Annotated in this window: 43 protein-coding genes and 1 other RNA gene (1 of these 44 only partly in view); 31 read left to right on the forward strand and 13 right to left on the reverse strand. The window is 64.2% G+C overall.

Annotated elements, in window-relative coordinates; translation table 11 throughout:
- From MC381_RS17375 to MC381_RS17385, 3 genes are all read right to left on the reverse strand, one after another.
- Positions 1-13, reverse strand: the 5' end (the start) of a protein-coding gene (locus MC381_RS17375; RefSeq protein WP_251979024.1) for a phage holin family protein. The gene continues 368 nt to the left of window position 1, outside the view; only the first 13 of its 381 coding nucleotides appear in the window; it begins with the start codon at positions 11-13; its stop codon lies beyond the left edge, outside the window.
- Positions 13-354 (reverse strand): ElaB/YgaM/YqjD family protein, encoded by a 342-nt coding sequence (locus tag MC381_RS17380; protein ID WP_251979025.1) that lies wholly within the window; start codon positions 352-354, stop codon positions 13-15. Before MC381_RS17380 ends, MC381_RS17375 begins: the two co-directional genes overlap by 1 nt.
- 77 nt (positions 355-431) lie before the next feature.
- Positions 432-1,367 (reverse strand): phospholipase A, encoded by a 936-nt coding sequence (locus MC381_RS17385; RefSeq protein WP_251979026.1) that lies wholly within the window; start codon positions 1,365-1,367, stop codon positions 432-434.
- Positions 1,368-1,705: 338 nt separating this feature from the next.
- Here MC381_RS17385 and mscK point away from each other — a divergent pair, with 338 nt between their 5' ends.
- On the forward strand, positions 1,706-5,089 hold the full coding sequence (gene mscK, locus MC381_RS17390; protein ID WP_335342016.1) for a mechanosensitive channel MscK: 3,384 nt from the start codon (positions 1,706-1,708) through the stop codon (positions 5,087-5,089).
- Positions 5,090-5,164: 75 nt separating this feature from the next.
- Here mscK and MC381_RS17395 read toward each other — a convergent pair whose 3' ends face one another.
- Genes MC381_RS17395 through MC381_RS17410 form a run of 4 tightly spaced genes read right to left on the reverse strand, consistent with a single transcriptional unit; the run spans position 5,165 to position 9,133 of the window.
- The gene (locus tag MC381_RS17395; RefSeq protein WP_251979028.1) at positions 5,165-5,914 is read right to left on the reverse strand and encodes a TlyA family RNA methyltransferase; all 750 of its coding nucleotides are present in this window, start codon (positions 5,912-5,914) and stop codon (positions 5,165-5,167) included.
- Positions 5,911-7,074: an ABC transporter substrate-binding protein gene (locus MC381_RS17400; protein WP_251979029.1), complete on the reverse strand. Its 1,164-nt coding sequence runs from the start codon at positions 7,072-7,074 to the stop codon at positions 5,911-5,913. The genes MC381_RS17395 and MC381_RS17400 overlap by 4 nt, the downstream gene beginning before the upstream one ends.
- Positions 7,071-8,465, reverse strand: a complete 1,395-nt coding sequence (locus MC381_RS17405; protein WP_251979030.1) for a sensor histidine kinase — start codon at positions 8,463-8,465, stop codon at positions 7,071-7,073. The genes MC381_RS17400 and MC381_RS17405 overlap by 4 nt, the downstream gene beginning before the upstream one ends.
- Positions 8,462-9,133 carry a response regulator gene (locus MC381_RS17410; protein WP_251979031.1) on the reverse strand — a complete coding sequence of 224 codons (672 nt, stop codon included), beginning with the start codon at positions 9,131-9,133 and terminating at the stop codon, positions 8,462-8,464. The genes MC381_RS17405 and MC381_RS17410 overlap by 4 nt, the downstream gene beginning before the upstream one ends.
- A 314-nt stretch (positions 9,134-9,447) precedes the next feature.
- Between MC381_RS17410 and MC381_RS17415 the strand changes: the two genes are divergently transcribed.
- The 10 genes from MC381_RS17415 (at position 9,448) to MC381_RS17460 (ending at position 18,079) form a co-directional block, all read left to right on the forward strand.
- Positions 9,448-10,434 (forward strand): Bug family tripartite tricarboxylate transporter substrate binding protein, encoded by a 987-nt coding sequence (locus tag MC381_RS17415; protein WP_251979032.1) that lies wholly within the window; start codon positions 9,448-9,450, stop codon positions 10,432-10,434.
- Positions 10,431-10,877 (forward strand): tripartite tricarboxylate transporter TctB family protein, encoded by a 447-nt coding sequence (locus tag MC381_RS17420; protein ID WP_251979033.1) that lies wholly within the window; start codon positions 10,431-10,433, stop codon positions 10,875-10,877. The genes MC381_RS17415 and MC381_RS17420 overlap by 4 nt, the downstream gene beginning before the upstream one ends.
- The gene (locus MC381_RS17425) at positions 10,877-12,394 is read left to right on the forward strand and encodes a tripartite tricarboxylate transporter permease (protein WP_251979034.1); all 1,518 of its coding nucleotides are present in this window, start codon (positions 10,877-10,879) and stop codon (positions 12,392-12,394) included. The genes MC381_RS17420 and MC381_RS17425 overlap by 1 nt, the downstream gene beginning before the upstream one ends.
- A gap of 237 nt (positions 12,395-12,631) precedes the next feature.
- Positions 12,632-12,728: signal recognition particle sRNA small type (gene ffs / locus MC381_RS17430), an RNA gene on the forward strand.
- Between the two features lie 190 nt (positions 12,729-12,918).
- Positions 12,919-15,024, forward strand: coding sequence for a DNA polymerase III subunit gamma/tau (dnaX, locus tag MC381_RS17435; RefSeq protein WP_251979035.1), 2,106 nt, complete (start codon positions 12,919-12,921; stop codon positions 15,022-15,024).
- Between the two features lie 100 nt (positions 15,025-15,124).
- On the forward strand, positions 15,125-15,451 hold the full coding sequence (locus tag MC381_RS17440; protein ID WP_251979036.1) for a YbaB/EbfC family nucleoid-associated protein: 327 nt from the start codon (positions 15,125-15,127) through the stop codon (positions 15,449-15,451).
- Positions 15,451-16,056 carry a recombination mediator RecR gene (gene recR, locus MC381_RS17445; protein WP_251979037.1) on the forward strand — a complete coding sequence of 202 codons (606 nt, stop codon included), beginning with the start codon at positions 15,451-15,453 and terminating at the stop codon, positions 16,054-16,056. The genes MC381_RS17440 and recR overlap by 1 nt, the downstream gene beginning before the upstream one ends.
- An 82-nt stretch (positions 16,057-16,138) precedes the next feature.
- Positions 16,139-17,263, forward strand: a complete 1,125-nt coding sequence (gene rnd, locus MC381_RS17450) for a ribonuclease D (protein WP_251979038.1) — start codon at positions 16,139-16,141, stop codon at positions 17,261-17,263.
- Positions 17,260-17,553: a YcgL domain-containing protein gene (locus MC381_RS17455; RefSeq protein ID WP_251979039.1), complete on the forward strand. Its 294-nt coding sequence runs from the start codon at positions 17,260-17,262 to the stop codon at positions 17,551-17,553. The genes rnd and MC381_RS17455 overlap by 4 nt, the downstream gene beginning before the upstream one ends.
- A 70-nt stretch (positions 17,554-17,623) precedes the next feature.
- Entirely contained in the window at positions 17,624-18,079 is a 456-nt protein-coding gene (locus MC381_RS17460) for a YcgN family cysteine cluster protein (RefSeq protein WP_251979040.1), read from the forward strand.
- A gap of 75 nt (positions 18,080-18,154) precedes the next feature.
- Here MC381_RS17460 and MC381_RS17465 read toward each other — a convergent pair whose 3' ends face one another.
- Positions 18,155-20,242 (reverse strand): S9 family peptidase, encoded by a 2,088-nt coding sequence (locus MC381_RS17465; protein ID WP_251979041.1) that lies wholly within the window; start codon positions 20,240-20,242, stop codon positions 18,155-18,157.
- Between the two features lie 112 nt (positions 20,243-20,354).
- On the opposite strand from MC381_RS17465, the gene MC381_RS17470 reads away from it, so the two are divergent.
- From MC381_RS17470 to MC381_RS17535, 14 genes are all read left to right on the forward strand, one after another.
- A complete protein-coding gene (locus MC381_RS17470; protein ID WP_251979042.1) occupies positions 20,355-20,795 on the forward strand; it encodes a hypothetical protein in 441 nt (146 codons plus the stop codon).
- Between the two features lie 107 nt (positions 20,796-20,902).
- Positions 20,903-22,699 carry a vWA domain-containing protein gene (locus MC381_RS17475; RefSeq protein WP_251979043.1) on the forward strand — a complete coding sequence of 599 codons (1,797 nt, stop codon included), beginning with the start codon at positions 20,903-20,905 and terminating at the stop codon, positions 22,697-22,699.
- A gap of 251 nt (positions 22,700-22,950) precedes the next feature.
- Complete coding sequence (locus MC381_RS17480; protein ID WP_251979044.1) at positions 22,951-24,651, forward strand: AMP-binding protein; 1,701 nt, start codon at positions 22,951-22,953, stop codon at positions 24,649-24,651.
- An 82-nt stretch (positions 24,652-24,733) separates the two neighbouring features.
- Entirely contained in the window at positions 24,734-28,837 is a 4,104-nt protein-coding gene (hrpA, locus tag MC381_RS17485) for an ATP-dependent RNA helicase HrpA (RefSeq protein ID WP_251979045.1), read from the forward strand.
- A gap of 87 nt (positions 28,838-28,924) precedes the next feature.
- Positions 28,925-30,055: a beta-ketoacyl-ACP synthase III gene (locus MC381_RS17490; protein ID WP_251979046.1), complete on the forward strand. Its 1,131-nt coding sequence runs from the start codon at positions 28,925-28,927 to the stop codon at positions 30,053-30,055.
- Positions 30,055-30,801 (forward strand): MlaA family lipoprotein, encoded by a 747-nt coding sequence (locus tag MC381_RS17495; RefSeq protein WP_251979047.1) that lies wholly within the window; start codon positions 30,055-30,057, stop codon positions 30,799-30,801. Before MC381_RS17490 ends, MC381_RS17495 begins: the two co-directional genes overlap by 1 nt.
- Positions 30,802-30,805: 4 nt before the next feature.
- Positions 30,806-31,957, forward strand: coding sequence for a PP2C family protein-serine/threonine phosphatase (locus tag MC381_RS17500; protein WP_251979048.1), 1,152 nt, complete (start codon positions 30,806-30,808; stop codon positions 31,955-31,957).
- On the forward strand, positions 31,950-32,456 hold the full coding sequence (locus MC381_RS17505; protein ID WP_251979049.1) for an STAS domain-containing protein: 507 nt from the start codon (positions 31,950-31,952) through the stop codon (positions 32,454-32,456). Before MC381_RS17500 ends, MC381_RS17505 begins: the two co-directional genes overlap by 8 nt.
- 247 nt (positions 32,457-32,703) lie before the next feature.
- The gene (locus MC381_RS17510) at positions 32,704-33,909 is read left to right on the forward strand and encodes a Bcr/CflA family multidrug efflux MFS transporter (RefSeq protein ID WP_251979050.1); all 1,206 of its coding nucleotides are present in this window, start codon (positions 32,704-32,706) and stop codon (positions 33,907-33,909) included.
- A gap of 341 nt (positions 33,910-34,250) precedes the next feature.
- Positions 34,251-35,297: a phosphate ABC transporter substrate-binding protein PstS gene (gene pstS, locus MC381_RS17515; protein ID WP_251979051.1), complete on the forward strand. Its 1,047-nt coding sequence runs from the start codon at positions 34,251-34,253 to the stop codon at positions 35,295-35,297.
- 108 nt (positions 35,298-35,405) lie between these two features.
- Positions 35,406-36,347: a phosphate ABC transporter permease subunit PstC gene (gene pstC / locus MC381_RS17520; protein ID WP_251979052.1), complete on the forward strand. Its 942-nt coding sequence runs from the start codon at positions 35,406-35,408 to the stop codon at positions 36,345-36,347.
- A 16-nt stretch (positions 36,348-36,363) separates the two neighbouring features.
- Positions 36,364-37,215 (forward strand): phosphate ABC transporter permease PstA, encoded by an 852-nt coding sequence (pstA, locus tag MC381_RS17525; protein WP_251979053.1) that lies wholly within the window; start codon positions 36,364-36,366, stop codon positions 37,213-37,215.
- A 20-nt stretch (positions 37,216-37,235) separates the two neighbouring features.
- The gene (gene pstB, locus MC381_RS17530; RefSeq protein WP_251979054.1) at positions 37,236-38,060 is read left to right on the forward strand and encodes a phosphate ABC transporter ATP-binding protein PstB; all 825 of its coding nucleotides are present in this window, start codon (positions 37,236-37,238) and stop codon (positions 38,058-38,060) included.
- A 179-nt stretch (positions 38,061-38,239) separates the two neighbouring features.
- Positions 38,240-39,409: an AI-2E family transporter gene (locus MC381_RS17535; protein ID WP_251979055.1), complete on the forward strand. Its 1,170-nt coding sequence runs from the start codon at positions 38,240-38,242 to the stop codon at positions 39,407-39,409.
- A gap of 31 nt (positions 39,410-39,440) precedes the next feature.
- On the opposite strand, the gene trxA is transcribed toward MC381_RS17535, so the two are convergent.
- The gene (gene trxA / locus MC381_RS17540) at positions 39,441-39,764 is read right to left on the reverse strand and encodes a thioredoxin (RefSeq protein ID WP_251979056.1); all 324 of its coding nucleotides are present in this window, start codon (positions 39,762-39,764) and stop codon (positions 39,441-39,443) included.
- Positions 39,765-40,009: 245 nt separating this feature from the next.
- On the opposite strand from trxA, the gene cysB reads away from it, so the two are divergent.
- Complete coding sequence (cysB, locus tag MC381_RS17545) at positions 40,010-40,978, forward strand: HTH-type transcriptional regulator CysB (protein WP_251979057.1); 969 nt, start codon at positions 40,010-40,012, stop codon at positions 40,976-40,978.
- Positions 40,979-41,180: 202 nt separating this feature from the next.
- On the opposite strand, the gene MC381_RS17550 is transcribed toward cysB, so the two are convergent.
- The 4 genes from MC381_RS17550 to pabB all read right to left on the reverse strand — a co-directional run bounded on the left by MC381_RS17550 (position 41,181) and on the right by pabB (position 45,327).
- Complete coding sequence (locus MC381_RS17550) at positions 41,181-41,801, reverse strand: phosphoadenosine phosphosulfate reductase domain-containing protein (RefSeq protein WP_251979058.1); 621 nt, start codon at positions 41,799-41,801, stop codon at positions 41,181-41,183.
- A gap of 165 nt (positions 41,802-41,966) precedes the next feature.
- Positions 41,967-42,752, reverse strand: coding sequence for an ABC transporter ATP-binding protein (locus MC381_RS17555; RefSeq protein ID WP_251979059.1), 786 nt, complete (start codon positions 42,750-42,752; stop codon positions 41,967-41,969).
- On the reverse strand, positions 42,749-43,828 hold the full coding sequence (locus tag MC381_RS17560; RefSeq protein ID WP_251979060.1) for a FecCD family ABC transporter permease: 1,080 nt from the start codon (positions 43,826-43,828) through the stop codon (positions 42,749-42,751). Before MC381_RS17560 ends, MC381_RS17555 begins: the two co-directional genes overlap by 4 nt.
- Positions 43,829-43,881: 53 nt before the next feature.
- Positions 43,882-45,327 (reverse strand): aminodeoxychorismate synthase component I, encoded by a 1,446-nt coding sequence (gene pabB, locus MC381_RS17565; RefSeq protein ID WP_251979061.1) that lies wholly within the window; start codon positions 45,325-45,327, stop codon positions 43,882-43,884.
- Positions 45,328-45,415: 88 nt separating this feature from the next.
- Here pabB and MC381_RS17570 point away from each other — a divergent pair, with 88 nt between their 5' ends.
- From MC381_RS17570 to prpD, 5 genes are all read left to right on the forward strand, one after another.
- On the forward strand, positions 45,416-46,282 hold the full coding sequence (locus MC381_RS17570; protein WP_251979062.1) for an alpha/beta fold hydrolase: 867 nt from the start codon (positions 45,416-45,418) through the stop codon (positions 46,280-46,282).
- 136 nt (positions 46,283-46,418) lie between these two features.
- Entirely contained in the window at positions 46,419-47,165 is a 747-nt protein-coding gene (locus MC381_RS17575) for a GntR family transcriptional regulator (RefSeq protein ID WP_251979063.1), read from the forward strand.
- A complete protein-coding gene (gene prpB, locus MC381_RS17580) occupies positions 47,162-48,046 on the forward strand; it encodes a methylisocitrate lyase (protein WP_251979064.1) in 885 nt (294 codons plus the stop codon). Before MC381_RS17575 ends, prpB begins: the two co-directional genes overlap by 4 nt.
- 16 nt (positions 48,047-48,062) lie before the next feature.
- The gene (gene prpC, locus MC381_RS17585) at positions 48,063-49,184 is read left to right on the forward strand and encodes a bifunctional 2-methylcitrate synthase/citrate synthase (protein WP_251979073.1); all 1,122 of its coding nucleotides are present in this window, start codon (positions 48,063-48,065) and stop codon (positions 49,182-49,184) included.
- A 78-nt stretch (positions 49,185-49,262) separates the two neighbouring features.
- Complete coding sequence (prpD, locus tag MC381_RS17590) at positions 49,263-50,747, forward strand: 2-methylcitrate dehydratase (RefSeq protein ID WP_251979065.1); 1,485 nt, start codon at positions 49,263-49,265, stop codon at positions 50,745-50,747.
- Positions 50,748-51,088: the final 341 nt, after the last annotated feature.

Below are 51,088 nucleotides of genomic sequence, written 5' to 3' on the forward strand. Positions count from 1 at the left end.
CCGGACCCGCCATCAACGACGCCCCAGCAGGAGCCCGAGAACGACGCCGGCCGCGGCACCGATGCCGATGCTGGTCCACGGGTTCTCGTGCACGTAGCGATCGGTGGCATCCGCCTGTTCCCGGGCGCTGGCGTAGAGCTTTTCGCCACGCGCTTCGAGGCGTGCCCGCGTCTCGTGCAGTCGCTGTTGCGCCCGCTCACGCAGTTCGGCGACATTGCCGCGAGAGTCTTCCGCGGTGGCGTGAATCAGCTCTTCCACGGTGTGGGAGAGATTGCGCAGGTCTTCCTTCAGCTGATCGGTCGAGGCTTCACGCTCGCGATCGCTACCGTTGTCACCGATGGGTTGCATGGTCATGGTCGTCTTCCTCTGACAGTCGAATGGCGTTGAACAGCATAGACAGGCTCTCTGTCCGCATCAACGCACCGAATGCCCTAGCGGGTTCCCGGGATGCCCGCCAGGAAGGTGTTGAGGCTGAAGCCGAGACCGAAACGCTCGATATCGTTGTCGTAGTCGATCAGGCTCTCGCCGTAGCCCTTGTAGTACTGCACGTAGCCGCGCACCTTGCCAAACAGGGGGAAAGAGTAGTCGAGCTGGCCACCGTAGTGAGCCTTGCCCGGGTTGCCGCGCATCGTCAGCGAAAGCTCCTGATCGCCAATGGCGCGCACAACGGTAATATCGCCGTAGCCGATATAGTTCTCCAGGTCCGGATTGTCGTCGTTGTCGTCGTTCTCCGGGACACGCCAGTGAGGCGCGACGCTGAAAGCCCAGTCGCCGCGCTGGAAGATCGATTCGGCGTAGAAGCGGTTCCAGCTGCGCGACAGCGGATCGGATCGGCCGTTGGATTGGTGCGCGAAGCCGACCCGGTTGATGGTGTTGGTCCAGCCCCAGAGCGTCCAGCTGTTGTCGAAGCTGATGAAACCCTCGGGTTCGTAGTTGGTCTCGCGGAAAGGGGAAGACGCGTCGGAGTTGTAGGCCTGCCACCAACTCCGCTGGGTATACGCGAAGTAGAGATCACCGTTGCGCCCTAACATGTCGTCCAGCAGCTTGATCTTGAAGCTGAGCTGAAACTTGATTTCGGTGTGGTCGATGTCGCCCTCGTCCGTGATCTCGCGGAAGTCCGCTTCGTCCGGATTCGTGTTGTAGGTCCAGGGCATGATGTAGTTGCGGCGATAGGCCGTGATCGCCAGCGGATTCTCCGCGCTCTCGTCTTCCAGGTCCCGACGCACCTCCGCCTGCTGCGTGGCCTGCTGGACGGGGTCGGTGGTCTGTTCGTCCGCGGAAGCGGCGGGTTGGGCGAGTGCGGCGGCGCTCGATGACATGCCGGCCAGCAGAAGGCACAGGGGGCGCAGGGAGCGAGTGTGCGTCATAAGACTTTCCTGTCGAGAGCGTCCAGTGTTGTGGGGCTGTAGCTGAGTAGTGACGTTTTCTAGCATGTTGCGAGACTAATTAACATTAGTGCTCGCCGGCTTGTCGCTCGGAATCCGTGTCGGCTGCCTGTAAACTCGGCGCGTCGGCATGCCGCGTCCCCGTGTCGGTGCACGCGGAAGGGAAGCGACAAGGAGTGTATATGCGGGGTTCTGGTACCAGGGGCGTTCGCCGCCGGTCTCGAGGTCAACACGTCGGCGAGCTGTCATGCGGCGCTCATTCAATCTGCTGTCGTCCAACCCGGCTCGAAAGACTGCAGCGTATCACGATCCATGCGCTCATATTGTGCACATTCCTCGTGAGTGGGCTTGTCTTCGCACAGTCGGAGGACGAGCTGCCGACGCGAGCGACTTTGCAGACCGAACAGGCCCAACTTGAGCAGGTCGAGTCACCTGATGAACAGCAGCAACAGGCGCTGGAGGATCTCCGGGCCGCGCAGGAAACGCGTGATACGCTGGACGACACGCGCGAGGAGCTGCAGGCGCTAGAGCAGCATGCCGAGGCGGCGCCTCAGCGCATTCGGGAGCTCGAGCGACAGCTGGCCGCGCTGGCCGATCAATCGCCGTCGCCGGACGGGGCCCTCGACGACCTGTCCGCGGAGGAGCTGGGTGAACGTACCTCCGATTCGCTCGACAGGCTCGAGTCCCTGCAGAACCAGTTGGCCAGCGTCAATGCGCGCCTGATCAGTGCCGAAACCCTGCCCGAGCGAGCGCGTGCCGCGATCGCCGATGCCATGGCGCGTGCCGAGGAGGCGCGCGCGCATCTCCGGCCCGCCGGAGAAAGCGATCTCCAAAGCTTCGATCCGGCGCATGCACGTCATCGTCTGGCGTTGGCGCTGGCCGAGCTCCAGGTCGACTATCACCGCCGCGAACTGGCCACCAATACCCAGCTGCGCGAGCTGGACGTGCATCGGCGCGACCTGCTGGAGCGTCAGGTCGAGCTGGAGGAGGCTCGGCTGGACGCGCTGCAGGCGGCGCTGGACCGCCAGCGCCGTGTCGAGTCCGAGCAGGCGGTCGCCAGCATCAGCGAAGAGGATGGGCGGGCGATCGCCGAGCATCCGGTGCTGCGCGATATTCAGCAGACGAACCGAACGTATAGTGATCGGCTGCTCGGCGTGACGGATCGCACCAACGAACTGATTCGCCGAGCGATCGACGTGCGCTCGCAATTGGATCGCGTGCGTCAGGTCAAGCGCACCCTCAACGAACAGATCGAAGCCGTGCGCGGCAGCCCGCTGCTGTCACGCATTCTCAACGAGCAGCGCCGTGCGCTGCCGGCGCTCGATACGCTCGACGGCCTGCAGGAAGAGATCGCCGAAACCCGGCTGAGCCAGTTCGACCTGGTCGAGCAGCGCGATGCCTTGCGCCATCCCCGGGCGCTGGCACGCGATAGCCTGGCGGATACCGATATCGAGATAACGCCGTCGTTGACTCAGGCGCTGGTCCGGCTGTTCGAGTCTCGCAGCGAAATTCTCGAACAGCTGGATCGGGAGTACGGCAACCTGCTGACGGTAGCGATCGACCTGCAGCTCAATCAGGAGCAGCTGGCGAGAATTACCACGGGCCTACGCGGCAGCATCGAGGAGCAGCTGTTCTGGGTCGCCAGCGCCCGTCCGCTGACGCTGAGCTGGTGGCGCGATTCGCCGGGCAATCTGGCGCGGCAGGTGAGCAGTGGCGAATGGCAGGGCGCCATGATGAGTCTGTGGCAGGTGCCGGATCTGCGTGCACTGGCGGTGCTGCCGTTGTTGGTGCTTGCCGTCGCGCTGCTGGCGCTGCGCCGACGTATCAAGCAGCGTCTGCTCAACCTGCACGAGCAGATCGGCCGGCTGAAGCGGGACACGCAGATGCATACCCCGCGAGCCATTCTTTTCAATCTGCTGCTGGCCGCCCACGGTCCGCTGTTGCTGGCGGCGCTTGGTGGTCTGCTGCGCCTTGGCGGCGATGATTTCGCCGAGCGACTGGGTGGCGCGGTGCTGCAGTTGGCGATGGCCTGGGGCATTCTGGGGTGGGCGCGGCGGCTGCTCGTCTCCGATGGTGTCGCGACGCGCCACTTTCATTGGTCGACCGGTTATGTCGTACGTCTGCGTCGGCTGATCTTCTGGCTTGGGGTGTCGCTGATCCCCGTCATTCTGATCAGCGGTATCTCGCCGGGCAGCCAGGCCGAACTCTCCAGTCGACCGTTGTCGCTTTTGCTGCTGCTGGCAGGACTGCTGGCGATGAGCGCCATTCTGGTGCGCCTGATTCTTGCCCACGTTCCCTATTTCGGACTCAAGCTGTTCCGGTTGCTGCTGGGGCTCGCCCTGGCGATGGTGCCGCTGGTTCTCGCCGGGCTGATCGCATTGGGCTATGAGTATGCGTCGCTGCGTCTTATCGGGCGCTTCATCAATTCGCTCTACCTCTTCGGACTGTGGATTCTGGTCGAGGCAACGGTCGTGCGCGGGCTGGCCGTGGCCCAGCGGCGGTTGGCCTATCGCCGTGCCGTGGCTCGCCGGCGGGCGCAGATTCAGGAAGGCGCGGAGGGTGGCCTCGAGGTCGTCGAGGAGCCGCCGCTCGATATGGAACAGGTCAACCAGCAGTCGCTACGCCTCTCCAAGCTGATTCTGTTCATCGGCTTTACCTTCGCCTTCTATCTGATCTGGTCGGATCTGCTGGAGGTGTTCTCCTACCTCGATCACGTTCAGGTCTGGGAGATCCAGCACGGGCAGGGTGAAGCGATGACGCTCGATCCGATCACCATCGCCGATGTGGTCATCGCGCTGATCACGGTGGCCCTGACGATGATGCTGGCGCGCAACCTGCCGGGGTTGCTCGAGGTGATGGTGCTGTCGCGGCTCAGCCTCAAGCAGGGCAGTGCCTATGCCATCTCGTCACTGCTCTCCTATACCATCGTCGGCACCGGGGTCGTGGTCTCGCTGGGCACGCTCGGCGTGTCGTGGGATAAGCTGCAATGGCTGGTCGCCGCGTTGGGTGTGGGGCTCGGTTTTGGTCTGCAGGAGATCTTCGCCAACTTCATTTCGGGGTTGATCATTCTGTTCGAGCGGCCGATGCGCATCGGCGACACCATTACCCTGGGGCAGCTCCACGGTTCGGTCAGTCGTATCCGAATTCGCGCCACGACGGTGACCGACTTCGATCGCAAGGAGATCATCATCCCCAACAAGACCTTCGTCACTGATCAGCTCATCAACTGGTCGCTGTCGGACAATATCACGCGCGTAGTGCTGACCTACGGTGTGGCACACGGCTCGGATCTGGATACGGTTCACCGTCTGCTGCGTCAGGCCGCCGACGAGAACCGGCGCGTACTCAAGGACCCCGAGCCGCAGGTCTTCTGTCTGAGCTACGGGCCGACCGCGTTCAACTTCGAGTTGCGCATCTTCGTCAACGATCTGCTGGATCGCCTCTACGCCAGCGACGAGATCAATCGGCGGCTGGATCAGCTGTTCAAGGCGCATGATATTCGCGTCGCCTTCGACCAGATGGATGTCTGGCTGCACAACGCCAGCGGCCAGTCGGCGCGAGTGCAGAGCGAGAGCGGTGACGGCGAGACGTTAGGCGTCGGCTCGCGCCAGGCACGCAGTGGTGACGACGACCATCTCGATGATGGCGACGTGGGCGGGGCCGGTGGCGAAGGGCCGGGTGAGGGCGGCGACGGCGGTCGCTGACCGCCACCCGTTGCGCCCCTGGCTCTGGCGCGGCGGTTCGATGGTGTGTTGACGAGGCGAGCGCGAGGCGACGTGTCAGCGGCGTTCCGCGTGAAGGAGAAATTCGCGGTTGCCGTCACCGCCCTGGATCGGGCTCTCCTGCCAGTGGTGGACCGTGAGGCCCAGGGCTTCGCAGGCGGTTCGCAACGTCGCCGCCACGCCATCGTAGAGCGCGGCATCGCGGACGATGCCGCGATCGTCGACCTTGCCCGGCCCGACTTCGAACTGCGGCTTGACCAGCGAATAGAGTCGTCCACCCGGGCGCAGTAGCGTGGCGATTTCCGGCAAGATCAGCGTCTGCGAAATGAACGAGACGTCCATGATGACGGCATCGATACCATTCGGTGCCAGTGATGCCAACCGCTCGTGTGGCAAGTGACGCGCATTGACCCCTTCCAGACAGATGACTCGTGCGTCCTCACGCAGCGTGGCGTCCAGTTGGGCGTGCCCCACCTCGATACCGATCACCTGGCTGGCGCCGAAACGCAGGGCGCAGTCCGTGAACCCTCCGGTGGATTGCCCGATATCGAGGATGCACTGCTCGTCGAGTCGTTGGGCGAGCGTGTCCAGCAGCGCTTCCAGCTTGAGACCGGCGCGCGAGACGTAGCGCTCTTCGGGGGCCTCGGCAATGCGCAAGGGGGTGCTCTCGGGCAGTTTTTCGCCGGGACGGGTGGCGAGGCGCCAGTCGCGACCATCGTGCAGGGTGACGAAGCCCTGGCGAATCAGGCGCTGGGCACGTGTTCGCGAGCGGACATGGGCGGTGACCAGTTGATCGAGCCGTTTCATGGCGCCGCAGTCTCCTCGGAGTTGTCGAGTGGGAAGGGTTCCGCCGCCGGGGTGACCGGGGGCGCCGCGTCGCCGGCGAAGGCCTGACGCCACTGCTGGAGCAAGGTACGGCGCTTGAGCCGATCCAGCGTTGCCAGCAGGCCGGGGCCGATCTCGACCGGGCGGATGGCATCACCCAGTCGTTCGCGCAGCGCGGCGGCGGTGCCGGTCCCCTCGATTGCCGGATGCACGGCGCCGAGCGGGGTTGCCGTGGCCAATAGCCGCTGCGCCGGCTCGCTCAGCAGATAGTCGAGAAAGCGTCTGGCGGCCGCGGGATGCGGTGCGTCTCGCATCACCATCGCCAGCCGTTGCAGGACCAGGGCGTAGTCCCGTGGCACGACCATGACGAGTTCGGGATGCTCGGCGACATAGGCCTGGGCGTAGGAGCCGATGAGGTTGTAGCCGATCCAGTAGCGGCCGTCACTCAGTCCTTCGAGCATCGCGGAGGTGGTGGTTTCCAGCTTGCTGCGGCTGTTGCCCAGCGCTTCGACCAGCTCCCAGTAGCGGGCCGAGATGCCGGCGTCCTCGATCGCGTAGGTGTAGCCGGCGCCGCTGCGACGCGGGTCATAGGTGGTGATACGTCCGCGCAGCGCCTGCGGATACCGGCTAAGCAGCTCGAGCAGGTCCGCATGACTCTCCGGCGGTCTCATGTGGGTGGCCAGATCACGACGGTAGACCATCACGACAGGCTCGAAGGTGATGCCGAAGAGCTCCTGGCGCCAGCGTGCCCAGCGCGGCCACGCGGCAGCAACAGGGCTATCGACCGGCGCGGAGAGGCCGGCGTTGGCGAGCTGATACTGCCACGGCATGGCTGGGGACATGATCACGTCGGCGCGCGGGGCCGCCCGCTCGTCGAGCACGCGTTCGTGCAGTGCCATGGTGTCCAGATTGTGGTACTCGATCGTCAGATCCGGTGCCTGGCGGTGAAACGCTTCCAGCAGGGGCCGCATCTGCGGCGCATCGAGCACGCCGTAGATCACCAGTGGCTGAGGCGAGCCGCCTTCGGCGGCGAAATCCAGGCGGTCGGCTTGCGCGGCGAGCGGCCACAGACAGGCGATCAGGCATGCCAGCCAGACCACGCGTCGCACTGGCCTTGACGGTCGCGAGGCGGTCGATTTCACGTGGCGTCCGGAAAGGTGAGCACGATACATAGGCCGGGTCGCTGTGTCGGTGAAGGGAACGCGTCCTGCAGGGTCAGGCGGATATCGTGGGCGCGCGCGATGCTATCGACGATGGCCAGCCCGAGGCCGGTCCCGGCGCCGGTCTCCTGCCCACGATGGAACGGTCGCAGCATCAGCAGGCGGTGGGATTCGGGGATGCCGGGGCCGTCGTCCTCGACCATCAAGCGCGTGGGCGCCTCGGCGACGCGCACCGTGACCTGCCCGGCGCCATACAGGGAGGCATTCTCGATCAGGTTGTTGAGCGCTTCCTCGAGCTGCCAGTCGGTCGCTGAGACGATGACCGGATGCTCGACGACCTCGGCCCCCAGGTCGACGCCGCGACGATGATAACGAGTATAGGCCTGGCGTACGCAGCGCTGGGCCAGGTCGACCAGATCCACGGGCTGGCGTGCTGGCGTGGCTTCCGGATTGTTAAGGCGAGTCAGCGAGAGCAATTGACCGGCGAGACGGGCGGTCTGGGTCGCGGTGTCATGCATGGTGACGAGTGCGCCGCGCCAGATCTCGGGGTCGCTCTGACGCAGGGCGAGCTCGGCCCGCGCCGACAGTCCGGCCAGCGGGGTTCGCAGCTGGTGCGAGGCATCGCCGATGAAACGCTCCTGGTTGGCGCGCACGCGGCGCATGCGTGCCAGCAGTTCGTTGAGTGCCTGACGCAGTTCCGCTAGCTCCAGCGGCAACGAGAGTTCCAGCGGCGCCAGGGTGCGCGGGTTGCGTTGTCGAATGGCGCGGCGCAGGCGCGTCAGCGGCTCCAGCGCGAAGCGCGCCGACAGCAGCACCACGCTGACGGCCAAGCCGGCGATCAGCAGGATGTTGGCGAGGCTGTCCACGAACAGCTGGTTGGCGAGTGCGGTGCGCCCTTCACGCGTCTGCGCGACCCGGACCTCGAAACGATCGCTGCGGTCCCAGCCCTCGAGTCGTGAGCGCAGGATGCCCAGACGCAGTGCCATGCCCTGCGAGCCGACATCGCCGTAGCGCATGCGTTTGTCATCTTCGGACGGTAGCTCGGGCAGCAAACGGTTGCCGGTCACGTAGTGGCCTTCGGCGTCGTAGAGCGCATAGAAGACGCGCTCCTGGGCATCCGTCGCGAGCATCTCCAGTGCCGAGGCGGGCAGGTCCATCCATAGCCGGCTCTGTTGCCAGCGCACCTGCTCGGCGATCGACAGCGAGGCGGCATCGAGCAGGCGGTCGAAAGCGCGATCGGCGGCTTCGCGCGAGGCGATCCAGGCTTGCACCAGCATGATCGCGACCAGCACGGCGAGCGGGCAGAGCAGCCAGACCATCAGCCGTCGATAGAGGCTGAGATGCGCAAGTTGCCAGGGTGGCACTCGGCTCACGCCGACTCCAGTAGATAGCCGATGCCGCGCACCGTCCGCAGGCGGACGTCCGAGTCGGCGAGGCGGCGTCGCAGGCGGTGGACATAGACTTCGATCGCATTGTCGCCAACGCTCTCGCCAGCGAAGGCCTCATCCAGCAGACGGGCCTTGTCGACCGGCTCCCCGGCGTAGCGGATGAGACAGGCGAGCAGGCGGTGTTCGCGCGGCGGGAGTGACAGCGAGACCTCGTCGAGCGTGAAGAGTTGACGCTGGCGATCCAGGCGCAGTGAACCGAGCGTCAACGGATCGTCCTGGCTGCTTTGGCGTCGGCGCAGCAAGGCACGGACCCGCGCTTCGAGTTCGTCGAGCGCGAAGGGCTTGGCGAGATAGTCGTCGGCGCCGAGATCGAGCCCCTTGACCCGATCCTCGATCGCGGCGCGTGCCGTCAGGATCAGCACCGGCGTGACGTGGTCATGGGCGCGCAGGGTGGCGAGAACGTCGAGTCCGCTGCGGGTCGGCAGGTTGAGATCGAGCAGAATCAGATCGTAGCCGTGCTCGCGGGACAGGCGGGTCTCGGCCGCACCGCCGTCGCCGATGCAGTCGACCTGTTGATGATCGATCGACAACGTTTCGGTAAGCGTGCTGGCCAGCAGGGGATCGTCCTCCACCAGCAGTAGCTTGGGGGGCATGATGTGACTCCAGTAGGCGGTCGGCGTAAACGAGAGGGCAAGCCGCGCGCCGTGTCATTCCGTCCGGCGATGCCCGTCGTCGGTAGGCGGGCAAGCGCCTCGTGAGGCGCGATTGTAAACGAAACGAACGCCACTCGCGGCAGCCAATCGCATTCCCGGCGTCGCCGATTGAACTTTAGTCGGCTTTTGCACGCGCGCCGTTGACCGCCGCACAGCCTCACCCTAATTTCCGCACGTGGGAACAAAGTTCTGCCTTACGAAACTGTAAGGTTGGCGTCAGCTCAAGAAAAACTCCGCCTTCGAGGAGAACAGCCATGTTGGTAACCAAGACAATCAAATGGGTCGCCGCAGCGGCCCTGGTCGCGACCGCCGGCAGTGCGATGGCCTTCGAGCCAGCGGGCAAGGTCGAGTGCATCGCGCCTTCCGATCCGGGCGGCGGCTGGGATTTCACCTGCCGTAGCGTGGGCAACGTGCTGGAGTCGCTGGATCTGGTGCCGGCCAGTGTGCAGACCATCAACATGGCGGGTGCCGGCGGTGGCGTGGCCTTTGCGCACACGGTGAGCAAGCGCAGCGGTGACGACCAAGTGCTGGTGGCGGCATCGACGGCGACCACGACTCGTCTGGCCCAGAACCAGTTTCCTGGCATGGATGCGGATATGGTCAACTGGATCGGCGCCGTTGGGGCCGACTACGGCGTGATCGCTGTGTCAGCGGACTCCGAGTATCAAAATCTCAACGACCTGATGGCTGCCATGCAGGAAGATCCGCGCTCGGTGAAGTTTGCCGGGGGGAGCGCCAATGGCGGTTGGGATCATCTCAAGGTCTTGATCGCGGCGAAGGCTGCCGGTGTCGAGAACCTGCCGCGCATCCCGTATCTCTCCTACAACAACGGTGGCGAGGCGATGACGCAGGTGATCGGCGGCCATGTCGATGCGTTTACCGGCGACATCTCCGAGACTCAGGGCTTTCTCGAATCCGGTGACCTGCGCATTCTGGCGGTGCTCTCCGACGAGCGTCTGCCGGGCGAGTTCGCCGACATCCCGACGGCGAAAGAGCAAGGGATCGATGCGGTCGGCCCCAACTGGCGCGGCTTCTACATGCCCGCTGATATCGACGACGACGCCAAGCAGTACTGGGTCGATGCGGTCGATGAACTCTATGCCAGTGACGAATGGAAGGAGGTCATGCGCAGCAACGGCCTGATGCCGTTCCATCCGGAGGCCGGCGAGTTCGACAGTTTTGTCCAGCAGCAGATTGAGGACATTCACGCACTGTCCCAGGAAATCGGGTTGATTCAATGAGCAAGTTCAATGACCGCATCTTCGGACTGGTCATGCTGGTGGTCGCCATTGCCTACTACTATGGCGCCACCCAGTTTCCGGCCCCCTTCGGGGGGGCGGAAGCGGTGGGTCCGGAGACCTTTCCCAAACTGCTGGCCATCGTGCTCGGCATCTGCAGCCTTTACATGATGGTCAAGCCGGATCCGGACAATGCCTGGCCGGTCGCGCGCACGTTCGCCGAGCTCGGCATCGCCATCGTGGCCCTGATTGTCTATGCGTTGTTGATGGAGCCCCTCGGTTTCATCCTGTCGACCACGCTGGCGGTCGGCACCCTGTGCTGGCGTATGGGCGCCAAGCCGTTGCGCGGCTATCTGACCGGATTGGTTAGCGGCGTCGTGGTATTTCTGCTGTTTACGTACGGACTGGAATTGCCGCTGCCGCTCGGCCTGATGGAGATGCATTGATGGATACTCTGCACTACCTCTCTCTCGGCTTCGGTGTTGCGCTGCAGCCCGAGAACCTGATGTTCGCGCTGATCGGCTGTTTCATCGGCACACTGATCGGGGCGCTGCCCGGATTGGGACCAGCCAACGGCGTCGCGATTCTCATCCCCCTGGCGTTCACGCTTGGACTGCGACCCGAGACGGCCCTGATCATGCTCACGGCGGTCTATGCCGGTGCGATGTACGGTGGGCGCATTTCGTCGATCCTGCTCAATATTCCCGGTGACGAGCCGGCGATGATGACCTGCCTCGATGGTTACCCGATGGCGCGGCAGGGCAAGGCGGCAGAAGCGCTGGCCGTGTCGGCCATCGCCTCCTTCATGGGGAGCTTGATCGCGACCGTCGGTCTGATTTTGCTGGCTCCGCTGCTGGCGCGCTTCGCCCTGACCTTCGGGCCGGCGGAATATTTCGCGCTGTTTGTGCTGGCCTTTGCCACGCTCGGCGGCATTACCGGCAAGAATCCAATGAAGACGCTGATGGCGGCGGCGATCGGCCTGATCATTGCAACTGTCGGCATCGATCTCTCCACCGGCACCCAGCGCTACACCTTCGGCGTGCTGGAGCTTTACGAGGGTGTCGATTTCATTATTGCGATCGTCGGTCTGTTCGCGATCTCGGAACTGCTTTTCTTCATCGAGGAAAAGGCCGGGGCCGGGCGTGAGATGATCAAGGTCAATCCGCTCAAGCTGAAATGGCGGGAGATCGCATCCATCTTCCCGACCACCCTGCGAGGTGGGGTGTTGGGCTTTATCGCCGGCGTGCTGCCTGGCGCCGGCGCGTCGCTCGGTAGCTTCATCACCTACACCCTCGAGAAGAAGATCCTGGGCAAGCGGGGCGATTTCGGTAACGGTGACCCGCGTGGTGTGGCAGCCCCGGAAGCCGGCAACAACGGGGCTTCCAGCGGGGCGTTGGTGCCCATGCTGACCCTTGGCGTACCCGGTAGCGGGACGACGGCGGTGCTGCTGGCGATGCTGGTGTCGCTCAATATCACGCCCGGGCCGCTGATGTTTACCCAGAACGCGGAGCTGGTTTGGGGGGTGATCGCGGCGCTGCTGGTCGGCAACCTGATCCTGCTGCTGTTGAATATTCCCCTGGTCGGCGTGTTCGTGAAGATCCTCTCGGTGCCGCCGATGTACCTGCTGCCGGTTGTCACCATGGTGGCGTTCGTCGGCATCTACTCGATCAGCCACTCGACCTTCGATCTCTATTTCATGATCGCCTTCGGCGTGGCCGGCTATATTCTGCGCAAGCTGGAGATCCCGCTGGTGCCGGTCATTCTCGGTCTGCTGTTGGGGCCGGAAATGGAGAAGAACCTGCGTCATGCGATGCAGATCTCCGATGGCGACTGGTCGATCCTCTGGAGCAGCGGTCTCTCGATCGGCCTCTGGCTGGTGGCGATCATCGGTCTGTTGCTGCCGGTGGTCGTTGGTCCGATCCTGCGCCGTCGCATGCAGGCAGCCAAGGAAAAGGTCGGCTGAGTCGTCCTTTCGAGCGCGCGGGCCCTGTCGGATCCTTTCCGGCGGGGCCCGCTTGCTGTCGATGGGGGCAACCGCAGCGGAGAAGAACGGATTTTTCGGGTGCGCCGGTACTGTCGGTTGCCCTGGCCCGATCGTACTGTTATAGTGCCGCTCGCTCGACAAAGCCTTGATGGAGCGGGCTTTGTTGTTCGATCGACAGCTCGGTGCATGCCGAGATGTCGCGTTTATGGTGGCCCTTGCCGGTCCTCCCGCAACGCTAAACCGCAAACCCCGCCAGGCCCGGAAGGGAGCAACGGTAGTGGTGGTCGCGTGTGCCGGGATGTGGCTGGTAGGGGCCGCCTCCATTTCTGCCCCAGGAAATGGAGCGAGCCCACTGGTTCGCGCCTCGTCACCTCTCTCCCGACCCTGCTAGAATAACGCGACTATCGTGTCTTCACGTCTGCGTCGGTCGCCGTGCCTTCGTGTGTAGAAACCCCGTCGATTCGCGCCCGTCGCAAGTCCAGCCGAGAGGAATGTCGCGCCGCATGAGTTATCAGGTTCTGGCCCGCAAGTGGCGCCCACGTACCTTCCACGAACTGGTCGGACAGGAGCATGTCAGCCGGGCGCTGGTCAATGCGCTCGACCAGGGGCGGCTGCATCACGCCTACCTGTTCACCGGTACCCGGGGCGTCGGCAAGACGACGCTGGCTCGTATCCTCGCCAAGTGTCTCAACTGCGAGCAGGGCGTGACCTCGGTCCCCTGCGGCCAGTGCGAGACCTGCCGCGATATCGACAACGGCCGCTTCGTCGATCTGATCGAAGTCGATGCGGCCTCGCGCACCAAGGTCGAGGATACGCGTGAGCTGCTCGACAACGTGCAGTACGCCCCGACGCAGGGGCGCTTCAAGGTGTACCTGATCGATGAGGTGCACATGCTGTCGACGCACAGCTTCAATGCGCTGTTGAAGACGCTCGAAGAGCCGCCGCCCCACGTCAAGTTCCTGCTCGCGACGACGGATCCTCAGAAGCTGCCGGTCACGGTGCTGTCGCGCTGCCTGCAGTTCACGCTCAAGAACATGCCGCCGGAAAGGGTGGTGGAGCATCTGACTCGGGTGCTCGAGGCGGAAAGCGTGAATTTCGAGCCGCAGGCGCTGTGGCTGCTCGGCAAAGCGGCTGACGGCTCCATGCGCGACGCCATGAGCCTGACCGACCAGGCGATCGCCTTCGGTCATGGCGAAGTTCGTCGTGAAGATGTCGCGGCGATGCTGGGTACGCTCGATCACGCACACCTGATTTCGCTCGCCGAGGCGCTGGCGGATATCGATGCCGAGCGTTTGCTTGCCGAAGTGGCGGCGCTGGCAGAGCAGGGCCCCGATTTCGCCGGCGTGCTCGACGAGATTGCCGGCCTGATGCACCGGCTGGCGATCGCTCAGATGGTGCCCAACGCGCTGGACAACGGCCATGGCGATCGCGAACAGCTGTTGGCCCTGGCAGGGCGCTTCACTGCCGAGGATGTGCAGCTCTACTATCAGATCGCGCTGCAGGGGCGCGGCGATATCGACAGCGCGCCGGATACACGGACCGCGCTGGAGATGACGCTGCTGCGCATGCTTGCCTTCCGCCCGCAGGGCGTACCGACCCCGCCGCAGACTGATCTGCCGCTGCGGGGGCATCAGGCGACCGCGGGGTCGGGCGCTGCGCCGAGTGCCACGACGTCGACGGCTAACGCTGCCGGCGCAGACCGCTCATCGTCAGCGCCGGCGGTTAGCGAGACGCCATCGCCAACCGGTCAGTCAGCCCCGCCGCCCGCCGAGTCGCAGGCGCCTCCCCGCCAGCCAGCCCCGTCGCCCTCGGTCGAACCCCCGGTCGAAAATGATCCGCCGCCTTGGGCGACTGGAGCGGCGACCGATGAGGCTGCGCCGGCATCGGCCTCGCCAGAACTGCCGGTGGAAGCGGCTACGATGCCGGCGGTAGCGGCGACAGGCAGCGCGCCTGCAGCCGACGCCCCGCCGTGGGGTGAGGTGCCGATAGCTGCGGACGTGCCCGAGCCGCCACCGATGGCAGCCTACGAGGACGCGCCGCGCACAGATGCCGTTGTCCCGACGCCGTCGACCGATCCAGGCGCTGTCGAGGCCGGCGTGTCGTCCCCGGCGCCCGCCGCCACGGATCTTGCGCCGCCGAGCGCGACAGAGACGCAACCCGCCCCGGCGGCCTCGACGCTCGCAGAGCCTGTCGCGGCTGAATCAGGCGGTGACGGCGCGCTGACTCACGAGATCTGGCTCGAGCGCTTCGACGCCCTGGATATTGGCGGGCTGACGCGCAACCTTGCCGCCCACTGTGTGGTCGGTGGCGATGACGGTCGGCGGCTGCAACTGACGCTGGACCCCAGTCAGTCTGCCATGCTGTCCGAGCTTCACGTCGAGCGCATTACGCGCGCGCTGGATGCCGAGGGCTACTCGCGCCAGGTCGAGATCATGGTCGCCGCGCTCGACGGGAGGCTCGAGACCGCCAAGGCGCGGCGGGATCGCGAAGCGCGAGAGCGCCATGCGCGTGCCGTTGAAGCGCTACGTGATGACCCGCATGTACAGGAGCTGGAGGCGCGTTTCGGCGCCCGGCTAATGGAAGATAGCGTCACCGCCGATCGCGTGTGACGTGCAAATCAGGGGCGAGCCAAGTGCGAGCGTCTGAAGACGTGTCCGAACACGAATGACTGTCCCGACTCAGCATCAATCATCCCGAAAGGAGTTCGTCATGTTCAAGGGTGGCATGGGCAACCTGATGAAGCAGGCCCAGGAAATGCAGGAAAAGATGCAGCAGGTCCAGGAAGAGATCGCCCAGATGGAGGTGACCGGCGAGGCTGGCGCCGGGATGATCAAGGTAACCATGAACGGTCGTCACGATGTCAGCAAGGTCGACATCGATCCGTCCGTGATGAGCGAAGAGAAAGAGCTGCTCGAGGACCTGCTGGCCGCTGCCGTCAATGATGCGGCACGCAAGGTCGAAGCGCAGTCCAAGTCGCGCATGGAGGAAGTCTCCTCCGGCATGAATCTGCCGCCCGGGATGAAGCTGCCGTTCTGATGAGTTTCTCTCCGCTGGTCGATCAGCTGCTGGAGAGCCTGCGCGTGCTGCCCGGCGTCGGTCCCAAGACTGCGCAGCGCATGGCGCTGCATCTGCTGGAACGCGAACGCGAGGGCGGTCGTCGGCTTTCCGCCGCACTGGCGCAGGCCGTCGAGCAGGTCGGCTACTGTCAGCGTTGCCGCACGTTGACCGAAGAGGCGCTGTGCGGGGTGTGCCAGGATGCTCGCCGTGACCCGGCGTCGCTGTGCGTCGTGGAGTCGCCGGCGGACATGCTGGCGATCGAGCAGGCGGGTGGTTATCGCGGCCACTACTTCGTGCTGCACGGCCATCTGTCGCCGCTCGACGGTATCGGCCCCGACGATATTGGCCTCGATCAGCTCGAGGCGCAGCTCAATGCGGGCGCGGTCGAGGAGATCATCCTTGCCACCAATCCGACCGTGGAAGGCGAAGCCACCGCCCACTATATCGCCGAGCATTTGGTCGGCCGCGAGGTGAAGCTCTCGCGTCTGGCCTATGGTGTTCCCATGGGCGGGGAGCTCGAGTATGTCGATGGCGGCACGCTCAGCCGCGCTTTCCAAGGGCGCCAACCGTTCGCCCGGGAGTGATCCCGGGACGCGTCCCTCTGCCGTCGCGGCCCGCGGCGGCCTTTCTCATGGATGGCCTGCGCCATCGCAGCAAGGATTCTGCATGACTGTCGAGATGACCCAGTGCTGGGTCGATACCCCTGAGAACCTGCAGGCCGCCTGTGACGCGCTGTCGTCGGCCGAGGTGCTGGCGCTGGACACGGAGTTTTTCCGCGAGTCGACCTTTTATCCGGTGCCGGCGCTGATCCAGCTCTCCGCCGGCTCGACGGTCTTTTTGATCGATCCGCAAGCGGTGGCGGCGACGCCGGCCATCCGGCGTCTACTGGCCGAGGGGCCGGTCAAGCTTATTCACGCCTGCAGCGAAGACCTCGAAGTTCTTGCGATGTGGGCCGGCAGCGATATCTCGCCGCTGGTGGACACGCAGATTGCCGAATCGCTGCTGGGTACCGAGCCGGGCATCGGCTATCGCCGCCTCGTGGCACAGCGCTGTGGTGTGGATCTGCCGAAGGAGGAAACGCGCTCGAACTGGCTCGAGCGGCCGTTGACGCCAGCGCAGCGCGAGTACGCGGTGCTCGATGTTGCCTATCTACCGATGATCTGGGCGCAGCAGCGAGAAGCACTGGTGAGCCTGGGGCGGTTGGACTGGCTCGACGAGGAGTGTGGTGCGCTGGTCCAGGCGCGCCGGCATCCCACGGAAGGGCAGTGGTTCAAGCGCCAGCGCCAGCTGTGGCGGCTCGAACCGCGCCAGATCGAAGCGTACCGACAGTTGACCGACTGGCGCGAGCGCGAGATTCGAGCGCGTGACCTGCCTCGGGGGTGGCTGGCCAAGGACGGCCTGCTGTTCGCGATCGCCGAAGCGATGCCGAAGAATCGCTTTGAGCTGGCAGCGGTCGAGGGCGTGACGCCCAAGCTGGTCAAGCGCGAGGGCGATACGCTGCTGGCCCTGGTGAAGCAGGCTCATCAATGTGATGCCGAAGCGCTGCCGGTGGCGCAGCCGGTGCCGACATCGCCGCCTTTCAAGCGACGTCTCAAGGCGCTGAAGGGGGTCGTGCAGACGAATGCTGAGGCGCTTGGCCTGGCGCCCGAACGGCTCTCCAGTCGAGCCGAGATGGAAGCGATCGTGACGGCCGAGCTGCACGGCCAGCCACTGCCGTTGCCCGGTGGATGGCGCGGCGCCTGCCTGGCCGAAGCCTGGCGCCAGGCGCTGGCGACGGAGGCTGAGACATGAGCGAGACCGCCCGATTGATCTGCGAAGTGGTCAAGAGCGCGCGTCACGATGAGATGTATCTCTACCTGGACAAGGCGCAGGGCATGTCGCCGGTACCCGAGGCGCTGCGCGAACGCTTCGGCCGGCCGCTGCCGGTGATGACGCTGCTGCTGCGCCCTGAACGGCCGCTGGCACGGGTCGATGTGGTCAAGGTGATCGCGACGATCCGCGCGCAGGGCTTCTATCTGCAGATGCCGCCGGCCAAGGATCCCTATCTGCTCGATCTCTTCACGCCGCGGGATATCGATTGAGTGCGATGAGGGCTATCGGTGCGGCTGAAGGGAGACGGCGACGAGATCGGCGCGAGGAGTGATATCGGCGATGCGTGAGAAATTCTGGGAACGCTATCCCCTCGAGGAGTTGACGACCGAAGAGTGGGAGGCGCTCTGTGATGGTTGCGGCAAGTGCTGTCTGGTCAAGATCGAGGATGACGACAGCGGCGATATCGCGACGTTGAACGTGGCCTGCCGCCTGCTCGATATCGGCAGCTGTCGCTGCAGCGACTATCCGAACCGCTTCGCGCGCGTGCCGGAGTGCACGCAGCTGAGTCTCGACAACCTGGATCAGTTCCACTGGCTGCCACACAGCTGTGCTTATCGCCGGCTGGCAGAAGGGCGCAAGCTGGCCAGCTGGCACCCGTTACGCGCCGGCAACGGTCGCCGCATGCACGAACGTGGCATGAGCGTGCGCCATTTCGCCGTCAGTGAAGCCACGGTCGACGAGGCCGACTACGAGGCACACGTTATCGACATCATCCCGCTGGACGCGCCGCGCTAACGCGGCGTTAGCCCTGTCGTCTGACCCGCCTCGGCAACCTCCTAAGTGCGATCTTCCTCTACGTCCGGCTGCGCATCACGCGCGGTCAGGCGTGCCCTCCTCTCGGCAGGTGTCATCGACGCCTGCCAGGCCCAGTGCCCACAGAATGAAGGCATCCTGCCTGGCATTATCGCGCCACGCCTTGAAGCGGCCCGAGGCGCCGCCATGGCCGGCGGCCATGTCGGTGCGCAGCAGGACCGGGCCACGCGCGCAGCCTAGCTCGGTTAGGCGTGCATAGAGCTTGGCCGGTTCCCAGTAGGGGACGCGCGAATCGTGCCAGCTTCCCTGCAGCAATACGCTGGGGTAGGGCTGCGCTGTCAGGTTGTCGAGCGGCGAGTAGTCGCGAATGCGGTGTCTGGCTGCCGGCTCGTCCGGGTTGCCCCATTCGGTGTACTCGGCGGTGGTCAGCGGCAGGTCGGGATTTTCCATGGTGCGCAGCACGTCGACGAACGGCACGTCGAGCACCGCGGCGCAGAACGCCTCGGGTTCCCGATTCAGGCTGGCGCCGACCAGCAGGCCGCCGGCGCTGGCACCGTAGGCAGCAATGCGCGTCGGGTCGGCGAGCCCCTGATCGACCAGGGCGTGCCGTGCCGCGAGAAAGTCGCGGAAGCTGTTCTCCTTGTGCTCGAGCTTGCCGGCCAGGTACCAGGGTTCGCCCCGGTCGCCGCCGCCGCGGACATGAGCCACCGCGAAGGCGACGCCGCGATCCAGCAGCTCCAGCCGCGCGATCGAGAACCACGGGTCGAGCACTTCGCCGTAGGCACCATAGCCGTAGAGCAGGGTCGGCAGAGGCGCCTGCCCCAGGCGGTCGGCGCGCGCCACCACCGAGACCGGAATGCTTTCGCCGTCGTGCCCCTCTGCCCACAGGCGGCGACAGACAAGATTCTCGGGCTGCAGGTCACCATGCAGCGGCTGCGTTTTCAGCAGCCGGCGCTCGCCAGTGTCGAGATCGTGCTCGATCCAGCGCACCGGCAGGGTGAAGGATTCCTCGCGCAGGCGCAGCCGGCGAGCGGAGAAATCCGGCGTGTCGCCGAGTGCCAGGCTGCAGGGGGCTTCGGGTAGCGGCAGTCGGTAGCCGGGCGGCTGTTGTCCGTCCTGTGTGCTGTCGGATTCGATCACGCGCAGATGCACCTGCGCTTCATCGTGATCGCGCTCGGTTACCACTAGCCCCCAGTCGAAGGCATCGACTCCTTCGAGCGTGACATCGTCACGGTGGGCGAGGAGAGGCGTCCATCGGTCGGGTTGCGCGACGGGTGCCGTGTCCAGCCGGAAGTGCGGCGCATCGCGGTTATGCAGGATATAGAAACGCTCGCCGCGATGGTCGACGCCGTACTCGACGCCGGTCTCCCGCGGGCGCACGCAGCGGGGCGGGGTCTCCGGGCTGGCGGCGGGAATCAGGTGACACTCGGAGGTGTCCTTCGACGCCGTTTCCAGCACGATCCACGCCCGCGAGCGGGTCTTGCCGAGCCCGATCCAGAACTCGACATCGCGCTCTTCATAGAGCTTCTCGCAGTGGTCGTCTTCAGGTCGCAGCCGCCACAGGGTGGCGGGTCGCTGAGTCGCATCGTAGCGGGTGAAGAGCAGCGTGCGATTGTCCTCGGCCCAGAGCAGATCGGGGCCGAGACGGCGGCGCAGGCGGCGCGGTTCGCCGTCGGGCAGGCGCTTCAGGTAGAGATCGAAGAACTCGTTGCCGTTGACATCCTCGGTCCAGGCCAGCCACTGCTCGTCCGGCGAAATGGCCATATCGCCGAGTTCGAGGAAATCATGAGTCCGGGAGCGGGCTTGGAGGTCCAGCAGCAGCGTGGGCGACCCACCACCGGTCAGCGGTTCTCGCCACCAGAGCGGATAGTCGGCGTCGGCGGCTGTCTCGCTCCAGTAGCGGTAATGATCCAATGCCGTCGGCAAGCCGTGGACGGCCAGCTCGCGACGTGCCAGATGCCCCTCATAGAGGGCGTTCTCCAGCGCTGTCAGCGGCGTGAAGAATTGGTCGCTCTCCTGGTTGGCCGCGCGCAGAAACGCTTTAACGTCGGGGTCGTCGCGGGACTCCAGCCAGTGCCAGTCGGGATCGTTCGCGTGGCGGAAACGGGCAGCGGGAGCGTCGGGTCGGGTGCGGGGCATAGACATGTCGGGTCCGAAGGCGGTCGAACGCCGCATCACGCCGCAAGGCGCGCGCGGCTGTGCTTTGATGGCGTGGAGTGTACCATGGCACAAATCGTAAGAATCGAGAGTCAAGACCATGCTGTTTTCGGATTCCTTGCCGCAGCTTTGGATGAGCTACGGCGCGCTTTCTCTAGTGGTACTGGTGACCGGGTATCTGGGCGTGCGGTTCCTGCCGTTGCTGCCGAAATTGCTGCTGGTCGGTATCGTCGCCGGCGCGCTGTGGATGGTCGCACCGTTTACGCTACCGCTGCTGGAGCCGGGGCAGACCTACGCCGGTCTGGCGCCGGCGATCGTGGTGCTGGCAGTGGGCGTCCTGCAGCACGACGGTGGTCAGATTGGCGGTGCCTTGCCGCTATTGCTGGCCGGGTCGGCAATAGGGGCCATTCTGGCGGTCGGCGTCTGGTGGCTGCTGGGGCGACGCCGGCACGCCGAAGGCGACGACGATGATCGCCATGGGGGGCAGTCGACGCGAGCCGATGACGAGACGTCGTCCGCGCGTCGGGAGCCGGTGGTCTGAATGAGTTGATGGTTCCCCGATTCGGTATGCCTGACGGGAATTCATGACGGGGCCGGTATTCCCACCGGTCGTTTCAGGGTGCGTGGATGTCGACAAGGAAGCGAGTGATGCGTGCGTTGTGGTTGGTCGTGGTGTTGATGCTGGGCGGTTTCCCCGCCTGGAGCCTGGCGCAGACAGCGCCGGACGTACGCATGGTGGTCGACGTGTCCGGCAGCATGAAACAGAACGACCCGGGCAACCTGCGTGCCAGTGCTCTGGGGTTTGCCGCCACGCTGCTGCCGTCAGGTGCCCGCGGTTCGGTCTGGACCTTCGGTACCACGGTGGGTGAACCCGTCGTCGAGGGAGAGGTGGACGGCGCCTGGCGCGAGCGAGTCGGTCAGTTGTCGCCGCGGCTGACCGACTACCAGCAGTTCACCGACATCGAGCGCGCCCTGCGGGAAGCCAGCAACTCGGCGCCTGACAGTCGCCATCGTCACCTGATCCTGCTGACGGACGGCATGGTTGATCTGCCCGCGGCGGGGGATGCGAAGACGCAGCTCGACGAGGCGTCGCGGCGACGCATCCTGGCGTCGCTGGCGCCTCAGTTGGCCGACGAGAATGTGGTCGTGCATCCGATCGCGCTGTCGAGCAATGTCGACCTGCCCCTGCTGGAGCAGGTCGCTCAGACGACCGGCGGACTGGCGGCGGTCGCCCATACCCCCGATGAGCTGTTACGGGCCTTTCTCGACGTGCTCGACCGGATCCTGCCCGGCGACCGGGTCCCGATCGATGCCGATCAGCAGTTTCGGGTTGATCCGGGCATCGATGAATTCAACGCACTGCTCTTTCGCGCGCCAGGCGGTGAGTCGCCGGTCCTGATCGGTCCCGACGGCGAGCGCTACTCCCGCGAGGATCACCCGGGTAACGTCGAATGGCAGGGGAGCGATCGCTACGACCTGATCACGGTGCCCAATCCGGCTGCCGGCGAGTGGCGCATCGAGGGCGATATCGGCGCCGACAGCCGCATCGGCATTCACTCTGACCTGGTTCTGCGCAGCGGTGATCTCCCAGCCACGCTCTATCGTGGCTTTGCCACGCCGCTCGACGTCTGGCTCGAGCAGGACGGCGATACGCTGGCAGGCGACGCGCTGCCAGGAGGGCTCGAGGTCAGCGCGGCGCTCGATGATCTCGATGGCAACGCCCTGGCACAGGTGTCACTGCCGCCCCGCGAAGGGCACTTCCGCGGCGAGCTGCCCGGGGTCGACGCGCTGGGTAACGCGCGTCTCGCCATCACCGCGCGCAGTGATCGGTTGATTCGTCAGCGTGTGCAGACGGTCAACGTAGTCGCGGCGCTGAGCGCGACGCTGGGTCAGGACGGCCAGCACATCACCGTGCGCGCCAATCATCCTGACCTTAATGCCGATAATACCCGGATCACGGCGTCGCTGACCGGGCAGTCGCTCGAGGTTCGGCGCGTCGGGGACCGAGAGTGGTCGATCACGGTGCCACAGACCGATCCAGGGCAGTCGTTGCCGGTGCGCATTTCGGCCGAGGCTGAACTTGACGGGCGCACGCTGCAGTTCGAGCTGCCGATCGTGCGGCTCAATCCGGACGCTGTCGTGGGGCTCAGCGGTGCCGACATGGAGCGCGCGATCACCAGCGAGTCGCGCGAACAGGACGACAGCGTCGGCGAATCCGGCAGCGATTCGTTGACTGACGGTCTGACGGCGTCGCAGATGGCGGATATCGCCGTCGAGAAGGCGCGTCAGGGATGGCAGGTGGCGCGTCCTTATGTCGAACGCTATGCGCAACGGCCGGTGACCTGGGGCGCGGTCGCTCTCGTGTTCTGCCTCTGGCTGCTGTGGCGCTGGCGCCAGGCGGCCAGGCGTCGCCGACAGGCGCGGCGAGAGGAGCCCTCGCTCTAGGCATCATCGGGGAGGGGCGATATTCGTCACGGTCGTAGGGACCCTCGGCGCGGCATGCTGTCGCCGAGGGATGCGCCGGCTAGGCCGCCCGGTCTTGTCCGCCTATCGCCGTGTCGACCGGCACTTTGCGTGACAACGGGGAGCGGGAGCGGGAGCAGCAAACAAACGTTCGTTTCTGCCACTTTGGTGGCAGCGCCGAATGTCGACGATCCTGTTATAAGGACGTAAGCCACGCCGATTCAGGAGACCGTATGAGCGATAGCGCCACGCCGGGTATCGAGACCGGCCCCCCTCTGAAGGGCATGGAGGCGTTTGTGTCGATCAACGACATCATCGCTGACGCCTGTCGTCGTTTCGCGGACAAGCCGGCCTTCAGCTGCATGGGGCAGGTGCTGCGCTATCGCGATATCGACCGTCTCTCCAACCAGTTCGCGGCCTGGCTGCAGCGGGAAACTGACCTCGAGCCGGGGGACCGGATCGCCATCCAGTTACCCAACGTTCTGCAGTTCCCAGTTGCGGTCTTCGGGGCACTGAAGGCGGGGCTGGTCATCGTCAATACCAACCCGCTCTATACCGAGCGTGAGATGCGTCATCAGTTCCGCGACGCCGGTGCCAAGGCGGTCGTGGTGCTGTCGAACATGGCGCAGAAAGTGGAAAAGGTCCTCGATCAGACCGAGATCCGTCATATCGTCGTGACCGATATGGGAGATCTCCACGGCTGGCCGAAGCGGCCGCTGATCAACGCTGTCGTGCGGCATGTGAAGAAACTGGTGCCAGCCTACTCGCTGCCCAGTGCGACCGGGCTGCGCCAGGCGCTCGCCGCAGGGCGCGATCATAAGCCGCGGATCGTCGAGAGCGACAGTGAGGCGGTTGCCGTGCTGCAGTACACCGGCGGCACCACGGGCGTGGCCAAGGGGGCTATGCTGACGCACCGCAATCTGATCGCCAATATGCTGCAGACGCAGCAGCTGTTGGGTGACACGCTCACGGAGGGCGAGGAGACGATCATCGCGCCGTTGCCGTGCTACCACATCTATACCTTCACCGTGAACTGCCTGTTCGCGATGACCACCGGTCAGCACAATGTGCTGATCCCCAATCCGCGGGATATCGGCGGCTTCGTCAAGACGCTGTCGCGCACGCCGTTTACCGTTTTCGTGGGGCTTAACACTCTGTTCAATGCGCTGTGCCAGCGCGACGATTTCAAGGCGCTCGACTTCTCGCGGCTCAAGCTCACCATCTCCGGCGGGATGGCGTTGACCCAGGTCGTGGCCGAGCGTTGGCAGACCACGACGGGTTGCGGCATCGTCGAAGGGTATGGCCTGACCGAGACGTCACCGATTGCGCTGGTCAATCCGCCGGCGGCGCCGCAGATCGGGACGATTGGCAAGCCGGTGCCCGGCACGGCGATTCGCGTGGTCGACGAGGACGGGCAGACGCTCGAGCGCGGTGAGCGTGGCGAGCTGTGTGTAAAGGGGCCCCAGGTGATGAAGGGGTACTGGAATCGGCCGGAAGACACGGCGGCGACGCTCGATGAAGAGGGCTGGCTGCGCACGGGTGACATGGCGATGGTGCAGGATGACGGCTACGTGAAGATCGTCGATCGCAAGAAGGACATGATTCTGGTCTCGGGCTTCAACGTCTATCCCAACGAAATCGAGGAAGTGGTGTCGACGCACCCCGACGTGATCGAGGCGGCCGCAATCGGGGTGCCTGATGGCGAATCCGGCGAGGCGATCAAGCTATTCGTGGTGGCAAGAGACGAGAGCCTCGATCCTCAGGCGCTGCGCCAGTGGTGCAAGCAGTCCCTCACTGGCTACAAGGTTCCCCGCTTTATCGAACTGCGCGACGAGTTGCCGAAGAGCAATGTGGGCAAGGTGCTGCGTCGCGAACTGCGTGACGAGCCCGGCGAGAACGCGGAAAAACCCGAGAACGCTTCGTCGCAGGCGTGAGTCGCCGCGTCATCGGCGCTACAATGACAGGTTCGCCATCGGCCACGATGGCGGCCGTGTTCATGCCGATGCCGAGGATCTCTTGAGCGCCACTGCTTCCCACGCCCTTCAAGCTCTCAACGACCTGCAACGCCGACTCGACGACTGTCTCCTGCGCGACGCCCACGAACAGCGCCGACGTCTCGAGCGTCTCGCCCGCCGCGCGCGCGATGGTAAGCCGATCGACCGTGCGCTGAAGGAGATCGAATCCCGCCTAGAGGCTTCGCACGAAGCGGTGCAGAGGCGTCGGCGACAGCCGGTCAAGCTCGACTACCCGGAGTCGCTGCCGGTCGCCTCGCGTCGCGAGACCATTCTCGATGCCCTGCGCGAGCACCAGGTAGTGGTGGTGGCCGGCGAGACCGGTTCGGGCAAGACCACGCAGCTGCCCAAGCTCTGTCTCGAGCTCGGACTCGGACGCCGCGGCATGATCGGGCACACCCAGCCGCGGCGACTGGCGGCACGCTCGGTCGCGGCCCGGCTCGCGGAAGAGCTCGAGGTGCCGCTGGGGGAGCAGGTCGGGTATCAGGTGCGCTTCACCGACCAGAGCAGCGACCAGACACTGGTCAAGCTGATGACCGATGGGATCCTGCTGGCAGAGACCCAGCATGACCCGGACCTGATGCGCTACGAGGCGATCATCATCGACGAGGCGCACGAACGCAGCCTCAATATCGATTTTCTGCTCGGCTACCTGAAGCGCCTTACCGCCCGCCGCCCCGATCTCAAGGTCATCATCACCTCCGCGACGATCGACGTCGACCGGCTGTCGCGCCACTTTGCCGTGGCAGGCCGCGCTGTCGACGCTCAAGACGCCAATGGCAACGCCGACCCAAAGAACGCCGCTCAAGAGAACGCCGCAGAGAGCCAAGCCGTACCGGGGGAATCCGCCGCCGATACCGATACCGATACCGATACGCTGCGCCCGGCGCCCGTGGTCGAGGTTTCCGGACGCGCCTATCCGGTCGAGGTGCGCTACCGTCCGTTGGTGCGCGAATCCCGCGAGGAAGAGGACCTGTCGCTGCAGGAGGGAATCCTGGCCGCGGTGGAGGAGATCGAGCAGGTCGAGCGCGAGCATCGCTGGTACAGCGGTCCGCGGGATATTCTGATCTTTCTGCCTGGGGAGCGGGAAATTCGCGAGACAGCGGATGTGCTGCGCCGCGCCGAGCTCAAGAGTACCGAGATCCTGCCGCTCTATGCGCGTCTCTCCAACGCTGAGCAGAACCGGGTTTTCCAGTCCCATGCCGGTCGTCGCATCGTGCTATCGACCAACGTGGCCGAGACGTCGCTGACGGTACCCGGTATCCGCTATGTCATCGATCCCGGCCTGGTGCGGATGAGCCGCTACAGTTTTCGCGCCAAAGTCCAGCGTTTGCCGATCGAGCCGGTCAGCCAGGCGAGCGCCGACCAGCGCAAGGGGCGCTGTGGACGTGTCGCTGAGGGTGTCTGCATCCGTCTCTACAGTGAGGAGGACTTCCTCGCTCGCCCCGCGTTCACCGAACCCGAGATTCAGCGTACCAACCTGGCGTCGGTGATTCTGTCGATGCTCGCGCTGAAGCTGGGCGACGTGCTCGACTTCCCGTTTGTCGATGCGCCGGACCCGCGATTCGTGAAGGATGGCTACCGGTTGCTGTTCGAGTTGGGTGCCGTGGATGCGGGCGAGCGCATGACCGACATGGGGCGTCGCCTGTCGCGTCTGCCGATCGACCCGCGCCTGGGGCGCATGGTGCTGGCGGGCGAGCAGTTCGGCTGCCTGCGCGAGACGCTGATCGTGGTCAGTGCGCTGGCAACACAGGATCCGCGTGACCGGCCGGCGGAGAAGCGCCAGGCGGCGGATCAGAAGCATAAGCAATGGGAAGATCCGCACTCCGACTTTGTCGCCTGGTGGAACCTTTGGCAGGGTTTCGAGGCGGCGCGGGAGACGCTGTCGGGCAATCAGCTGCGACGCTGGTGCCGCGACAACTATCTCAGTTACCTGCGCCTGCGCGAATGGCACGATACCTACCGCCAGCTGCGTCAACTGACTCGGGACATGAAGCTGGAAATGACCAGTGCGATGCGCCCGGCGCAGGAGGATGAACCGCCGCAAGTCGACGCCCAGCGACTGCATCAGGCCCTGCTCGCGGGGTTGCTCTCCAACCTCGGCCAACTGCAGCCGGAGAGTCGCGAATTTCTTGGCGCGCGCAACCGCAAGTTTTTGATCCATCCCGCTTCCGGACTGTCGAAGAAGCCGCCCAAGTGGGTCATGGCTGGTGAGCTGGTCGAGACAAGCCGCCTTTATGCGCGGGATGCCGCGCGTATCCAGCCCGAGTGGATCGAGCCCCAGGCCACGCATTTGATCAAGCGCGCCTACAGCGACCCTCACTGGGAGCGTAAGCGTGCACAGGTGGTCGCGCAGGAGCAGGTCACGCTGTTCGGCCTGCCGATCGTCTCGGGGCGTCGGGTCGATTATGCCAAGGTGGCGCCGGCGGAGGCGCGTGAACTGTTCATTCGCCGCGCGCTGGTCGAAGGCGACTTCCACACTCGGGCATCGTTCTTCGCGCACAACCGGGCAATGATGGCCGAGGTCGAGGATCTCGAGGACCGCGCGCGCAAGCGAGATATCCTGGTCGACGAAGAGACGCTGTTCGCCTTCTACGACGAGCGTATCCCGGCGGAAGTTGCCAGCGGCAAGCATTTCGAAAGCTGGCGCAAACGTGCCGAGCGCGAAACGCCGGACATTCTCAAGCTCGACAAGGCGTCGCTGATGGCGCGCGAGGCCGATGATGTCAGCGTCGAACAGTATCCGGACGAGCTGGTTTTCAACGGCGTTCGTTATCCGCTGAGCTACCACTTCGCCCCCGGCGCCAGTGATGACGGCGTCACGCTGACCGTGCCCGCGGTAATGCTGGCGCAGTTGCCGGCAGGGCGTCTCAGTTGGATGGTGCCCGGGCTGTTACGCGACAAGTGCATTGCGCTGCTGAAAGGCTTGCCGAAGACGCTGCGCCGACAGATCGTGCCGATTCCCGATTGGGTGGATGCGGCACTGGCCACGCTGACGCCGGACGAACGCCCGGTCGAAGAGGCGCTCGGGGAGTTCCTGCGCGTCAAGACCGGTACGCGGCTGGACGCGTCGGTGTGGGATGACGCTCAGCTCGAGCCGCATCTGATCATGAACCTGCGGGTTGTCGATCATCACGGCAAGGTGCTGGGCGAGGGGCGTGACCTGCAGGCGCTGCAGGCCCGCTTTGGGGCCGCCGCGGAAGCGGGTGCCCGCGCGCTAGCCGAGACGCAGGAGGAGACCGTCGAAGCGCTGGAGTCGCTGCCGGAAGCGGCGCTGCCCGATTCCCGGGTGACGTCGCAGGCTGGTATCCAGGTCGAGGTCTACCCGGCGGCGGTGATGAAGGCGGGTGAGCTGAGCATCGCCTGGTTCGATCACGAGGCGCGGGCCCGGGCGGCACACCGGGATGGCCTGATTGCGCTGGCCCGCCAGCGGCTGCCGGAGGTCGTGCGTTATATCGAGCGCGAGCTGCCTCAACTCAAGCAGTGCGCACTGCTGTTCGCCAAGACGGGCAGTCGAGAGCAGCTGGCGCGGGATGTGATCGATGCCTGTCTGGCGCAGACCATTGCTGCTGACCCGCTGCCGCGCTCGCGCCAGGCTTTCGACGCGCGTCTCGAGCAGTGGCGGGGCGATCTGGTGACTCATGCCGAGAGCGTGCTGACCGATCTCAAGCCGGCACTCGAGGGACATCTGGCAGTGACCAAGTCACTCAAGGGCAATGTCAGTTTGGCGCTGGCGCTGACCTATTCCGACCTACGCGCTCAGATGCAGCGGCTCGTCTATCCCGGCTTCGTACGTGAGGCGGGAGCCTGGCTCAAGCACTATCCCCGCTACATGCAGGCGGCGGAGATTCGGCTGGAGAAGGCGCCGCGAGACCGACGCCGCGACCAGCTCTCGATGCAGCAGGTGCAGGAGTGGGAAACACGACTGGATGCGCGGCGAGAAGCAACTCATCGTGACGGCATTCCCGATGAGGCGCTGGTCGAGTTTGGCTGGTGGCTGCAGGAGTGGCGTGTGTCGCTGTTCGCACAGCAGCTGGGCACGCTGGAAAGCGTGTCGGAGAAACGTCTGGCGCGGCGCTGGCAGGAGATCACCGGCCAGTCCGTGTGAGAGCGTTGCCCAATCGCAGGGCGCATCCGCCTCCGCGGGATGCGCGTAATGCCAGTGAGCGGCCGCTGCCGCTGGAGGGTGTAGTTCATGACGCAAGCCGTGATTACCGCGACCGGGCTTTACACGCCGCCGGCCGTGATCGACAACGCCGCGCTGGTGGCTAGCTTCAATCAGTGGGTCGACGCCGAGAATGCCCGACACGCCGACGCAATCGCGAGCGGCGATCGCGAGCCGCTGGCGCATTCGAGCGAAGCCTTCATCGTCAAGGCTTCGGGGATCGAAAGCCGCTACGTGATGGAAGCCGAGGGTATCCTTGACCCCGAGCGCATGCGGCCTCACCTGCCCGAACGCGCTAACGACGCGTTGTCGGTGCAGGCAGAAATGGGCCTGGCCGCCGCTCGCGAGGCGCTGGATAGTGCCGGTCTGCGCGCCGACCAGATCGATCTTCTGATCGTCGCTTGCTCCAACCTGCAACGGCCCTACCCGGCGGTATCGGTGGAGCTACAGGCGGCGCTGGGGATGGCCGGCTACGCGTTCGACATGAACGTCGCCTGCTCGAGTGCCACCTTTGCCATCGATACGGCGACCAATGCGATTCGTGCCGGCAGCCTTGAACGGGTGCTCATCGTCAATCCGGAAATCTGCGCGGCGCACCTCAACTTTCGCGACCGTGACAGCCACTTCATCTTCGGGGATGCCTGCACGGCGATCGTGCTCGAAGCCGATCACCTGGCGCGTGAGCGTGAGCATTTCACCGTGCTCGGCACGCGTCTGGTCACACGGTTCTCCAACGCCATTCGCAACAACTTCGGCTTTCTCAACCGACTGGCCGATACCGGCGAAGCGAGCGCCGACAAGCTGTTCATGCAAGAAGGGCGCAAGGTGTTCCGCGAGGTCTGTCCGCTGGTCGCCGAGCTGATTCTCGATCATCTCGAGAGCCTGTCTCTCACCGGGGAGTCGCTGTCGCGGCTCTGGCTGCATCAGGCCAACCGGCATATGAACGATCTGATTGCGGCCCGCGTGCTGGGGCGGGAAGCCTCGCCGACGGAGGCGCCGATCATTCTCGACCGTTACGCCAACACCAGTTCCGCCGGATCGATCATTGCCTTTCACCAGTATCGCGACGACCTGCGCGATGGCGATGTGGGGGTGGTGTGTTCGTTCGGTGCGGGCTACAGTGCTGGCAGTGTGATTCTACGTAAAGGAAATGCGTGCTGATGAAATCGACGCAATGGCTGGGCGGCGTCATGGCCGTGCTGGCACTGGGTGGTTGCGCCTCGCAGGCGGAGACGACCAACCCGCAGGACCCGTGGGAAGGATTCAACCGCGGTGTCTACCAGTTCAACGATACGCTGGATCGTTACGCCCTGAAGCCGATCGCACAGGGGTATGACACCGTCACCCCGGATCCGGTTCAGGACGGCGTCGGCAACTTCTTCTCCAACCTCGGCGAGATCGGCACCGTCTTCAACAGTGTTCTGCAGTGGGAGTGGGGGAACGCCGGTGTGGCCTCGGGGCGCTTCCTGGTCAATACAGTGCTCGGCGTGGGCGGTCTCATGGACCCGGCGACGCGCATGGGGCTGAACGAGAACGAAGAGGACTTCGGCCAGACGCTGGCGGTCTGGGGTGTCGGCTCCGGTCCCTATCTGGTGCTGCCGATTCTGGGCCCCAGCACGGTGCGTGACACCTCCGGCCTGCCGGTGGATCATTACACCTATCCGATGACCTATGTCGAGGACGACGGCTGGCGCTACGGCCTGACGTTCCTGCGCTATGTCGATCTGCGCGCCGGTCTGCTCGACCAGGAGGCCCTGATCCAGGGGGATCGTTACAGCTTCATCCGCGACGCCTACCTCCAGCGCCGCCAGTTCGAGATCACTAATGGCGAGGCGGGCGAAGACCCGTTTGCCAGTGGCGATTTCGGTGACGACTTCGAGTATAGCGAAGACGACTTCGCCGAGTAGGCTCATGACCACGACACTGTCGGACGACGTCCCCGTGATTGGTGTCCTCGATCTGCAGGGTCAGGATCGTGAAAAGCTGGTTGGCGAGATCGCGCGTCTAGATGCTCGCGTGCACGCCGCCGAGGGCCTGGCGGCGCTGCCGGAGGCGTGTGATCTGATCGTGGTTCACGTGCGGGCAGTAGCGCCGGCGGATTGGGTGGCCCTGGCGCGAACCTCGCCGATTATCGTGGTGGGCGAAAGCCGGGCCGATGTCGGTCTGCGCCAGGCGCTGGACGCCGGGCTGGTCGATTATCTGATCGAGCCGCTGGCACACGCCGATATCCTTCGGCGGCTGATTGTCAAGGTGCTGGACCTGGATCGCCTGTCGCGCGCGCACGCGGAGAGTCGGGCGGCGCTGCAGGCGCTCAACGAGCGGCTCGAGGCGCATCTGGAAGTGCTGCGCGAGGATCAGCGGGCGGGCGGGCATGTGCAACGCAAGCTGCTGCCGCCACCCGGTGTCTCGTATCTCGGTGTACGTTGTGACTACTGGTTCGCGCCGTCGCTCTATCTGTCGGGTGACTTTCTCGACTTTCAGCGCTGCGATGACCGCTACAGCTTCTTCTATTTCGCGGATGTCGCCGGACATGGAGCTTCGTCGGCCTTTGTCACCATGCTGCTTAAGTACTTGTGCAACCGGTGGCTGTCGCAGTGGCATACATTGCTGCCGGAAGCGTTTCCCTCCCGCTGGCTGGGGGAGCTCAACCACGAGCTGCTGGAGACCGGCATCGGCAAGCATGCCACGATCTTTGCCGGGGTACTGGACCATGAGCGTCGTTTTCTGCACTATGCGCTCGGCGCCCAGCTGCCCATGCCGATTCTGCAGACGGAATCGCAGACGAGCTACCTGGGCGGAGAAGGGCCGCCGGTGGGGTTGTTTCCGGATGTGGAGTACCCCATCTATGGCTGTCCGTTGCCGGAGTCCTTTCGGCTCTGGTTCTTTTCCGACGGGGTGCTGGAATGCCTGCCGGAAGCGTCTCTGGACGCGCGGCTCAAGGAGCTTGAACGCCGCGCGACACGTTGCACCCGCGTCGAGGACCTGAAGGATGGCCTGGCGCTGGGAGATCAACTGCCGGATGATCTCAGCATGATGACATTGAGTGGTTTCCGCCATGATTGAAGGGCGCATCAAGGCTGCCTACGAGTCCGGAGTGTTCGTGCTCAAACTCTGCGGCGACGTGCGGTTGACGCTGTGTGCGACGCTTGACGCCGAGGCGCAGCGGCTGGCCGATCTGCCGGGGCTGCGGGCGGTCATGGTCGACCTGCGTCAGGCCACCAACGTCGATTCCACGGCGCTGGGGTTCCTCGCCAAGGTGGCGCTGGCGGTGCAAGGGCGCCTGGAGCAGCCGCCGACGATCATCGCCGAGCATCCCGATGTGCGGCGCATGCTCGACGTGATGGGGTTTGCACGCTATTTCACGCTGGTCGAGTCACCCTTGACCGAACCGGCCGAGCTGGCCGAACTGCCACACGTCGAGGCGGACGAGACGGGCATTCAGCAGCGCATTCTCGAAGCGCATCGGATCCTCATGCATATGAGCGATCACAATCGCAACGAATTCCAGCCGCTGGTCGAGCTGCTCGAGTCCCAGCGTACCAAGGCTTCCTCTCGACACTGATTGCCAGCGAGACCCGCCCTCGGATTTGTTCTGTCGCCTCGTCGCGGACCGTGCCTATCACGCGGATAGCAAGATAGACGCATCTGCATCGATCGATACCGGCGTGTGCCTTCCGCCTGCCGCAGGCGGCGTTGACGACGGCCGGTGCGGTCCGGCGCGGCCGGTGGTTAGTCAGGCCATCCGAATTTGCTGACCCGCTTCGCGGGTCCGCCTCTGTCGTTCTCATCCTGACGTTCAAGGAGCGTTCGTGACGATTTTGACCGCACGGCGACTGGCGCTGCTGGTCGCCGCCAATACGGCACTGGCGCCGCTCGCGATCGATGCTTACCTGCCGGCCATGCCGGCACTGGCCGAGGCGGTCGGTGCCAGCGTTCACCACACCGAGCTGTCGCTGAGCATTTTCCTGCTGGGGTTTGCGCTAGGGCAGCTGATTTGCGGCCCGCTGTCGGATCGCTTCGGGCGTAAGCCGGTGCTGCTCTCCGGTCTGGTGGTGTTTCTGCTGTCCAGCCTGGCGCTGACGCAAGTGGCGTCGCTCCAGGCGCTCTGGGCGATGCGCTTTCTGCAGGCACTTGGCGGGGGCGCCTGCGTGGTCAATTCCGCGGCCATCGTGCGTGACCGCTTTACCGGTCGCGAGGCCGCTAAGGTGATGTCGACCATGGTGATGATCCTGATGATGGCGCCGCTGGTGGCGCCGGCGATCGGCAGTGTGCTGCTGCATCTGGCGGACTGGTGGCTGATCTTTCTGTTTCTGGCCGTCTATGCCGCCTTCCTGCTGTGGTTGTTGGGGCGCCATCTACCCGAAACGCATGGGCGCGATCCGCAGGCCCCCGGCGCCGGACAGATTCTGCGCAACTACGCCACCGTGCTGCGTCATCGCGAGGCGATGGGGTACATCTTGGCCGTTTCCATGTCATTTGCCGGCATGTTCGCCTTCATTACCGGCTCGCCCTATCTCTACATGTCGCACTACGGCTTATCCAGTGCGCTCTATCCGTTCGTTTTTGGCGCCAATATTCTGATCATGGCCTCTTCCAGCCGACTCAACATCCGGCTGCTTCGTACCCGCACGCCGCAGCAGAACTTGTTGCTGGGGTTGGGTATCCAGTTGGGGGCGGGTCTGACGCTGGTCGCGCTGGTCGCGACCGGGCTGGATTCGATCTTCACGATAGCGCCACTGATGGTGCTGTTTGTCGGTATGCAGGGGCTGATCGGTCCCAACGCGATGTCGTCGATGCTCGATCATTTTCCCCACATGAGTGCGACGGCGACGGCCCTGCAGGGCTGTCTGCAATTTACCTGCGGCGCGATGACCGGGGCGCTTGTCGGCGCCTTCGAGCTGGCTAGTGCCTGGCCGACCGTGCTGACGATGCTAGGTGCCACGCTGCTGGGCAATCTCGGCGTCCGCGCGCTGGCGGGGCGAGCCTTGCGCCAGGCCCGAGGGGGCGCCGCCTGACGCGGATTGTGGTAACGACACCCGAACCTTGCCGGATGTCACTGTTGTCATTTTACTGTCATCAAGCCTTGGCACTGTGGGTGTCGCGAAGGTTGTGACACGCTCTCGACAGAAGCTTCAAAGACCATCGATTTTCCGTCTCGTGGCGGTGTGTCGATGGTTTTTGCGTTATGAGGGGGAGGGTTTCCTCGAATGGCCCGGACACGTTGCCGGATAGCCAAGATGACAACGGGTGTCATGAAACTGTCACGTAGCCGACGTAATGTGTCGCCCTGAGAGTGTTGGCAACCTTCGCAACGTCGTTATCGCTCACGCATTCAAGGTGGATACAGGATACCGTTATGCTCAAACACGTCTTCTCTACGCTGATCTCCGGCTCTATGGTGCTGGGCGTCGCAGGTGTCGCCCACGCTCAGGACACGATTACTGGCGCCGGCGCTACCTTCCCGTACCCGGTCTACTCCCAGTGGGCAGACGCCTATCAGGATGACTCCGGCATTGGCCTTAACTATCAGGCCATCGGTTCCGGCGGCGGCATTCAGCAGATCGTCGCCAAGACGGTCACCTTCGGTGCCAGTGATGCGCCGATGACCAAAGAAGAGCTCGACGAAAATGGCCTGATGCAGTGGCCGATGGTCATGGGCGGCGTCGTGGCGGCGTTTCACGTCGAAGGTATCGAAGGCGGCTCGCTGACGCTGGACGGTCCGACGCTGGCAGAGATCTATCAGGGTGAGATCACGAACTGGGACGACGACGCGATCGCGACGCTGAACCCGGACGTCGATCTGCCCGATACGCAGATTACGCCGGTTTATCGTGCCGAGGGCTCCGGGACCAACTTCCTGTTCACGCATTACCTGTCCCAGGTGAGCGAATCGTTCGCCAACACCGTCGGCGAAGGCAAGTCCGTGGCCTGGCCGGCAGGTGTCGGTGCCAAGGCTAATGCGGGCGTTGCCAGCCAGATCGCCAACACCAATGGGGCCATTGGCTATGTCGAGTATGCCTACGCAGCGCAGAACGACCTGAGCCTGGTGCACCTGGAGAACCAGGCCGGCAACGTCGTCGAGCCGAACATGGATAGCTTCATGGCCGCGGCATCCAATGCCGACTGGGAAGAGGCGCCCGGCATGTACCTCGTGCTGACCAACCAGCCGGGTGACGACAGCTGGCCGATCACCGGTGCCTCCTTCATCCTGATGCACAAGCAGGTGCAGGATGCCGATGCTGCTCGTCAGGCGCTGGAGTTCTTCGACTGGGCTTATACCAACGGCAACGACATGGCACAGTCTCTCGACTACGTGCCGATGCCGGAGAACGTGGCCGAGATGGTTCGCGAGAGCTGGGGTGAGATCACCGGCCCGAACGGTAACGCCGTCTGGAACCCGTGATCGCTAGCTGAAAGACCGCGACGGTGGGCGCCGAGCCGTTCACCGTCGCGGAGTTGTATCGAGTGCCGCCCGCGAGGCGGTACCGTGGCAAGCCGATGAGGAATTGACATGGCCACCACCAACGCGGTGCGGACCGAAAGCGGGCTAGGGCGTCTCAGCGATGCGACGCGCAAGCGGCTGCAGCGCAAGGCGCAAATCGATGTCTGGTTCGAGCGCGTACTGTATGCGTTTGCCTTCGCTGTCCTGCTGCTGCTCGGTGCGATCATCGCCTCGCTGATCGTCTCGAGCTGGCCGGCGATCCAGCGCTATGGGCTGGATTTCTTCACCGAGAACCGCTGGGCGGCGAACGTCGAGGTCTTCGGGGCCTTGCCCGCCATCTACGGCACGCTGCTGACATCGTTCATCGCGATTGCCATTGCCGTACCCATTTCATTCGGTATCGCCATTTTCCTGACCGAGCGATGCCCCGGTTTCCTGCGTCAGCCGCTCGGGACCATGATCGAGCTGCTCGCGGGGATCCCCTCGATCATCTACGGCATGTGGGGTATGGAGGTGCTGGCGCCACTGCTGCGTACCTGGTTCCCCTCTGTCTTTCCCGCCGGTACCGGTCTGGCCACGGCGGGCATCATTCTGGCGGTGATGATCATTCCTTTCATTACCGCGGTCAGCCGCGACGTGATCAATACGGTGCCATCGGTGATGCGTGAGTCGGCCTATGGCCTCGGTTGCACGACCTGGGAAGTGGCGCGTCGCGTCACCCTGCCATCGGTCAAGGGCGGCCTGGTCGGTGGCGTGGTACTGGGGCTCGGCCGGGCGCTGGGCGAGACCATGGCGGTGACCTTCGTGATCGGCAACAACCTGTTCCTCAATACCACGCTGACGGGGCAGGGCACTTCCATTGCGGCGCTGATCGCCAACCAGTTCTCCGAGTCCGACGGTAACCAGCGCTCGGCGCTGCTGGCGCTGGGTCTGATTCTGTTCCTGATTACCTTTGTGGTGCTGGCGATCGCGCGATATCTGCTGCGCAACAGCACCGGCCGTCACGCCTGATCCGGGAGAGCCGATCATGAATACCAACGTCACACCGCTCTACCGCCGGCGCAAGCGGATCAACCAGCTGATCATGATGCTGTGTCAGCTCGCCACGGTGATCGGTTTCGTGTTTCTCTTCGCGATTCTTTTTACATTGGTCACCAAGGGACTGAGCGCCATTTCGCCGTCGATCTTCATCGAACGCACGCGCATGAGCGGCGGCGGCCTGGGCAATGCGATCTGGGGCACCTTCCTGATGACCTGCGTGGCGACGGTGCTAGGGACGATCGTCGGCGTCGCGGCCGGTACCTGGCTGGCCGAGTATGGCGGCAAGGGCGTCATGGCCAAGGTGATTCGCTTTATCAACGATATTCTGCTGTCGGCGCCGTCGATCATTGTCGGTCTGTTCATCTATGCGGTCGTGGTGGTGCCGATGGGCAGCTTTTCCGGTTGGGCCGGGGTACTGTCGCTGACCGTTATCATCGTGCCGGTGGTGATTCGCTCGACGGAAGACATGTTGCGCCTGATCCCCAACTCGTTGCGTGAAGCGGCAGCGGCGCTGGGGGCTCATCGCTGGTGGATCATCGTGCGGGTCTGCTATAGCGGGGCGCGGGCCGGCATCCTGACCGGCATTCTGCTCGGATTCGCCCGTATCAGCGGCGAGACGGCGCCGCTGCTGTTCACCTCGCTCAATTCCAACCAGTGGAATTTCTTCGACCTGGGTAGCGAAATGGCCAACCTGCCGATGACCATCTACCAGAACATGACGATCAACGCCTTTATCCCGGACCTGGTCGCGCTGGCCTGGGGAGGCGCCCTGATCCTGACCGTCGCTATCCTGATTCTCAACATCGCCGCGCGCTATTTCTCGCGCCAGCGTTCCTGACTGCCATCAGCGAGACCGCCATGACCGCCGATATTCATCTCAACGCCAAGCGCGATACCGGTTCGGCCGATCCCGTTTCCCAGCCACAGGCTGCGCCCAAGCTGCGTGTCGACGACCTGAGCCTTTACTACGGCAAGTTTCAGGCCCTGAAGAACATCTCCATGGAGATTCCGGAGCGCCAGGTGACTGCGTTCATCGGGCCATCCGGCTGTGGCAAGTCGACGCTGATTCGCTGCTTCAACCGGATCCACGACCTCTACGAGGGCATTCGTACCGAAGGGCAGATCCTGCTCGACAACCACGACATCTACGACAGCGGCGTGGATATCAATCTGCTGCGTTCGCGGGTGGGGATGGTGTTTCAGAAGCCGACCCCCTTCCCGATGACGGTGTTCGACAATGTCGCCTTCGGCATCAAACTCTACGAAAAGCTCTCGTCGCGTGAGATGGAGGAGCGCGTGGAATGGGCGCTGCGCAAGGCGGCGCTGTGGGAAGAGGTCAAGGACAAGCTGAAGCAGAGCGGACAAGCGCTCTCCGGCGGCCAGCAGCAGCGGCTTTGTATCGCGCGTACCATTGCCGTCAAGCCGGAGGTGATCCTGCTCGACGAACCGACCTCGGCGCTCGATCCGATCTCGACCGGCTATATCGAGGATCTGATCAACGAGCTGAAGCGCGACTATACGATCGTCATCGTCACGCACAACATGCAGCAGGCGGCGCGTATTTCGGATGTGACTGCCTTCATGTACCTGGGCAACCTGATCGAGTGCGGCGACACGACCCAGATATTCACCCAGCCGAGGGAATCTCGCACCGAGGATTACATTACCGGGCGTTACGGCTGATCGGCCGGGCGGGCAGAGGCCATGCTGGCCCCTGATCCGCGTGGTTTCTCGGGTCAGACAGCGGCCGGCGGATGCCCGGCCGTTTGCCGTTCATGCGCTTTGGCAGGGTTAGAGAACCGCTGACCCGAACGTGTTATGGTCGCGGTCATGCCGCCCCTCACCGCCCAAGGATGACCAGGATGTCGCCCGGACAGGAAACGACGTTTCGTAACGTCCCCTTCAATCTGATGCTGACGCTGGCGTCGCTGACGATCATTATCGCTGGGCTTCGCGCCGCGGAAACCCTGATCATCCCGATCCTGCTATCGCTGTTCGTCGCGGTGATCTGCACGTCACCGGTCCATTGGCTCTATCGCCGCGGCGTCAACTCCTATGCCGCGGTGCTGATCACGCTCTGCGTGCTGGGCTCGGTATTGGCGCTGTTCGGCACGCTACTCGGCAATAGCTTCACGATGTTCATGGACGGTTGGCCGGAGATGCAGCGTCAGCTGCAGGGGCACTATCTGAATATTCTCCAGTGGCTGGCGAATCAGGGGCTGTCGGTATCGCCGCAGGAGCTTTCGAACATGCTTGACGGCTCCGGGGATCAGAGCTGGGTGTCCAGTTTCGTCAGTGGTCTGGGGCTGGTGCTGTCGCAAAGCCTGGTGATCCTGCTGCTGGTCAATTTCATGCTGTTCGAAACGCTCGATTTCCGGCAGAAGGTGGCTCGTGCCCTGACCAACCCCGGGCCGAGCCTCGAACGTTTTACCGAATTCAGCTTCAACCTGAAGCGCTACATGGCGGTGAAGACCGTCATCAGTCTGATTACCGGGGTGCTGGTTGCGATCTCGGCGTGGCTGGTCGGCGTGCAGTTTGCCCTGCTGTGGGGCACGCTGGCCTTTGTCCTCAACTACATACCCAACATCGGTTCGGTGATCTCCGCCGTGCCGCCCGTGCTGCTGACGCTGGCGATGCCGGATGGCGGCGTAGTCAAGGCGATGACGCTGTCGGGCGCCTATCTGGCGATCAATTTCGTGCTCGGCAATCTGGTGGAGCCGCGCGTGATGGGGCGCACCATGGGGCTGTCGACGCTGGTGGCGTTTTTGTCGCTGGTCGTCTGGGGCTGGATTCTGGGGCCTGTCGGCATGTTGCTCTCCGTGCCGCTGACCATGACGTTGAAGATCGCGCTGGACAGTCATCCGGAGACGCGCTGGATTGCCAAGATGCTGGGGCCCTCAGAGCGACGCCGTCAGCGTCAGCGCAAGGCGGAAGAGGTGCTCGAGGAGCTGGAGGAGGATCTGGAAGGCGGCGTCGACAGCAGCCGAGACGAGTCGACGCCTGTCAACCATGAAAAAGGCCGCCCCCGGTAGGGGCGGCCTTTTTCATATTAGGCGAGAGCCATCAGCCGTTCTGTTCGAGGAACTGGGTCAGCTGCGACTTGGACTGCGCCCCGACGAGCGAAGCCACCTTGGCGCCGGACTTGAACAGCATGACGGTCGGTACGCCACGTACACCCTGTTCGGAAGCGATTTCGGGCGCATCGTCGACATTGACGCTGACAACCTTGATCTCTTCGGCCTTCTCGCTGGCAACTTCATCGACCACCGGGGCCATCATCTTGCACGGGCCGCACCACGGGGCCCAGAACTTCAACAATACCGGCTTGTCGGCGTTCAGTACTTCCTGCTCGAAATTCACGGCCGTGACATCGACATTGTTGGACATGACGTTAACTCCTGTAGACATTGCGCTCTGACTTCGAGCTCATGGAGGCGATGTTAGCCCTTGGACGAGGGAGTGGCAAATATCGCTGATTATGGCAACGATAGCTCAAAGTTATTAAACGCTCGTCTCTCATGCCGATTGACCGTCATTGCACCCCTCTTCACGCCATGCGACTTATTGCGTAAAGTAATGCCAAAGAGTGTTTTTATACCTTTATTGGCAAGTCGATTCGCTGCGAGGCCATCATGAAGCTGCAACAGCTGCGCTATATCTGGGAAGTCACGCGTCACCAGCTCAACGTCTCGGCGACGGCCCAGAGCCTGTTTACCTCGCAACCCGGCATCTCCAAGCAGATTCGTCTGCTCGAGGATGAACTTGGCGTCGAGATCTTTGCGCGTAGTGGCAAGCACTTGACGCGTGTCACACCGGCAGGGGAGGCGATCGTCGAGCTGGCCGGCAAGGTGTTGCGTACCGTCGATGACATCAAGCATGTCGCACAGGAGCACAGTGACGAGCGTCGCGGCAGCCTCGCGATCGCCACCACCCACACCCAGGCGCGCTACGTGCTCCCGGGTGTCATCGGCGAATTTCGCCAGAAATACCCGGACGTGGCGCTGCACATGCAGCAGGGGACCCCCAAGCAGATCGCGCAGATGGTCAGCGAGGGGACCGCGGATTTCGCCATCTGCACCGAGTCGCTGGAGCTATTCAACGACCTGGTGCTGCTGCCTTGCTATCGCTGGAATCGCTGCGTGCTGGTCCCGAAGGATCATCCGCTGGCGACGGGAGCCTTGACGCTGGAGCGCGTCGCCGAGCATCCACTGGTGACTTATGTCTTCGGTTTCACCGGGCGTTCGCAGCTGGATGACGCCTTCAAGTCACGAGAGCTGACGCCCAACGTCGTACTGACCGCGGCGGACTCCGACGTGATCAAGACCTATGTTCGCTTGGGCCTGGGGGTGGGCATCGTCGCCCACATGGCGATCGATCCCGTGGCCGACAGCGATCTCGTCGCCGTGGATGCCTCGCATCTGTTCGCGAGCTCGACGACCAAGATCGGCATTCGCAGGGGCACCTTCATGCGCACCTACATGTACGATTTCGTCAAGCGCATGGCGCCGCACCTGGATCGCGATACCGTGGAAGCGGCGTTGGCGGCCGGTCCGCGTCACGAGGCCGAGCTGTTCAAGGATGTAGAGCTGCCGGTGTTGTAGGCTTGGCGCCCCTATACCGAGCAACGGCCATCCACTGTATCGCGGCTGTTGGCGGGGCGACTATTCAGAGCCCACATAATAGGAATGTCCGCAGCGCAAAAAGCCCGCCATAGAGCGGGCTTTTTGTGTGCGGTGAGGATGGTCACTGTCTTCGAGGGGCCGATATCCATGGCCCGGGACAGAGAGGTGGGCGTGCGGCGGCTTAGTGCTGCAGGTGCAAGCCGCACTCGCGCTTGTCTTCCACCTTGGTCGGATCGAAGTAGTCGAAATTGTTGGGCAGGTCGTGCTGCTGGAGATACTGGTACATCTCCTTGGCGCTCCAATGCAGCACCGGCGCAACTTTCAGCAGGCCGTCGGCGTTGCGCGACAGCGGTTGCATGCGTGAACGTTCCGGCGTGTCTTCGGCGCGCAATGCAGTGAACCAGACGTCAGGGGCCGTCTCCCGGAGGGCGCGGGTGAAAGGCTCCAGCTTGACCTCTTCGGTAAACGCCGCGTGGCGCGGGTCATCGATGTCGGGCGTCGGCCCCTCGACCGATTCGCGATGCGCTCGCGAACGACGCGGATGGTAGATCGTCAGGTTCAGGTCGAGCAGGCGTGTCAATTCGTCGGCGAAGCGATAGGTGGCCGGCGTGTTGTAGCCGCTGTCCATCCAGATGACCGGGATGTCAGGGCGAACCCGCGTCACCAGATGCAGGATAACCGCCTCGAAAGGCCGAAAGTTGGTCGTGCAGATCGCCTTCTGATCCAGGCCGAGCGCGAATTCGGTGATAGCCAGCGGGTCGTGGCCAATCTCGCGGTTCAGGGCTTCGAGGTCTAGCGCCATGGATGACTCCTGTGGGACGGTCGAGCCCAGCGGCGGGCGGGAACCGTACGACGTGTAGGTGATGGGTGCACTCTAGCAATGCGCGGCCAAGCAAGACCAATATCGTTTGGTTAGGTCTATATATAACCAAATTATCTACAAGCGAGGTTCGGTTAAGCGATTTAATTATGAATCGCCGAGCGAGCGCAGGGCGGACAGCGGTGTCACCCGGGGCGGCTCGCCGGTGGGCCACTCGACGTGTGCTTCGATTGCGTAGACGTCTCGCAGCCGCTCGGGAGTCAGGACTTCCCCGGGGGAGCCGCTGGTGACGGAGCGGCCCTCCTTGAGTACCCATAGGTGATCGGCAAAGCGGGCCGCCAGGTTGAGGTCGTGGATCGCGATGACCAGAATCGACTGCTCGCGTTGGGCAAAGCGTTGCAGGTAATCCAGCACCTGGAGCTGGTGATGCAGGTCCAGTGCGCTGGTCGGTTCGTCGAGCATCAGCAGGCGCGGCTGACGAACGATGGCCTGGGCGATGGCCACGCGTTGACGCTGTCCTCCGGAGAGCGCCGCCAGTTCGCGCTCGGCCAGCGGCGTCAGTTCAAGCGAATCGAGCGCGGATGCGACGGCGACGAGCGCGGCATCGCGCGCTTCGGCGATACGCAGGCGGCGTGCCAGCAGTACCGCTTCAAAGACAGAAAGGACTGCGCTGGAGCTCGTGTCCTGCGGCAGGTAATAAAGTGCACGCGAGCGCGCTTCCAGTGATTGGCTCGCCAACGAGGCGCCGTCCAGAGACAGGGCACCCTGGCCATGCTCGATACCGGCGATCGTCCTGAGCAGCGTCGATTTGCCGGCGCCGTTGGGGCCGATCAGCGCGGTGATCTCGCCGGGTTGGGCGCGCAGGCCGGAAACCTTCTGGAGAATGCGTGTTCCCCCGAGGTCGCAGGAGAGGCCGTCGAGCTGCAGTGTCATCCCCAGATCTCCCGACGCGAACGCAGGATCAGCGAGACGAAGAAGGGCAGGCCGATCAGCGCGGTCAGGATGCCGATAGGCAGCAGGATGCCGGGGATCAGGACTTTCGACAGAATCGAGGTCAGCGACAGGATGAGAGCGCCGGTGAGCGCCGACATGGGGAGAAACACGCGCTGATCCTCGCCGACCAGCAGGCGCGCGATATGCGGGCCGACCAGGCCGACGAAACCGATCGTTCCGACAAAGGCCACGGCGGTGGCGGCCAGCAGCGCGCAGCAGAGCAGCATGCGCAGCCGCAATTTGCCGACATCGATGCCCATCGCCTTCGCCTGCACGTCTCCCAGGCGCAGGGCGGTGAGTCGCCACTGGGCACGGAAGAAGAGCGGCAGGGTCACCCCCAGTGCCAGCGTCGCCAGGCCGACCTTTTCCCAGTCGGCCTTGCCGAGACTGCCGAGCGACCAGAACACCAGCTGCTGCAGGGATTCGGCCGAAGCCACGTACTGCAGGACGCCGAGCAGAGCGTTGAAGAAGAACATGATGGCGATGCCCATCAGCACCATGGTCTGAATGTTCACCCCGCGCAGCCGGCCCAGTGCCCAGATCGCCAGCGAGGCGATCATCGCCAGTACGAAGGCGTTCGCCGTGACCAGCAGGGTGCCGGCGACCGGCAGGATGCCGAAACCCAGCACGATCGCCAGGGCCGCGCCGAAACTGGCTGCCGAGGAGATGCCCAGGGTGAACGGGTCGGCCAGCGGATTGTTGAGCAGGGTCTGCATCTCCGCGCCGGCGACGGCCAGGCTGGCGCCGACTACCACGGCCATCAAGGCGACCGGCAAGCGAATGTCCCAGACAATGACCTCGAGCACCCGCGACACTTCCCCGGGCATCGTCAGCGCCTTGACGACGTCGCCCAGTGAGTAGGCGCCCGGGCCGGTGGCCACGTCCGTCACCAGTGACAGCAGGGTAGCCAGCGCCATGGCAACGACCAGCCAGCGCTGACGCCGCTGGCGCCGCAGATAGCGGTCGATGGTCGAGCCACCCGGGTGGGCAATTCGTGGAGCGGTCGTGGCTTTCAAGGATTCGATCATCGTGTGCCGGAAAAAGGGCCGAGGGTACTCCAAATTCGAGATTATTGGGAATCGTTCTCGTCGTCGCGCGAATCGGCGCCATGCAGCGCGCGCATCAGATGGGCGATCTTGGCGATCGACTCCTGGTATTCCGCTTCCTCTTCCGAGTCCGCGACCACGCCGCCGCCGCCCCAGATATGCAGGGTGCCGGCATCCGCGACAAGCGTGCGAATGGCGATCGACGTGTCGAGGCGACCGCGGCGATCGACGTAGCCAAGGCTGCCGCAGTAAACGCTGCGTCGGCTGGGCTCGAGTTCGTCGATGATCTGCATGGCGCGGTGTTTCGGCGCGCCGGTGATCGAACCGCCGGGAAACGCGGCTGAGAGCAGGTCCAGCGGCCTGGCATCGGCGGCCAGCTCCCCCTGGATGACGCTGACCAGGTGGTGCACGTTGGCGTAGCTCTCCAGGCCACAGAGCGTCGGCACGCGCACGCTGCCCGGTCGGCAGACGCGGCCGAGATCGTTGCGCAGCAGATCGACGATCATCACGTTCTCGGCGCGATCCTTGGGGCTGTCACGCAGTTCGTCGGCGAGCTGTCGATCCTGATCCGGTGTCGCGCCGCGTGGGCGGGTCCCCTTGATGGGCCGTGTCTCGACATGGCCGTCCCGGATGCCGATGAACCGTTCCGGCGATAGCGAGAGAATGGCCTGGTCGTACCCGCCGAGGTAGCCGGCGAAGGGGGTGGGGGTCGCGCGACGCAGGCGACGATAGGCCCGCCAGGGATCGCCGCGAAACGGGGCGGTGAAGCGCTGTGTCAGATTGATCTGGTAGCAGTCGCCGGCCGTCAGATAGTCGAGAACGCGGCGGAAGCGCTCGCCATAGGCTCCCCGCGTCAGATCGCTGGTGAAGTCGCCCTCGAGCTGGAAAGCTTCACCTGTCGGCGACGGTGTCGTCAGCCACTGGTGAACCTGCGCGCGTCGAGTGGCGCTGGCGACCAGCCAGCTCTGGGCGTTGTCATGATCCTGGATCAGCGCCCAGTCATAGAGGCCCAGTCGTGCTGCCGGCAGAGCGGGGCCGGGGCGCCTGTCGGGAGCCTCGGCGTCGGGACGGTGGCGCTCGCTCAGCGAGTAGCTCCAGTAGCCGAGCAGGCCGCCGAGAAAGGGCAGCTCGCGGTGGGCCGCCTCGAGGGAGGATGGCAATCTCGGCAGCCGGTGCGACAGACCGTGATCGAGCAGTGCCTGCTGCGCGGCGAACGGGTCGTCGGGCAGCGCGAGTGCGGGCTCGCAGCGGGTTACACCGTCCCGCGTGGTCAGGGTATGCAGCGGATCGCTTGTCAGGATGTCGAAGCGCCCGCCGGGAGCCTCGGGGCGGCCGCTGTCCAGCATGGCCGCGCCGGGACGCTGGCGCAGTCGCTCGAAGTAGACGGCAGGGTCGGCATGATAGGGAAGGGCGACGATTTCGAGCCGCGGTCTCGCGTCAGCCGGGGAGTCCTTTATCTCGGGAGTCATTTCTCTCGTGAGTCATCATGCGCCGAGAACTTGTCGGTCGCGTTCGGGTGGCGGATGCTTGGCGGCGAGTGTAGCGGGAGTGACCACGATGAGCGAGAGGTTTGCGTGTCGCGCGGGATGGTTGAAACGCGACGGTGGGCGGCTGCGCTGGCGTCATCTGCAGCGCCGAGAGTCGACGGTGGCATCCCGTCGGGGCTGCCTGTTGCTGCTGCACGGCGCGGGCGTCGGCGGCGAACCGACCTGGCTGCCGATGGTGCCTTACCTGGAGGCCTGGGACAGTCTGTTGATCCCGGACCTGCGTGGTACCGGGGAGACGGTCATCGGTGCCGACGAGGGCTTTACGCTGGAGCACGTCGTGGCGGACGTCGAGGCGCTGCTGGCCCTATTCGGTACGGTGCGATGCGATGTGGCGGGTTACTCCTTTGGTGGATTGGTGGCGATGGCGTTGAAGCAACAGCTGCCGGCAACGATCGAGAGGACCTTCCTGCTGGAGCCCGCCATGCTGGAGCGCGCCGAAGCGGGCGCGATGCAAGAGATCGCACAAGCCTACCGGGACGCCGCCGCGGACATGGGTCGTCCCGAGACGCGCGACCTCGGCCTGGACCGTTTTCTGGATCTCGTGGCGCCCCGGCGCCTGCGTCATCCGGTTGCCGAACGCGTGACCCGAGAGCGTCTTCTCGCGCGGCCATTGGGGTTGGCCGGGGCATTGGCGTGTATCGCCGAGACGATCGTTGCCGGGGACCGCGAAGTCCTGATGGCGTCGCAGCACGATGTCATCACACTGGTAGGCGGGAGAAGCGACACGGCACTACAGGAGTGCCACCGCTGGCTGGCGGAGACGAGGCCAGCATGGACGTGTCGCGTCATTCCAGGGGCCGATCACGCCTTGCCTTATCAGAAGCCGCGCCGCGTCGGGCGGCTGCTGTCGAGTGAGGCCACCAGCATCGACGCCTAATTGTCGACAATGAGGTTCATGTTTCGAGATGGTATCAGACCAAAGATGCGGTGACTGCGACGTTTTTACCGTTGCGACGCCCTTGCTTCGATCCTATGATGAGCCCAATTGTCTTTAATTGTTAACAATCGAGCCCATGTCTTCTTCCGATAATCAGGATCCGGATACCGAGCTGCCAGTGGTGCGTACGCTGGCCGAGCGAGTCTTTCATCAATTGCAGCGCGCCATTGTACGTGGCGAGCTGCCGCCGGGTACCCGTATCACCGAACCCGAACTCTCCAGTCACTACGGTATCTCGCGTGGCCCGCTGCGAGAAGCCATGCGGCGGCTGGAGACCTACCGTCTGATCGAGCGCGTGCCGCATGTCGGTGCGCGTGTCGTCAAGCTGTCGATGGATGAGCTTCTGGAGCTTTTCGATGTGCGTGAAGCGCTCGAAAGCATGGCCGCTCGTCTGGCCGCCCGCTACATGACGTCCGAGGAAATTGCCGGATTGCGTGAAGTGCTGGCTTTTCACGAGCGTCAGGAGGGGCTCTCCAGTGGGGAGGCCTACTATCAGCGTGAAGGGGATCTCGACTTCCACTACCGCATTGTCCAGGGCAGCCACAACCGCATGCTGGTCACGCTGTTATGCGACGACCTCTATTATCTGGTGCGTCTGTATCGGACGCAATTCAGCGCCAAGGGCTCCCGGCCACAGCGCGCTTTCGTCGAGCACCATCGGATCGTGGATGCGATCGAGAGCGGTGATGCCGAGCTGGCGGAGCTGCTGATGCGCCGACACGTCAGCGCGTCGCGCGAGAACGTGGCGGCACGCTATGCCCGCGCGCTAGGGGATAGTGACGATGGCGTCGTCGACGCCCACACCGCGAGGAATGAATCATGACCCGACAAAGTCCGGGCGCGCGTTTTCGCGCTGCGCTGTCGACCCATCGACCCTTGCCGATCGTCGGCGCGATCAATGCCTACAGCGCGATGATGGCACAGGCCGTCGGTCACCCCGCGCTCTATCTTTCCGGTGGGGGTGTGGCCAACGCCTCCTATGGCTTGCCCGATCTCGGCATGACCACGCTGAACGATGTCGTCGAAGACGCGCGCCGCATCACCGGGGCCAGCGATCTGCCGTTGCTGGTGGATATCGATACCGGCTGGGGCGGGGCGTTCAATATCGCGCGCACCGTCAAGGAGATGGAGCGTGCCGGCGTGGCGGCCGTGCATCTCGAGGATCAGGTCGCGCAGAAACGCTGTGGACACCGGCCCAACAAGGAGATCGTGTCGCAGGCGGAGATGGTCGATCGGATCAAGGCGGCAGCGGATGCCCGGACGGACAGCGACTTCTATCTGATTGCGCGCACCGATGCGTTTCAGAAGGAAGGGCTGGCTGCTGCGGTCGACCGGGCGAATGCCTGTGTCGCTGCCGGTGCGGATGCGATCTTTGCCGAAGCGGTGCACACGTTGGATGACTACCGCGCCTTCTGCGAAGGAGTCGAGGCGCCGATTCTGGCCAATATCACCGAGTTTGGCGCGACACCGCTATTCTCGCAGGAGGAGCTGGCCGGGGTAGGGTGCCGAATGGTGCTGTACCCGCTTTCCGCGTTCCGGGCGATGAACGCGGCGGCGCTGCAGGTCTATCAGGATATCCACGACAAGGGGCACCAGCGCGACGTGGTGGCGTCGATGCAGACTCGCGACGCGCTGTATGAATTTCTCGGTTACCACGCCTACGAGCGCAAGCTCGATGAACTCTTCGAGAAAGGCCGCAGCTAAGCGGCGGGAGGCGATGATGGCGGAAGCGATCAAGAGCACCGGGTTGAGAGGACAGAGCGCCGGGGCCACCGCGCTCTGTACGGTCGGCAAGAGCGGCTCAGGGCTGACCTATCGCGGTTACGACATTCAGACGCTGGCGGAGAACGCGCGCTTCGAGGAGGTTGCCTATCTGCTGCTCGAAGGCGAGTTGCCGACGCCGGCAGCGCTGGAGACTTTCATCGCCAACCTCAAGCGTCGCCGGGGCCTGCCCGATCCCTTGAAGCGCGTGCTGGAGCAGATTCCCTCGGATACGCATCCCATGGACGTGCTGCGCACCGGCACATCGATGCTCGGGACGCTCGAGACCGAGCAGCGCATGGAGGATCAGCAGCGTCATGCCGAGCGGCTCTTGGCCGTCATGCCCTCGATCCTCAACTACTGGTATCGCCACTCCCACTTCGGTGAGCGGATCGAGACCGAGACCGATGACGACTCGGTAGGGGGGCATTTCCTGCATCTGTTGCATGGCAAGCCGGCATCCGACCTGCACGCGCGGGTGATGAATGTCTCGCTGATTCTCTACGCGGAGCACGAGTTCAACGCCTCGACCTTCACGGCGCGAGTTTGCGCGTCGACGCTGTCCGATCTGCACAGTTGTGTGACCGGGGCGATCGGGTCGCTACGCGGACCTTTGCATGGAGGGGCCAACGAGGCGGCCATGGAGATGATCAGTCGCTGGTCGGCGCCGGACGAGGCGGAGCGGCAGATTCTCGCGATGCTCGAGCGCAAGGACAAGATCATGGGCTTCGGACACGCTATCTATCGCGAGTCGGACCCGCGCAATGCGATCATCCAGCAGTGGGCAAAACGGCTGGCGGACGACGTTGGCGATACGCATCTCTACGCGGTATCCGAACGTGTGGATCAGGTGATGTGGCGCGAAAAGAAACTGTTTCCGAACGCCGACTTCTACCACGCTAGCGCTTATCACTTCATGGGCATCCCGACCAAATTGTTTACGCCGATTTTCGTCTGCTCGCGCCTGACGGGATGGTGCGCCCATGTGTTCGAGCAACGTGCCAACAACCGTATCATTCGGCCTAGCGCGGATTATGTCGGCCCCGAGCAGCGCGACTGGGTGCCGCTCGAGGCGCGCTGAGTCGGTGCGTGCCGTTCATCGGCGGGGTGTCGGCTTTGCGGCGTCCCGTCTCCATTTCGTGTGTGAGGACGTCGTGTCATGAGCAGCAATGTCGATCTCAACCAGCGACCCGACTACGATCCCGAGCTGCAGGCGATTGCCGACTACGTGCTCGGTTATCGCGTGGAGAGCCGGGAGGCGTTGCATACCGCGCGCAACTGTCTGATGGATACCCTGGGTTGCGGTCTGCTGGCGCTGCGCTTTCCCGAGTGCACCAAGCATCTGGGGCCGCTCGCCGAAGGGACCATTGTGCCGGCGGGGGCGCGGGTGCCGGGAACGCAGCTACGGCTCGACCCGGTCAAGGCCGCCTGGGATATCGGCTGCCTCATTCGCTGGCTCGACTACAACGATACCTGGCTGGCGGCCGAGTGGGGGCACCCCTCCGACAACCTGGGCGGCATCCTGGCCGTCGCCGACTACCTTTCTCAGCGGCGCCTGGCTCGTGGCGAAGCGCCGCTGACCATGCGCGACGTGCTGGAAGCCATGATCATGGCGCACGAAGTCCAAGGGGTGTTGGCGCTCGACAACGCTTTCAACCGCGTTGGGCTCGATCATGTCGTCCTGGTCAAGGTCGCCTCGACCGCGGTGGTCGCCAAGCTGATGGGCGCCAATCGCGCGCAACTGCTCTCGGCGCTATCCCACGCGTTTGTCGACGGCCAGAGCCTGCGTACCTATCGGCATGCGCCGAATGCCGGCTCGCGCAAGAGCTGGGCCGCAGGAGACGCCACCTCTCGTGCCGTGCGCCTGGCCGATATTGCATTGCGTGGCGAGATGGGGGTGCCGGGCGTGCTGTCGGCGCCACAATGGGGCTTTTATGATGTCCTGTTCAGCAAGACCAACCGAGACCAGAAGGTGAAGCCGGAAGGCGAGCGGCAGTTCCGGGTGCCTCAGGCCTATGGCACCTATGTCATGGAAAATGTCCTGTTCAAGATCAGCTTCCCGGCAGAGTTTCATGCCCAGACGGCCGCCGAGGCCGCGGTGCTGCTGCATCCCCAGGTGCGCGAACGGCTCGATCAGATCGATCGCATCGTGGTGACCACGCATGAGTCGGCGATCCGCATCATTTCCAAGGTAGGGGAGCTCGCCAATCCGGCCGACCGCGATCACTGCCTGCAGTACATGATCGCCGTGCCGCTGGCGTTCGGTGACCTGACTGCCGAGCATTACGAAGATGGCTTCCATCGACGTCATCCGATCATCGATGCGTTGCGCGACAGGATGGAGGTCAAGGAAGACGTACGTTACACGCGTGAATACCTGGAGCCGGACAAGCGCTCGATCGCCAATGCGATCCAGGTCTTCTTCAAGGACGGCTCGTCGACGGAACAGGTCGCCGTCGAATACCCGTTAGGGCACCGCCGCCGCCGAGCCGAGGGGATCCCGAAGCTCGAGGAGAAGTTTCGCGCCAACCTTGCGACACGCTTTCCGCCGGGGCGTTGCGAGACACTCGATGCACTGTGCCGCGACCAGGCGCGACTGGAAGCGACGTCCGTCGCGACATTCATGGATCTGTGGGTGATATGAGACGGATGGCGGGGCGCTATTGCGCGGCAAGCACCGCCACGCACGGGTTTTGGCTAAAGTCTTACAAGAGAAGCGAACTTTTTGGCAAACAGGCCTTGCCAAGTCGGCGTTGGGTCCGTAAAGTACGCATCCGCTGACGACGAGACAGGGTTTCGACGGCAGTGAAGAAGAAAGCCAAGCGTTTGATTTGATTGAATAAATCACTTGACGCGACGCAGCAAAGCCGTAAAATGCTCGCCTCTTCTTCAGGATCGACTCCACGGAGTCACGCAGGATTCAGCACAGAAAAACGTTGACATCTTCGCCAGGATCCTTAGAATACGCCACTCCTTACGGCGGCC

Source organism: Salinicola avicenniae (genome assembly GCF_023736115.1).
Classification (GTDB): Bacteria; Pseudomonadota; Gammaproteobacteria; order Pseudomonadales; family Halomonadaceae; genus Salinicola; species Salinicola avicenniae.

Coding starts and splice junctions, on each gene's coding strand:
- MC381_RS17380 (WP_251979025.1), bottom strand. CDS start 354: ATGACCATGCAACCCATCGGTGACAACGGTAGCGATCGCGAGCGTGAA.
- MC381_RS17385 (WP_251979026.1), bottom strand. CDS start 1,367: ATGACGCACACTCGCTCCCTGCGCCCCCTGTGCCTTCTGCTGGCCGGC.
- MC381_RS17395 (WP_251979028.1), bottom strand. CDS start 5,914: ATGAAACGGCTCGATCAACTGGTCACCGCCCATGTCCGCTCGCGAACA.
- MC381_RS17410 (WP_251979031.1), bottom strand. CDS start 9,133: ATGCCCCCCAAGCTACTGCTGGTGGAGGACGATCCCCTGCTGGCCAGC.
- MC381_RS17415 (WP_251979032.1), top strand. CDS start 9,448: ATGTTGGTAACCAAGACAATCAAATGGGTCGCCGCAGCGGCCCTGGTC.
- MC381_RS17420 (WP_251979033.1), top strand. CDS start 10,431: ATGAGCAAGTTCAATGACCGCATCTTCGGACTGGTCATGCTGGTGGTC.
- MC381_RS17425 (WP_251979034.1), top strand. CDS start 10,877: ATGGATACTCTGCACTACCTCTCTCTCGGCTTCGGTGTTGCGCTGCAG.
- dnaX (WP_251979035.1), top strand. CDS start 12,919: ATGAGTTATCAGGTTCTGGCCCGCAAGTGGCGCCCACGTACCTTCCAC.
- MC381_RS17440 (WP_251979036.1), top strand. CDS start 15,125: ATGTTCAAGGGTGGCATGGGCAACCTGATGAAGCAGGCCCAGGAAATG.
- recR (WP_251979037.1), top strand. CDS start 15,451: ATGAGTTTCTCTCCGCTGGTCGATCAGCTGCTGGAGAGCCTGCGCGTG.
- rnd (WP_251979038.1), top strand. CDS start 16,139: ATGACTGTCGAGATGACCCAGTGCTGGGTCGATACCCCTGAGAACCTG.
- MC381_RS17455 (WP_251979039.1), top strand. CDS start 17,260: ATGAGCGAGACCGCCCGATTGATCTGCGAAGTGGTCAAGAGCGCGCGT.
- MC381_RS17460 (WP_251979040.1), top strand. CDS start 17,624: ATGCGTGAGAAATTCTGGGAACGCTATCCCCTCGAGGAGTTGACGACC.
- MC381_RS17465 (WP_251979041.1), bottom strand. CDS start 20,242: ATGTCTATGCCCCGCACCCGACCCGACGCTCCCGCTGCCCGTTTCCGC.
- MC381_RS17470 (WP_251979042.1), top strand. CDS start 20,355: ATGCTGTTTTCGGATTCCTTGCCGCAGCTTTGGATGAGCTACGGCGCG.
- MC381_RS17475 (WP_251979043.1), top strand. CDS start 20,903: ATGCGTGCGTTGTGGTTGGTCGTGGTGTTGATGCTGGGCGGTTTCCCC.
- MC381_RS17480 (WP_251979044.1), top strand. CDS start 22,951: ATGAGCGATAGCGCCACGCCGGGTATCGAGACCGGCCCCCCTCTGAAG.
- MC381_RS17490 (WP_251979046.1), top strand. CDS start 28,925: ATGACGCAAGCCGTGATTACCGCGACCGGGCTTTACACGCCGCCGGCC.
- MC381_RS17495 (WP_251979047.1), top strand. CDS start 30,055: ATGAAATCGACGCAATGGCTGGGCGGCGTCATGGCCGTGCTGGCACTG.
- MC381_RS17500 (WP_251979048.1), top strand. CDS start 30,806: ATGACCACGACACTGTCGGACGACGTCCCCGTGATTGGTGTCCTCGAT.
- MC381_RS17505 (WP_251979049.1), top strand. CDS start 31,950: ATGATTGAAGGGCGCATCAAGGCTGCCTACGAGTCCGGAGTGTTCGTG.
- pstS (WP_251979051.1), top strand. CDS start 34,251: ATGCTCAAACACGTCTTCTCTACGCTGATCTCCGGCTCTATGGTGCTG.
- pstC (WP_251979052.1), top strand. CDS start 35,406: ATGGCCACCACCAACGCGGTGCGGACCGAAAGCGGGCTAGGGCGTCTC.
- pstA (WP_251979053.1), top strand. CDS start 36,364: ATGAATACCAACGTCACACCGCTCTACCGCCGGCGCAAGCGGATCAAC.
- pstB (WP_251979054.1), top strand. CDS start 37,236: ATGACCGCCGATATTCATCTCAACGCCAAGCGCGATACCGGTTCGGCC.
- MC381_RS17535 (WP_251979055.1), top strand. CDS start 38,240: ATGTCGCCCGGACAGGAAACGACGTTTCGTAACGTCCCCTTCAATCTG.
- trxA (WP_251979056.1), bottom strand. CDS start 39,764: ATGTCCAACAATGTCGATGTCACGGCCGTGAATTTCGAGCAGGAAGTA.
- cysB (WP_251979057.1), top strand. CDS start 40,010: ATGAAGCTGCAACAGCTGCGCTATATCTGGGAAGTCACGCGTCACCAG.
- MC381_RS17550 (WP_251979058.1), bottom strand. CDS start 41,801: ATGGCGCTAGACCTCGAAGCCCTGAACCGCGAGATTGGCCACGACCCG.
- MC381_RS17555 (WP_251979059.1), bottom strand. CDS start 42,752: ATGACACTGCAGCTCGACGGCCTCTCCTGCGACCTCGGGGGAACACGC.
- pabB (WP_251979061.1), bottom strand. CDS start 45,327: ATGACTCCCGAGATAAAGGACTCCCCGGCTGACGCGAGACCGCGGCTC.
- MC381_RS17570 (WP_251979062.1), top strand. CDS start 45,416: ATGAGCGAGAGGTTTGCGTGTCGCGCGGGATGGTTGAAACGCGACGGT.
- MC381_RS17575 (WP_251979063.1), top strand. CDS start 46,419: ATGTCTTCTTCCGATAATCAGGATCCGGATACCGAGCTGCCAGTGGTG.
- prpB (WP_251979064.1), top strand. CDS start 47,162: ATGACCCGACAAAGTCCGGGCGCGCGTTTTCGCGCTGCGCTGTCGACC.
- prpC (WP_251979073.1), top strand. CDS start 48,063: ATGGCGGAAGCGATCAAGAGCACCGGGTTGAGAGGACAGAGCGCCGGG.
- prpD (WP_251979065.1), top strand. CDS start 49,263: ATGAGCAGCAATGTCGATCTCAACCAGCGACCCGACTACGATCCCGAG.